37 protein-coding genes and 10 pseudogenes (1 of these 47 cut by a window edge) are annotated in these 57,671 nt (G+C 68.7%); 17 read left to right on the top strand and 30 right to left on the bottom strand.

Annotated features, from left to right (window positions below; all coding sequences use genetic code 11):
- The 8 genes and pseudogenes from IEY95_RS49970 to IEY95_RS46970 all read right to left on the bottom strand — a co-directional run.
- Positions 1–910, bottom strand: the 5' portion of a protein-coding gene (locus IEY95_RS49970) for a hypothetical protein (protein WP_229703839.1). The gene continues 128 nt to the left of window position 1, outside the view; the window shows 910 of its 1,038 coding nt (coding positions 1–910); it begins with the start codon at positions 908–910; the stop codon falls past the left edge of the window.
- Positions 911–1,051: 141 nt separating this feature from the next.
- A pseudogene (locus IEY95_RS49965) lies at positions 1,052–1,927 on the bottom strand (pentapeptide repeat-containing protein); the annotation flags it as partial.
- Positions 1,928–2,075: 148 nt separating this feature from the next.
- Complete coding sequence (locus tag IEY95_RS46995) at positions 2,076–2,519, bottom strand: hypothetical protein (protein ID WP_189192468.1); 444 nt, start codon at positions 2,517–2,519, stop codon at positions 2,076–2,078.
- A 235-nt stretch (positions 2,520–2,754) separates the two neighbouring features.
- Entirely contained in the window at positions 2,755–4,620 is a 1,866-nt protein-coding gene (locus IEY95_RS49960; protein WP_444544775.1) for a DUF2637 domain-containing protein, read from the bottom strand.
- 197 nt (positions 4,621–4,817) lie between these two features.
- Positions 4,818–5,200, bottom strand: a pseudogene (locus IEY95_RS46985) (DNA helicase); the annotation flags it as partial.
- Positions 5,201–5,333: 133 nt separating this feature from the next.
- Positions 5,334–6,182: an MFS transporter gene (locus IEY95_RS46980; RefSeq protein WP_189192467.1), complete on the bottom strand. Its 849-nt coding sequence runs from the start codon at positions 6,180–6,182 to the stop codon at positions 5,334–5,336.
- A 217-nt stretch (positions 6,183–6,399) separates the two neighbouring features.
- Positions 6,400–6,936: pseudogene (locus tag IEY95_RS50965) on the bottom strand (MFS transporter); the annotation flags it as partial.
- An 837-nt stretch (positions 6,937–7,773) separates the two neighbouring features.
- Entirely contained in the window at positions 7,774–9,648 is a 1,875-nt protein-coding gene (locus IEY95_RS46970; RefSeq protein WP_189192466.1) for a DNA/RNA non-specific endonuclease, read from the bottom strand.
- 389 nt (positions 9,649–10,037) lie between these two features.
- Here IEY95_RS46970 and IEY95_RS46965 point away from each other — a divergent pair, with 389 nt between their 5' ends.
- On the top strand, positions 10,038–11,648 hold the full coding sequence (locus IEY95_RS46965; protein WP_189192465.1) for a hypothetical protein: 1,611 nt from the start codon (positions 10,038–10,040) through the stop codon (positions 11,646–11,648).
- Positions 11,649–12,394: 746 nt separating this feature from the next.
- Here IEY95_RS46965 and IEY95_RS46960 read toward each other — a convergent pair.
- Both IEY95_RS46960 and IEY95_RS46955 read right to left on the bottom strand, forming a co-directional pair.
- Positions 12,395–13,065: pseudogene (locus IEY95_RS46960) on the bottom strand (helix-turn-helix domain-containing protein); the annotation flags it as partial.
- 153 nt (positions 13,066–13,218) lie between these two features.
- On the bottom strand, positions 13,219–13,674 hold the full coding sequence (locus tag IEY95_RS46955; protein ID WP_189192464.1) for a MarR family winged helix-turn-helix transcriptional regulator: 456 nt from the start codon (positions 13,672–13,674) through the stop codon (positions 13,219–13,221).
- Between the two features lie 324 nt (positions 13,675–13,998).
- Here IEY95_RS46955 and IEY95_RS46950 point away from each other — a divergent pair, with 324 nt between their 5' ends.
- Both IEY95_RS46950 and IEY95_RS49955 read left to right on the top strand, forming a co-directional pair.
- Positions 13,999–15,258 (top strand): alpha/beta hydrolase, encoded by a 1,260-nt coding sequence (locus IEY95_RS46950; protein WP_189192463.1) that lies wholly within the window; start codon positions 13,999–14,001, stop codon positions 15,256–15,258.
- Between the two features lie 113 nt (positions 15,259–15,371).
- Positions 15,372–15,626, top strand: a pseudogene (locus IEY95_RS49955) (IS200/IS605 family accessory protein TnpB-related protein); the annotation flags it as partial.
- Here IEY95_RS49955 and IEY95_RS46945 read toward each other — a convergent pair.
- Both IEY95_RS46945 and IEY95_RS46940 read right to left on the bottom strand, forming a co-directional pair.
- The gene (locus tag IEY95_RS46945) at positions 15,623–16,144 is read right to left on the bottom strand and encodes an ATP-binding protein (RefSeq protein WP_189192462.1); all 522 of its coding nucleotides are present in this window, start codon (positions 16,142–16,144) and stop codon (positions 15,623–15,625) included. The pseudogene IEY95_RS49955 and the gene IEY95_RS46945 overlap by 4 nt on opposite strands.
- A gap of 44 nt (positions 16,145–16,188) precedes the next feature.
- On the bottom strand, positions 16,189–16,599 hold the full coding sequence (locus tag IEY95_RS46940; protein ID WP_189192461.1) for a hypothetical protein: 411 nt from the start codon (positions 16,597–16,599) through the stop codon (positions 16,189–16,191).
- 646 nt (positions 16,600–17,245) lie between these two features.
- Between IEY95_RS46940 and IEY95_RS46935 the strand changes: the two genes are divergently transcribed.
- From IEY95_RS46935 to IEY95_RS46925, 3 genes are all read left to right on the top strand, one after another.
- Positions 17,246–17,710 carry a MarR family winged helix-turn-helix transcriptional regulator gene (locus tag IEY95_RS46935; RefSeq protein WP_189192477.1) on the top strand — a complete coding sequence of 155 codons (465 nt, stop codon included), beginning with the start codon at positions 17,246–17,248 and terminating at the stop codon, positions 17,708–17,710.
- Between the two features lie 161 nt (positions 17,711–17,871).
- Entirely contained in the window at positions 17,872–18,387 is a 516-nt protein-coding gene (locus tag IEY95_RS46930; RefSeq protein WP_189192460.1) for a hypothetical protein, read from the top strand.
- A gap of 800 nt (positions 18,388–19,187) precedes the next feature.
- Positions 19,188–20,180: a class I adenylate-forming enzyme family protein gene (locus IEY95_RS46925; protein WP_268240560.1), complete on the top strand. Its 993-nt coding sequence runs from the start codon at positions 19,188–19,190 to the stop codon at positions 20,178–20,180.
- 128 nt (positions 20,181–20,308) lie between these two features.
- Here IEY95_RS46925 and IEY95_RS46920 read toward each other — a convergent pair whose 3' ends face one another.
- Together IEY95_RS46920 and IEY95_RS46915 are read right to left on the bottom strand one after the other, a co-directional pair.
- Complete coding sequence (locus tag IEY95_RS46920; protein WP_189192458.1) at positions 20,309–20,530, bottom strand: hypothetical protein; 222 nt, start codon at positions 20,528–20,530, stop codon at positions 20,309–20,311.
- Between the two features lie 106 nt (positions 20,531–20,636).
- Positions 20,637–21,240 (bottom strand): annotated as a pseudogene (locus tag IEY95_RS46915) (NADP-dependent oxidoreductase); the annotation flags it as partial.
- 6 nt (positions 21,241–21,246) lie between these two features.
- Here IEY95_RS46915 and IEY95_RS46910 point away from each other — a divergent pair.
- Positions 21,247–21,519 (top strand): annotated as a pseudogene (locus tag IEY95_RS46910) (universal stress protein); the annotation flags it as partial.
- Between the two features lie 267 nt (positions 21,520–21,786).
- Here the strand turns inward: IEY95_RS46910 and IEY95_RS46905 are convergent.
- The gene (locus tag IEY95_RS46905; protein WP_189192457.1) at positions 21,787–22,017 is read right to left on the bottom strand and encodes a hypothetical protein; all 231 of its coding nucleotides are present in this window, start codon (positions 22,015–22,017) and stop codon (positions 21,787–21,789) included.
- A 26-nt stretch (positions 22,018–22,043) separates the two neighbouring features.
- On the opposite strand from IEY95_RS46905, the gene IEY95_RS46900 reads away from it, so the two are divergent.
- Complete coding sequence (locus IEY95_RS46900; RefSeq protein WP_189192456.1) at positions 22,044–24,218, top strand: SpoIIE family protein phosphatase; 2,175 nt, start codon at positions 22,044–22,046, stop codon at positions 24,216–24,218.
- A gap of 47 nt (positions 24,219–24,265) precedes the next feature.
- Here IEY95_RS46900 and IEY95_RS46895 read toward each other — a convergent pair.
- Positions 24,266–24,591: pseudogene (locus IEY95_RS46895) on the bottom strand (transposase); the annotation flags it as partial.
- Positions 24,592–24,725: 134 nt separating this feature from the next.
- Positions 24,726–25,283: a GNAT family N-acetyltransferase gene (locus IEY95_RS46890; RefSeq protein ID WP_189192455.1), complete on the bottom strand. Its 558-nt coding sequence runs from the start codon at positions 25,281–25,283 to the stop codon at positions 24,726–24,728.
- A gap of 152 nt (positions 25,284–25,435) precedes the next feature.
- Here IEY95_RS46890 and IEY95_RS46885 point away from each other — a divergent pair, with 152 nt between their 5' ends.
- Both IEY95_RS46885 and IEY95_RS46880 read left to right on the top strand, forming a co-directional pair.
- Positions 25,436–25,849 (top strand): hypothetical protein, encoded by a 414-nt coding sequence (locus IEY95_RS46885; protein ID WP_189192454.1) that lies wholly within the window; start codon positions 25,436–25,438, stop codon positions 25,847–25,849.
- A gap of 147 nt (positions 25,850–25,996) precedes the next feature.
- Positions 25,997–26,779, top strand: a complete 783-nt coding sequence (locus tag IEY95_RS46880; RefSeq protein ID WP_189192453.1) for a phosphotransferase — start codon at positions 25,997–25,999, stop codon at positions 26,777–26,779.
- Between the two features lie 328 nt (positions 26,780–27,107).
- Here IEY95_RS46880 and IEY95_RS46875 read toward each other — a convergent pair whose 3' ends face one another.
- Positions 27,108–27,677, bottom strand: a complete 570-nt coding sequence (locus IEY95_RS46875) for a hypothetical protein (protein WP_189192452.1) — start codon at positions 27,675–27,677, stop codon at positions 27,108–27,110.
- A gap of 499 nt (positions 27,678–28,176) precedes the next feature.
- Here IEY95_RS46875 and IEY95_RS46870 point away from each other — a divergent pair, with 499 nt between their 5' ends.
- A complete protein-coding gene (locus IEY95_RS46870; RefSeq protein WP_229703835.1) occupies positions 28,177–28,929 on the top strand; it encodes an MFS transporter in 753 nt (250 codons plus the stop codon).
- Positions 28,930–29,354: 425 nt separating this feature from the next.
- Here IEY95_RS46870 and IEY95_RS46865 read toward each other — a convergent pair whose 3' ends face one another.
- Positions 29,355–33,548 carry a S8 family serine peptidase gene (locus tag IEY95_RS46865; protein WP_189192451.1) on the bottom strand — a complete coding sequence of 1,398 codons (4,194 nt, stop codon included), beginning with the start codon at positions 33,546–33,548 and terminating at the stop codon, positions 29,355–29,357.
- A 92-nt stretch (positions 33,549–33,640) separates the two neighbouring features.
- Here IEY95_RS46865 and IEY95_RS46860 point away from each other — a divergent pair, with 92 nt between their 5' ends.
- Positions 33,641–34,588: a helix-turn-helix domain-containing protein gene (locus IEY95_RS46860; protein WP_229703834.1), complete on the top strand. Its 948-nt coding sequence runs from the start codon at positions 33,641–33,643 to the stop codon at positions 34,586–34,588.
- 521 nt (positions 34,589–35,109) lie between these two features.
- Here the strand turns inward: IEY95_RS46860 and IEY95_RS46855 are convergent.
- Complete coding sequence (locus IEY95_RS46855; protein WP_189192449.1) at positions 35,110–36,279, bottom strand: RNA-guided endonuclease InsQ/TnpB family protein; 1,170 nt, start codon at positions 36,277–36,279, stop codon at positions 35,110–35,112.
- A gap of 11 nt (positions 36,280–36,290) precedes the next feature.
- On the opposite strand from IEY95_RS46855, the pseudogene tnpA reads away from it, so the two are divergent.
- Both tnpA and msrB read left to right on the top strand, forming a co-directional pair.
- Positions 36,291–36,703, top strand: a pseudogene (gene tnpA / locus IEY95_RS49935) (IS200/IS605 family transposase); the annotation flags it as partial.
- A 476-nt stretch (positions 36,704–37,179) separates the two neighbouring features.
- Positions 37,180–37,587 carry a peptide-methionine (R)-S-oxide reductase MsrB gene (gene msrB, locus IEY95_RS46845; RefSeq protein WP_189192448.1) on the top strand — a complete coding sequence of 136 codons (408 nt, stop codon included), beginning with the start codon at positions 37,180–37,182 and terminating at the stop codon, positions 37,585–37,587.
- A gap of 453 nt (positions 37,588–38,040) precedes the next feature.
- Here the strand turns inward: msrB and IEY95_RS46840 are convergent, their stop codons facing one another.
- The gene (locus IEY95_RS46840) at positions 38,041–40,854 is read right to left on the bottom strand and encodes an AAA family ATPase (protein ID WP_189192447.1); all 2,814 of its coding nucleotides are present in this window, start codon (positions 40,852–40,854) and stop codon (positions 38,041–38,043) included.
- 139 nt (positions 40,855–40,993) lie between these two features.
- On the opposite strand from IEY95_RS46840, the pseudogene IEY95_RS51155 reads away from it, so the two are divergent.
- Positions 40,994–41,196 (top strand): annotated as a pseudogene (locus IEY95_RS51155) (aminotransferase class I/II-fold pyridoxal phosphate-dependent enzyme); the annotation flags it as partial.
- A gap of 481 nt (positions 41,197–41,677) precedes the next feature.
- Here the strand turns inward: IEY95_RS51155 and IEY95_RS46835 are convergent.
- From IEY95_RS46835 to IEY95_RS46800, 8 genes are all read right to left on the bottom strand, one after another.
- On the bottom strand, positions 41,678–42,655 hold the full coding sequence (locus IEY95_RS46835) for an alpha/beta hydrolase (RefSeq protein ID WP_189192446.1): 978 nt from the start codon (positions 42,653–42,655) through the stop codon (positions 41,678–41,680).
- Positions 42,656–43,357: 702 nt separating this feature from the next.
- Positions 43,358–44,236, bottom strand: a complete 879-nt coding sequence (locus IEY95_RS46830; RefSeq protein WP_189192445.1) for a Bax inhibitor-1/YccA family protein — start codon at positions 44,234–44,236, stop codon at positions 43,358–43,360.
- Positions 44,237–44,723: 487 nt separating this feature from the next.
- Complete coding sequence (locus IEY95_RS46825) at positions 44,724–45,359, bottom strand: sigma factor-like helix-turn-helix DNA-binding protein (protein ID WP_189192444.1); 636 nt, start codon at positions 45,357–45,359, stop codon at positions 44,724–44,726.
- Between the two features lie 553 nt (positions 45,360–45,912).
- Complete coding sequence (locus IEY95_RS46820; RefSeq protein WP_189192443.1) at positions 45,913–47,115, bottom strand: epoxide hydrolase family protein; 1,203 nt, start codon at positions 47,113–47,115, stop codon at positions 45,913–45,915.
- A gap of 486 nt (positions 47,116–47,601) precedes the next feature.
- On the bottom strand, positions 47,602–48,825 hold the full coding sequence (locus tag IEY95_RS46815; protein ID WP_189192442.1) for an RNA-guided endonuclease InsQ/TnpB family protein: 1,224 nt from the start codon (positions 48,823–48,825) through the stop codon (positions 47,602–47,604).
- A 1,108-nt stretch (positions 48,826–49,933) separates the two neighbouring features.
- Positions 49,934–50,458 carry a GtrA domain-containing protein gene (locus tag IEY95_RS46810; RefSeq protein ID WP_189192441.1) on the bottom strand — a complete coding sequence of 175 codons (525 nt, stop codon included), beginning with the start codon at positions 50,456–50,458 and terminating at the stop codon, positions 49,934–49,936.
- 133 nt (positions 50,459–50,591) lie between these two features.
- Positions 50,592–51,104 (bottom strand): peptide-methionine (S)-S-oxide reductase MsrA, encoded by a 513-nt coding sequence (gene msrA, locus IEY95_RS46805; RefSeq protein WP_189192440.1) that lies wholly within the window; start codon positions 51,102–51,104, stop codon positions 50,592–50,594.
- A gap of 678 nt (positions 51,105–51,782) precedes the next feature.
- A complete protein-coding gene (locus IEY95_RS46800; RefSeq protein WP_189192439.1) occupies positions 51,783–52,982 on the bottom strand; it encodes an epoxide hydrolase family protein in 1,200 nt (399 codons plus the stop codon).
- Positions 52,983–53,930: 948 nt separating this feature from the next.
- Here IEY95_RS46800 and IEY95_RS46795 point away from each other — a divergent pair.
- Complete coding sequence (locus IEY95_RS46795) at positions 53,931–54,347, top strand: SsgA family sporulation/cell division regulator (protein WP_189192438.1); 417 nt, start codon at positions 53,931–53,933, stop codon at positions 54,345–54,347.
- A gap of 779 nt (positions 54,348–55,126) precedes the next feature.
- Here IEY95_RS46795 and IEY95_RS46790 read toward each other — a convergent pair.
- Positions 55,127–56,467 (bottom strand): aminotransferase class I/II-fold pyridoxal phosphate-dependent enzyme, encoded by a 1,341-nt coding sequence (locus IEY95_RS46790; protein WP_189192437.1) that lies wholly within the window; start codon positions 56,465–56,467, stop codon positions 55,127–55,129.
- 27 nt (positions 56,468–56,494) lie between these two features.
- On the opposite strand from IEY95_RS46790, the gene IEY95_RS46785 reads away from it, so the two are divergent.
- Positions 56,495–57,166: a pyridoxamine 5'-phosphate oxidase family protein gene (locus IEY95_RS46785; protein WP_189192476.1), complete on the top strand. Its 672-nt coding sequence runs from the start codon at positions 56,495–56,497 to the stop codon at positions 57,164–57,166.
- Positions 57,167–57,671 lie beyond the last annotated feature (505 nt).

Raw genomic sequence — 57,671 nt, 5'->3', positions numbered from 1 at the left:
CCGAGTTGACCACCACCCGCAGTCCCTTCTCGAATCGGGCCGTTGATATCCGCTCGTGGAGCGAGCCGCCCGGGTTGACCGGGTCGGGGGTGTCGGTGGTGAGCCGGATGCTATGACCGTGTATGTCACCCGTGGAGACAGGTTGCGGGGTCTGAGAGGGCAGTCCCCACAGCATCATCCCGAGCAGGGTGGCGGTCATGGCCAGCAGCAGCCACACCAGCGCGCGGGTGGCGCGGAGACCGTACCCGGACAGTGCCCAGTACCCGGCGAGCAGGCTCCGCTCGGCTCGCGGCGTACGGGGGTTGTGCCGACGCATCTCCATTTCCCCGTAGTAGAAGTCCGCCGCGCCGGGTTCATTCTTGCTGTCCTCGAAGGATTTGCGCAGTGCCCGGTACATCGGTGCCAACTGCGCCGGCCCGGTACCCCGTCCTCCGGGCCACTCTCGCCAGCCCGATACCGCCCGGGGTCGCCTGGCGCGCCATCCTTGCTCCTCGGCGAGTGTGGAGCGCTGGCTGAACCGCACCGGCCGCCAGCGTCGCCAGTGGATGCCGGGTGGGGTCACAGCGAAGGGACAGTCTCCCTCCAGCCGGAGTTGGTCGAGGTGCACGGCGCCGGTGAACTCGCAGCTGGACAGGTCGACGTCGGACAGGACGAGGTGGGCGGCGTCCACTCCGTGCAGATCAATGATCTGGGCCGTGTCGCGGCGCCAGGGCGCTGGGCGGGTGATTGCTGTCTCGTCCAGCCGTATGCCCTGATCGTCCGTGAAGGGTCTCGCGGAGGCGACGGTGACAGGGGTATCGAAGACAGAGCGGGTCAGGTCGACCCTCGTGTAGCGGAGGCGGAGTTCAGCGGTCGCTGACCAGCGTGTATGCCAGCATTCCAGACGAACGGCGGCGATGGCGATGGTCACGGGGCTTGCGAACGAGGCCTCCGACAAGGTGACCTCGTTCGCGCATACGAACGGGCCCAGGAGGAGGGTGCTTTCGAAGTGTGCCCTCTTGAAGGTGACGTTGCCGTTGAAGGCCGTTTTCTGGAACCGGGCTTCGCGTTTGAAGGTCGCCGACTGGAATACGGCTTCGCCTTCGAACACCGCGGACGCGAACCCGGCGTCGCCTTCGAACACCGCCGACGCGAACGCGGCGTTCTTGCCGAAGGTCGCCGATCCGAAGGACGCTGAGTGTTGGAAGGTTGCCGATTCGAACCAGGCGTTTCCTTCGAAGGTCGCGGATCCGAACCTGGCCGCGTGCTGGAAGGTGGCCGACCGGAATCCGGCGCTGTCCTTGAAGATCGCCGATGGGAAGGCAGCCTCGCCCTCGAAGGTCGCCGAGTCGAGTGCGACGTCGCGCTCGAAGGTGGCCGATCGGAATCCGGCATTCTTCTCGAACGTCGCCGTCCTGAACCACGCGGCGCGCTTAAAGGTCGCCAACCCGAACGCCGCGTCGTCCTTGAAGAATGCGGCAGCGAACTCGGTGTCGCCTTCGAAGGTCGCCAGCTCGAACGTGGCTTTGCGTTCGAAGGTCGCCGACCGGAATCCGGCGGCTTTCTGGAACGTCACCGCCGCGAACCCAACGGTGTCCTCGAAGGTTGCCGACCCGAACCGGGCGTCCCCTTCGAAGGTTGCCGACCCGAAGCCGACGTGGCCCTGGAACCTCGCAGACTCGAAGGCCGCCTCGCCAAAGCGTGCGTCACCGGAGGTTGGGTCGCACAGAGCGTTGAGGAGTTGTGCCAGGAGCGGTTGGTCCAGCGATGTGCCGCGGTGGTCCACTGCGCTGCCGGCAGTGAGAGAGGCAAAATAGGCGTCGCGCTGTTGATCGGTGATGTGCCGCAGGCACTCACTGTGGGGGGCAACGGACCGGCCAGTGCAGCCGTATGGGGCGCCCGCTACAGCCTGTCTGCAGAACGGCCAGTCGGGCTCACGCGTCGTCATCGTCACGCAGAGATGGACACCCGGTCAGGCACTCCTGGTTGCTGCTGCTCATGCTCGACAGGCGATCTGGTGCTGAGGGGGCCCGCCATTCCCGGGTTCTGATTGTCATCTGCGGCGGCCTGCACGGCTCACACTGTCGGTTGAGGCGCTACGAGATGGGGTGCACGTCGCGGGTTACGTATGCGAGGAGTTCACCGATCGCCGCCTGATTGGACGCGGGCCGACGGGTCTGCCACTCGCGCAGGGTCTCCCGGACAGTCCTCGCAATGGTCTGGGCATGCTGCACAAGGTCGTCGTCCAGGGGTGCCACTCCCCCGTCCTGGCTGCGGCCGGTGATGACGGCAGGGCCGTGCAGGGGATACAGGGGCATGCCGCGCCAGGCACTCGCCAGGGCCCAGGCGACGAGGTTGTCCTTCAGCCCGATCGCCCGGCCTTCGCCATGTAGGTGAAGCAGGGCGCGGGGGTGGTAGCGGCCGATGTCGACAGATCCTGGCCCGCCGACCAGATCACGGATGCGCGCGTGTTGCGCAACGCCGGCGGGGAGGTCGATGTCGGTGACGCTCATGTTCGGGTCAATGCGCAGTGCGCGCATGGTTGTGCCTCCATGGCGAATGGACTGTCGGGGCAGCGCCGTCCAGAGGATGACCGAACAGTTCCCTTCAAGGAGCGTGCCTCGGCCCCATTGCGCACTCGCACCCCTCGGGTTCGTCGGCTGCCGCTCCAGTTGTGCAGTCGCTGAGACAGTCAGGCGCACTCCATCGAGTAGTGACCTGGTCAGGGCATCATTGCGCAACTTTTGAGGCAGTCGGCAACCCCCCTCCGGACGTTCAGTTCGGCGCTTCGGAGAGGCGGGCGTGCTGCGCAATGGCTTGCCAGCGGCGCTCGAATTCTTCGATGTCGTTCTCGATCATGGCTGCCGTCACCGGCGCTCTGCGAACAGAGATTCCCCGGAGTGCGCACTCGCCTGCGACGTCCTGCGCAGTGGGCTGCTCAGTGCGCGCACGCAGATCGGCCCAGACGGTGTAGATGCGGAAGCCAGGGAGGTATCTGCGCAGTGTGCTCGGGCTGACGGCCTGTCCTCCGCGGCCGAGGACGCCGTGGTCGGCGAGGTAGGTGGAGAGTTCCTTGTCTTTGGGTTCCTGGCCGTGCTGGTCCTGGTAGGCAGTCCAGGCGAGGAAGTAGCGGTCGACTGTGGTGAGCCCACTCCCCTCCCCTGCAGGCTCGGGGCTGGGGTCCTGCTCGTGCTGGTCGGCTGAGGCGCGTACTTCTGGCCCGCGTTTCGTCTCGCTGGCTGCGACTGTTGTGGTCGCGGTGCTGTGGCCCTGGGGGCTGGGCTGCCTGGGAATCGAGGTGTCGGCCGTGCTCTGGCCGTTGGGTGCGGCCGTCGGCTCGTTCGTCTCAGCTTGAGTGTCTGTCTCGCCGAACTCGCGCTGCCAGAAGCCGGTGACGAGGGACTGGATGTCTTCGCCGACGAGCGGCTGGCCGGCGGCTGTGGTGACCCCGTCACGTTCGAAGACGTAGCGGGCGAGGGCGTCCGCGTCGGGGTAGTGGCCGTACGCCTGGGCGAAGTCGACCCAGGCGCTGTAGAAGAACGCGTCCCAGTCCGTATCGTCGCTGCCCTCCTCGGCAGACTCCGCGGGCGCGTCGGACTGGGTGGATGCGTAGTGCTGCTGGAGGCTGGCCAGGATCGGGAGGAGTTGCTCGTCGGAAAGCGGTCCGCCCGCCGCCGTGGTCACCGCGTACTGGTCCCGGAGGAACAGGCCGAACTGCTGCGGCGTGGGCGCTACCTGGAACTGGGCGATCCAGATTTCGTAGGCCTGCGCGAAGAGCCCGTTCTGGTCGGTTTGATGGTGCGACTGGGGGTGGCTGAACGTCGAGCCGGTGAGTTCACCCGGGGCTGGCTGGCCGGCGAGGGCCGAAGGAAGCTCAGGCCTTTCCGCGGTGCTGCCGAGTTCCTCGGCCTTCGGACGCTGGCCTACCGGGACTTGAGGTTCTCGAGTTGGGGCCGCGGCCTCCTTGATGCCGGCGGCCGCCAGGCCCGACAGGGCCGTCTCCGACAGGGGGACGCCGTAGCGGGCCAGCCGCAGTGGCATCAGGCTCTCCACTGGGGCCTTGCGGCGCCAGGCGCGGCCGAAGCGGGAGCGCAGGCGGGCCTGGTAGACGAGGCGTTCCTGTTCGAGCTTGATGACCTGTTCGTAGGAGCGCAGTTCCCACAGCTTCATGCGGCGCCACAGCAGGAACGTGGGGAGCGGGGAGAGCAGCCAGCGGGTGAGGCGGACGCCTTCCATGTGCTTGTCGGCGGTGATGTCGGCAATGCGGCCGATCGCGTGCCGGGCGGCTTCGACAGCGACGACGAAGAGGATCGGGATGACGGCGTGCATGCCGACGCCGAGCGGGTCGGGCCAGGCCGCTGCGCCGTTGAACGCGATCGTCGCCGCCGTCAGCAGCCAGGCCGTCTGACGCAGGAGGGGGAAGGGGATCCTGATCCAGGTCAGGAGCAGGTCCAGGGCGAGCAGGACGCAGATGCCGGCGTCGATGCCGATCGGAAAGACGTACGCGAAGTTCCCGAAGCCCTTCTTGACGGCAAGTTCGCGGACGGCGGCGTACGAGCCCGCGAAGCCGATACCGGCGATGACGACCGCACCGGCGACGACCACACCGATGAGAATCCGGTGTGTCCGAGTCAGCAGGATCCGGTTTCCCCGGGCCGGGCGGGGTATTTCGCCGCTCCCCGTACTCACGTCCCACTCCCCCATCTGAGCCTCACAACTGAGCAGATCTCACACTCCCACGATGCACCGTGGGTTGTGACTCTTCGGGTCCGCTTGTCGCCGATCGTCCGCGAAAAGTGATCACTTGCGTGCTTGATGCGCACCAATGTCAGCTGCGGGAAGCGGTTGAACCTGTCGTCTGGGTGCTGCAGGTCGGCCCAGGCTTTGCGGGCGAACGGCACGATGGGTGCGGCGAGTTGGCGTGCAGGTCTTTGTCCTCGAGGCCGCGCAGGCGTGGGACGTGGTGGCGGGTGATGGTGGGTTCGGCGGTGTGGCAGAAGTGGGCCGCGGTGCGCAAGGTGACGTTGGAGAGGGCCTTTTGGGAGAGGTCGCGTTCGCCGATGTGGCAGCTGACAGTGGGTGGGAAGCGGGAGCGCGCGTCCTGGGCGATGGCCCAGTTGTAGGCGAGGTAGCGGCCACGGCGCTGGGTGACGTGGGCGAGCCGGGCCAGGGTGGTGGTCTTGCCGGTGCCCGCGCTGGCCTGCAGGGCCAGGTGGTGCACGGCCCGGTCGAGGCGCTCTGCATCGGCGCTGTCGCGCTTGGCCGCCGCCGCGACCGCGAGATGTACGCGCTGCCTTCGGTACTCGGGGCCGACGCCGTGGCCGTGCTGCTCCAGCTCGGGCTGCTGGGCCCGATTAGCGCCGGCGCCGCCATGCTGGCCACCTTCGCGCTCCGACTGCTGGCCCTGCGCTACGGCTGGCGCGCTCTGCTCGCATGGAAGAGCGAGTCGCCTGCGGTCTCCCGGCCGGCCGGGCAACGGACCGGGGCCGGCTGAGGAGGACGGCGCACGCGAGCACCGCTGCGAGCAGGACGAGCCCGCCCAGCACCAGGAAGCTGACCTCGACCGCCCTGACGAAGGCGTGGTCTGCGGCGTCACGGACCCGGCTTCGCGAACTGCCCGGCAGCCGGGCGAGCAGGTCGCTGCGCTCCCGCTCCTGTGAGAGGGCATCGTCGAAGGCGCCTTGTTCCTCCGGGGTGAAGGGGGCGCCGGAGCCCTCCAGCAGGCTGTTCCGTTCCCCCCATTCGACGGTCGTGAACAGCGCGTTCATCAGCGCGAGGCCCAGCGTCGCGCCGATCTGCCGGCTCTGGACCGACAGACTCGCCCCGACACCCCGTGCGGATTCGGACACGGCGACCATGATGAGCGCGGTCGCCGAGGGGTAGATCAGGGGCGTCGCGAGGCCCAGGACCAGCAGCGCGGGGACGAGCAGGGCGCCGTGGCGGTGGGTCACACCGTAGGTGAGCCACAGCAGGCTCAGGCCCATCACCGCCAGGCCGGTGACGATCAGCCATCTGCCGTAGCCGCGGTCGGTCAGACGCCCGACGACCGGCGAGAGGGCGACGGTGCCCAGGCTGGTGACGAGGAGCAGCAGCCCCGTCCGCAGGGCCCCCAGGTCGAGCACATGCTGCAGATACAACGTCACATAGACGATCAGGCTGAGCGATGCGCACTGGGCCAGGGCCAGGGCAGCCAGGGGGACCATCGGGGCGACGCAGCGGCCTCAGGTCGAGCAGCGGGTCGGGGGCCCGGAGCTCCACCCGGACGAAGGCGGCGAGCAGGGCGAGGCCCGCGGCCAGCGGGAGCAGGGTGCGAAGCTCGGCGAAGCCCCAGTCCGACGACCGTTCGCAGGCGAAGACCACCAGGGTGAGCCCGCCGCCCATGAGGACGCAGCCCGCCACATCCATCGATGCCCCGGCGGGCCCGCGGGTCTCGTCAAGGTACCGGGAAGCCAGGACGACCACGAGGAGGGTGGCAGGTACGGTGGCGGCGAAGGCCCACCGCCGGCTCCCGAACTCCACCAGCAGGGCGATCGCGAGCGGCAACCCGATGCCGAAGAAGGTGGTGACGGCGGTCTGCACACCAATCGCCCAGCCACGCCTGTGCTCAGGCAGGACGGCCGTGAGATTCGCCAGGGCGAGCGGCACAGCCAACGCAACACCCAGGCCCTGTACGGCGCGGGCAGCCACCAGAAAGTATCCGTCCGGGGCTGTCGCGCACAGCGCCGAGCCCACCCCGAAGCAGAGCATGCCCAGCAGGAACACCCGGCGCCGCCCCAGCACATCGCCCATCCGGCCGCTCACCACGGCGACGGCGCACAGTGGCAGCAGCGCCGCGACGATCACCCAGTGCAGCGTTGAGCTGTCGATGCCGAAATCGCGCTGGATCGCCGGGAGAGCCACGACGACGCCGGTCAGGCTGGAGAAGAGCAGGGCACTCGCGCTCACTGTGGCGGCCATGGCCACGCGCTGGCGTGACGTCAATTCCCCGAGCTTGCCCATGTCGCACCCAGTGTCCCGAGTCCCGGGGCGACCTGCAGCCGGCGGCGGGCTGCCCGGGTGACACTCGACCGGTGTCCTGGTGGTCGAAGACGTCGAGCAGCTGCTGGAGGGCACCATGCCTGGCGGCGGTGACGACAGCCCCTACAACTGATCTACCACCGCATCGCAAGCGGACTCCACGGCGTTGACTCGTCGTGGGGTCCGTGCCCCATTCCGAAGTGAAAGTGAGCGCTGAGTACCAACATCCCGTCTCGACTTCGCCGACCTGTCCGCCATCGTCCGGCTCGGGGAAGTGCCATGCCCACACATCGAGCTACGGGACGCGCTTCAGTGCCTGCAGAAGTACGTTGCCCGACCGTTCCTGGGCAGTGAGCGGGAGCGAGCCCGTGCACTGGCACGCCCCGAACGGTCTTGGGCGTACTGGTCGTCCGCTTTCGCTTCCGGTTGGTGACGGCCGGGCCCCTCGCTCCACCTTTCGGCCGCGGCCGTCACCTCCTGCAGACCGTCGCGGACGCCCTGGTCGAAATCCTCAGCGCGCCCGCCGCCAGCACGACCACCGCGAGACCACCGACGCCCGTTTCACCGCGGTCACTGACACGAACCTGCTCCCCGCTGCACGAGATGGCGCACCGCGGGGCTGGCGGCCGTGAAGCCATTTCCATGTGATCCGAAAGAGACTCCCTAGCACCTACCCACCGCCGCACTTGCGCCAGCCCAGTGACTTGGCAGGCCCCCTGGTGCATGACGGGGCCTGCCTGAGCTGCTCGACAGGTGTTGCCGACAGGGTGTGGGAGATCAGTCCCAGTTGATGTCGGTCAGTTTTTCCAGCGGTGTTCGGTCGGCTACTGCTTCGGGCACGAGCAGCTGGTCGCCCTTGTGGAGGGTGGTGGGGAAGCGGATGTGGGCGCGGGCCTCGATCTCGTCGAGGGTGACCTGGAAGACGCGGAACTCGTCGAGGTCGAGGGTCTCGAGCTGGTCCAGGCTCTGCGTGAGCAAGAACGCCTTGGCTTTCAGTTCGCCTCGCTCGAGGAAGGCGATGACCTTGTAGAACTCGCGGGGGATCTTCACGCCCCGGAAGGCGTGGTCGTCGTCCTGGAAGACCGGTCCGCCGAAGACGCTGACTTTGAGGTCGTCGACGTCGACGTCGGCGAAGACAGCGTCCTCCAACTGGCCCCACAGGCCGTTCTTGGCGCTTTGGTTGAAGTCGTCCATCTGCGGGGTGATGTTGGTGTAGAAGAACGAGTCCGTGTTGGCCTTCTGGGCTTCTGGGAGGCTGCCCCACAGCAGGTCGGCGCGGCGTGCGATGTGGCCGCGGTCGAGCCGGTTGGCCTCATAGAGTTCGTTGCCCACCTGGGTGTTCGCGGGGAGTCGCGGGTCCTTGGTGAAGGGGATGCCGGAGCGGCTGAGCCGTTTGAGGGTGCCGCCGTCGATGTTCCAGCCCACCCAGAAGGGGAAGCGGCGCTTCTTGCTGAGTGTCAGGGAGAAGTGTGTGTAGGGGATGACCTCCGAGCCGTCCAGGCGCACGGCGTCGCCGCTGATCGTGGCGGTGAGCTGGGGGATGTCGATCTGCTTGCCGAGGAAGTCCGGGTTGTAGCCCTGCAGGGGCTGTACCTCTTCGGGGGAGGGCTGTTGCAGGCTGATCTCGAGTTTTTCGAAGACCGATCTCGACAGGCAGGCCAGCGCGTGTTCGTCAGGGTCGCCTGTGCTTTCCCCGCCGAAGTGAAGCCCGGCAATGACCTTGCCCGGCTTGCCGTTCTGCTTGAACAGCCACACCGCGCCGGAGTCGCCGCCGCTGCTGATCTCCCCGTCCGCGGCCGGGTGGTCGGCGTCGGGGCCGATCTCGAAGCAGCCGATGGTCTTCTCGCCGACATCACCCTCATAGTCGATCTTGGCCAGGGTGTGGATGCGGCGGACCACCCCGTGGGTAACACTTGTGGTGCGTCCGCTCTTGATCACCTTGTCGCCGAGATCCGGCTCGCCCAACTCTTGTGGCACCACACCGAGTTCGAAGATCGTCTGGTCGAACGTACGGCCCTCTTCGATGGTCGCCACCGCGCAGTCACCGGCCGGGCCGAGGTGGGACCGCTTCAGGACGCCGAGGTGGTTGCGGGAGATGCGATTGTCGTCGAACCGGCCGGGCTGGACGACCTCCTCACCCAGCCGGCCGTCCGGGCCCTGCAGCACATGCCAGTTGCTGAGCACATACGGGGTGCCGTCGGCCTTGTCGAACACGATGCAACCGATCGTGCCGGCCGTGACGGTCACGCCTCCGACGCTCGCTCCGGGGACGATCGGGTCCAGGCGGGTCTTGCGCTGCGGCTTCTCAACCTCAGCCACCATCCGGAAGTGCGCCGTATAGCTGCGCTCAATGACGTCAGTGGGCACCTCGACGCCGTCCACGGTGATGGTCTCCGGGATCCGGGTCGTGCCCAGCGCCTCCAGCGCCTCCGGCTCGGCCTTGCTCTTGACCGTGAACTGCAGCACGACCTGCTTGCCCCGCGTGCCGTTCTTGACCTTGTGGCCGATGCCGACGGACGACACGTTCGGATCCTTGAGCAGGTCTGGGCCCCGCGTGCGGATGTACTGCCCCAGCGAGTCGATCAGCTTGTCCTGCGCAGAGGCTGACTTCCTGGGCGCGGAAGCCGCCTTCTTCCTGTTGTTGGTGGCCATGAAACGGGACGTCCTTTCCCGGAGAGGAGAGACGGCACGCGTGGCGTGCACCGCGGCCCCGTCAGAACGGGTGCGATGGCCGGTCGAGCTGCCGCCGGTCGGCATTCACCGAAACAGATATATCCGACATATGCCCCGGGGTAATGACCCAACAGGGTCGACCTACGCGACTGGCAAAGGCCAGGCAGCACGGCGACGGACACGGGAGCGCAGCGGCTGATGACATTCAGTCGCTGCCGACACTCGGCCATGACCCCGCGGCGGTGGCCGATGCGGCGCCTCTAGCGGTCGCCCGGGGATGCAGTCCTGCGCTGACGGCGGCTCGCCCGACTCCGTTCAGGGGAGTTCAGGTAGTCACGTACGCACCGACAGTGACAGCATCGGCGGACATGAGCCGCATCTCGTTGTCCGTGCGGTCCCGGGCTCTTTTCCTCAGCGCCATCGTGGCCGTTCTGCTCGCGATCAGCGGCAACGGGCATGCCCACGCTTTGGTGCACGCCACCTCCGACGCAATGCCTCTCCCCCAGGCCACCAGCTGGGACGTTCGAAGTTGGCGGTGGCTTCCGTGGCAGACGGGGGACACCGCCCACGCGACGATTCCACTGAACGAGACCTGCCCTGTTGGGACACAGCTGATGGACGCGTCAACGTACGTTTCGACAGGGAGGGATACAGCTGAGGTCGAGGCGGAACCTTGCACCGGCACCGCTGCGGTCGTGCTGCGCATCACCTCGCTGGATACCGTCGGAAGCTACACCGGCTCCGTGGACCTCTCTTCGAAACCCGGGGGTAAGGTCAAGCTGACGGTACGTCACTCCGATGCGTGGCTGTGGCCGACTGTCGTCGTCACCGTGGGAGTGCTGACGAGCCTCATGATCCGCAGATGGGGGGTGCGCAGCACCCTCCGCGCATGCCTGCACGAACTTGCCCGGGCACGCAATGAACTCGACTCAGTCACCCAGGCACTTCCCAAAGCAGGCGCGGAACCGCCCTACCGGATCGGCACCAGCGTGCACAGCAGGCTCACCGCGCTGCGAGGCCGGGTTATCGGGGTGGCGACCGCCCACCCTCTGTCGCTGGCCGAGACAGCGCCTGACTACGTGGGCGTGAAGCAAGAGATCAATAACGTCGTCGGCGCGATCGACGCCTGGCGGAGCGTGCCTGAGGCCCTGCGTTCCGTACGGCAGGACCTGGAACGGTTGAACAGTGACAGCATCCCAAGTCCGCATCCGGCCCTTGGCCGGCAGCCTGCGTTCCTGGACAGCCTTGCCAGCATCCTCGCCGGCAAGGAGATCGAGGCGGACGACCTGAAGACCCGGGCCGACGACATCTTCGCCGCGCAGAATGTGGCAAGCCGATGGTGGGAGCTCAACGAGCGAGCTATGCAACTGAGTCAGCAATATCGTGAGCTGGAGAGCGAGCAGCATTCGCAAGCACAGACGGGGTTCGCTCCCACCGCTGGGTTCTCACCGTTGGACAGTTTCTGGCTCTCGTTTTCAAGCGCCGTGAATCAACTGTGGCGGCGGAAGGACTTCCGCGAGATCCTGCCGGATGGCATCGCTGCGCTGCTCGATGCTGCCGCCGCCAAGATGGACGAGGTGAGCCTCCCGAAGGAGGCCGAGCGACAGCTGCTCCCCGACGCTGGCGGTCTCTACGGTGGACCACAACTTGGCGGGGAGGCTGGCGCACCGCTCCCCCAGTTCCTGACAACTTTGTCGCCGTTCACCAGGCCGCTATGGACGCGCCCCAGGTTCGGACAGTTCGGTGACGCCCTGATCATCCTCATCCTGGCATCCGGAGCGATCTGGGCGGGCCTGGCGACGCTCTACTTCGGCAAGACGTTCGGCGGCGTCGTCGACTATGTGACGCTGGGACTGTGGGGCCTCGGAGTCCAGGCAGCGATCGACATACTCGCCGGTGCGATCGACCGGACAGCCGCCGTGCGAGCCACCTCAGCTCCGTTGCCCGTGGCCACGTCGAGGCCCCCCATCGGGTGGTAGCCATTGGCCTCCATCCGGCGACCAGGTCCTCGGTTCTCACACCTCCGGGCGCGTGCCGTCGCACGGCAGATGCCATGGTCGTCGCCGCAGGCGGCTCCTACTCTGCAGGCTCACGGCTTCTGCCAGGCCGAGTCGGTTGCGTTGCGGGACTTCGACTTCGACGCCCGGCCTGGCCAATTGTGACGACCACAGAGAGCCGGGGCCGGTAGCGCCCGGACTGCAGGACCGTTCCACCAGGGAATCCCTCCGTCATGCGAGTGGAGACGCTTGAGGACGTCCTCTTGCCCCACCATGAACCTGAGCGGCCCCGAGGCCATCGGCATCTTCGCGGACTCCGTCCGCCAGGACTTCCCGGCCGTCACCGCCGCTCTCACCCTGTCCTACAGCTCCGGCGTCGTCGAAGGCCACGTCAACAGAATCAAGACGATCAAGCGTGACCGCGTCTCCCCCTCGAAAACCGGGGAGCGACTATCGATGTCAGGCCGCCGGTTTCAGGGTGGTGCTTTCAGCGCCGGCGTCAGCAGTTCGGCCAGGACGACCCTGAGTCGTCCTCACAGGCCAACTCAGCCGGTGGGCCTCGACTCCTTGGCCCAGCCGGGCGCGTTCCCGCAGCCACGCGCCGCGCACCACCGGAGTGTGGCAGACGCGAGGACGAGCGCCCACGCCGCGGGTGTAGTCAGCGCCGCCCTGCCGCAACGCTTACGGCGGCAGTTGACGCCCCACAGCCGATCGTCGCCGACGGATTAGCAGCCATGGAAGTAGGTGACACCGTGGGTGCGGCGGTAGGTCGCCGGCAGTCGGTTGGGCTTGCTCTGCTCGGCCCAGCAGAAGCCCGGGGTGGGTCGGATCCCCAGGGGCTCGAACTCGTCGAAGGCGAAGACCCGGTCCGGGAAGCGGTCCAGCACCTGCTCGATGCGGTCGAGCTTGGTATCGCGCTCGGGGTCGGGCGACTCCTTCCATGTCTTGGTGCGCTGGAAGGTGACGCCGCGGCGCAGCAGCAGACACCGTAAGCACGGCCGATGCGGATGACGCGGCCGTGCACGCGGCGCAGATAGGCGGCGAGTTTGCGGATCGACCAGCGGGTGAAGGGCTGGCCGAGCTTGGTGGGGCGGGTGGTGGCCGTCTGGATGACGAAGTCCTCGTCGTCATCGCTGAGCAGGCGGGGACGGCCTCCCGCCCATTGAGGGTCCAGGCAGGCCAGGCCGATCTCGTTGAACCGGTGGATCACATCCCGCACCGTGTCCTCGTCGGCCTGGACCAGTTGGGCGATCACCGGCACCCGGTTTCCGCCGGCGGACGCCAGCAGCATCATCGCTCGCCGGTAGCGCACCGAACTGGTACTGCCCCGGCGCACGATCTGCTGCAGTTTTTGCCCCTCCTGGTCGGTCAGTCTGCGCACCCGCACAGGCTCGGCCACCACACCTCCAGCGGCGCAGGTAAGACCAGGACCCGTCCTGGCACAGCGCAACGAAGCAGGAAGCCACGGATTCTCCCCCGAACCCCGTGCCGCGTAGCGGCACAGCAACGGACGAGAAGGCCAGAATCCTCGGGCTCCAGCCCGAGGAGCAAGTCAAAGCTTGTCGTAGATCTCGCCCAGGCGGTCGAGGGCGTCCGCGGCGACGGCCAGGTCATCGGTGCTCAGATTGGCCAGAGACGCGGCCAGGGCGTCGGCGAGGACCTGCTCGCGTTCTCGATGGCGGTCGCCGCCCTTGGTGGTGAGGCTCACGCGGACGGCGCGGCGGTTGGCGGGGTCGGGCCCTCGTTCTACGTAGCCGACTTTGACGAGGCCGTTGACCAGCTGGGTCGCGGCGGCGCTGGTGGTCTCGACCCTCGCTGCGAGTTCTGCCATCGAGAGCGGGCCGTGTTCGGCGAGGACGCGCAGGGCGCGCGCATGCGTGAGTGAGAGGGCGCCCGGGCTGCGCGTGGCCCTTCCACGCAGGCGGGCGTCGGCGGCGCTGAGCCTGTATGCGGCACGGGAGAGGGTATCCAGGGCCTCTTGGCGCTGTGGGTCGTCGGTGCCGGTCATGGCCCTCTTTCGGGGGGAGTCAGGGCTGTTGGGGCTTCCACTTGACAACCATCGTATCTGAAGTACTTAATAGATAAGTACTTGAGATAGCGGGGTGGCTTACGACCCGGGCACTGGTTTCCGGGGCGTCGACGACTCGCCGCCCGGTCCCGCCGCCACCCGGGGGGCCGATCCGGCCGGCAGTTGCCCCGTGCGGCCCTGAGGCGGCCGCAACACTGCAGATCCACAGGACGGCCGTGCGCTCACCCGGGGCTCCGGGGTCGCGCATTGCGCGACCTAATGACTAAGTACTTAGTAAAGGTGCCCGAGGCAAGGAGAAGAGACATGACCATACGATCTGTCGGACAAAGCTGGAGCCTCGACATCGCGCTCGCGCAGGGCGGGTTCGATGCGTTGCACCCCGAGGCCAAGGGCACCCTGGAGCAGCTCGGCCACGACCACACCGACTTCGACAAGGTCTTCGCCCTCGTCAAGAGCGGCGCCATGCTGCCCAAGGCGTGGGCCACCGTGGCCACCCAGGCCGAGGCGCGCGCAGCCCACCACGAGAAGAACGGCTTCGCCCAGACCGCCGCCGACCTCTACCTGCGCGCCGCCGTGATGTGGGGCCGCGCCCAGTACTCCATCTTCGACGCCGCCGACCCCCGCAAGGCGGCCATGCGCAAGCACGCCAACCACTGCGTCGAGCGCCTCGGCGCACTGCGCGAGAACCGGGTCCGCCGCGTCGTCCTGGATTTCGAGGGCAAGCACATCTACGCCCTGCTGCATCTCCCGGCCCGTGCCGTCCAGGCCGCCCCCGCCGTGATCCTCGGTCCCGGAATGGACATGATCAAGGAGGACTACATCTACGCGGCCGAGCGCTACTACACCTCGCGCGGCATCGTCGCCCTCTCCATCGAGGGCCCCGGCCAGGGCGAGTCCCGCGCGAACGGCCTCACCGTGGACCTGACCAACTACGAGCGCGCCATCAGCCGCTACATCGACTACCTCGCCGGCCTGCCGGAGGTCGACGCCGAGCGCATCGGCATGTTCGGCATCAGCATGAGCGGCTACTGGGGCCTGCGCGCTGCGGCAACCGACTCGCGACTCGCCGCCATGGCCAGCTTCGAGGGAGTCACCGGCGACTTCGAGACGATATTCAATCGAGCACAGCCCACCTTCAAGAACAACTACATGTACATGTCCGGCTACACGGACGAGGACCTCTTCGACACGGAGTTGGCACAGCGCATGCCCCTGGGCGCCCTCGTCTCCGGTATTACCTGCCCGGTCTTCATGGGCATCGGCGAGTTCGACGAGCTGACCCCGCTGGAGCAGGCCCTGGCCACCTACGAGCGCGTGCGTGCCCCCAAGGAGATGCGCGTCTACGAGAACGAGTTCCATCCGCTGGGCCAAGTCGCAGCCGAGATCTTCCGCTTCGGCGCCGAGTGGCTTGAACGTGCCCTGAACGGCGCCTTCCAGGAGCCGGGACGCGACGTGCGCCACTACGTCCACCGCGACGGCCCCACCACCGACGGGTCGGCCAACCCCACCTGGTGGCTCGGCGCCACACCGCGGGAGATCACCGAAGCCATCGACGAGACCTGAGCCCAAGCCGGTCTGAAAGCCTCGCCGGCTGGACATCGCACGCCTCTGCGACCGCCGGGCACGCCCTCGCTGCACCAAACCACAAAGGCGCGACCCGCCCATCGGCCGACCACGCCCTCGGGCACCCGATCCGGCGACGGACGACACCGCCCCACACCCACCAGAGCGATGGGTATGGGCATCGGACCGCCCAGGCCGGACCAGGCGCCCGCGGGCGTGAGGAAACCCGCCCCCGCATCCCCGGATCACGCACAGGACGCGTGCAGCCGAACGCGGAGCGAAAGCGGGCGACCAGGACACCCAACACCGTTCGGGATGTCCGCAGTGACCATGTATGGGTCCAAGACCCACTCCTGCTCACTGACTAGGAACGGTGATCGGTATCCGGCTCAGGGTCCGCCGCCGCGGTGCTGATCTCGAACCAGGTGGTCTTGCCGCGTCCCGCGGGCGAGCTCCCCCACGCGAGAGCGAGGGCTTCGACGATCAGCAGCCCACGGCCGGACTCGGCCTCCTGATTGCTGCTCTCGTCGTTGAGGAGGGCGGTCGGCACGGGGGGATACGGATCGCTGTCACGCACCTCGACCCGGATCCGGTCGGCATACTCCCGCAACCGCAGGTCCACTTCGCTGTGGGCGTGGATGAGTGCGTTCGTGACGACCTCGGAGACCAGCAGCTCGAGGTCGTCCAGCAGCGGCAACCTGTGCCACCGGCGAAGCACATCACGCAAAAAGCGCCGCACGCCCGCAACGCCTCGCAGGTCGTGACGCTGTATCGAGGTCCGGGCCACCCGCGGACGATCATGCGGCTGGACACCTTCATAGCGCACCAGGAGCAGGGCAGCATCATCATCACGGAATACCGCCTGCGGGCAAGCGTCGACCGTCATGTCGCAGGTCGCACCGTCGGCCGGTGATGCGGGGCGGGCGAGGGTCAGTCCGTGGCGATCAGCAGGTCCCCCTCACCGTCCCGCCAGCCGATGCTCACCGCGCCGTCGGCGACATCGACGATGTCGAGCTTCACGAAGTAGTCGTAGTCGTCCGGCGCGGTCATCGACGGCAGCCGCAGGGTGTGGAGCAGGCGCCCGGTGTCCGCGTCGAGGACGAGCAGGTCGGCGTGTATCCGACGGCCTGTGTCCCCTTCGGTGAGGAAGGGCTGGCGTACGACGTACACCCGGCCGTCAGCGATCTTCGGGAACCCGTACTCCTGGCCGGCCGGCGCCCGCAACTGCCAGGAGGATCGTCCGTCACGGGTGCCGTAGGCGTGCAGGGCAGTGTCGTGGTCCCCGGAGCCGTCGTTCGGGTCGGCGCCGGCCAGTACGGTGCCGCTGCCCGCACCGACCACATCCCACCCTCCAGCCGGAGAGCGGCGCGTGGAGAGATCCCCTGACGGTTCACATCGAGCGACTGGACGGTCTGCGTGCGGTCCGGGTCCGCAGCGACGAGGGTGTGCCCGTCGCCCCAGGCCGTCTTCTTGGGGTCCACGGTGCGCTGTCGCCACAGGACCTTGCCGCCGCGCCATCACAGCCCCAAGCCCTGCCTCCTGTCACGGTGACACGGCGGCCCAGGGATCTTCACCCCCGCGCAGGAGCCAGGCAAGTCAGGCCGCCGTCCAAACCCCGTCGACCGCACGGACCCGCGGCCAACAGCGAAGGCCGAAGGTCGTACGGGGTCCATACCTCGGGTCCGCCGCCATGCCACGCGGGCCCGAGGAGACCTCGAGGCCGCGCGGCCGGCCTTACGGGGAACGGCCCGGCCGGCGGATCGCCGACCGGCTCCGGTCACGGTGAGGAGCAGACCGCCCGAGGCGGTCCGGGACGGCATGGCGAAACCGCCGATCACGCCTGACCGTCCGCCACCGCGGCCCCGGCCCTGCCCACCGTGCCCCCCGCCGCGGACCGGACACACCATTGAGCCCCTGCTACCATCGACATCGATAGATGATTATGTTCGGCTAATAGTTTGCCGACAGGCAAGGTAAGTGGGTGACAATGACTGCGGACCTGACCGGCACCGTCGAGGCCGAACCCCTCGAGCGGCTCGGCTTTCTGCTCGCCCGGCACGGCGCCATCGCCTATGCCCGCATGGAGCACGCCTTCAAGCAGTGCGGACTGACACCGCGCCAAGGCGCGACGCTGGTCCTGCTGGGCGAGTCGGGACACATGAGCCAGAAGGGCATGGCGGAAGTCCTGGAGGTGGATCCCAGCATCCTGTGCGGAATCCTCAACGACCTCGAGAACACGCACCTCGTCGAGCGCCGGCGCGACCCGGCCGACCGGCGCCGCCACATCGTGGCGCTCACCGACGAAGGCGGCCGCACCCTCGACAAGGCCCGGGACGCCATCACCGCCGTGGAGAAAGAACTCTTCGCCGACTTCACCCCCGAAGAGCTTTCCACCCTCCGCAACCTCCTCGTCCGAGTGAGGACGTCCCAGAGCGACTCCGTCTGCACCTGACCGACCCGCCACCAGGCAGCTTGGGGCCACGGGCATTCCCGTGGTCTCTTTGTCATGCCCCTTCTGGGAATCCACGGCATTCCGACAGCTTCGTTTCGGTGAGTCGACAGTCACATCCGTTCATTCATTGACGAGTCTCAACGATCTGTTAGCGTCAATGCATGACGTTGCTCGGCCGTATCGGCCACGAGCCCTTCGGCACAACGCGTCGATCGTTCACCGCCCGCACCACACACCGGGCGAAGCAAGGAGACACCACCATGAAGAAGCTGATGACCCGCGTCGCCCTCGCCGCCGCCACCGTGACCATGACCGGCAGCGCCCTCGTCGCCGTCACCGGCCCCGCCTCGGCAGCCACCCTGCCCTCGGGGCACAGCGGTCACCACAGCGCCGTCGCCACCGTGACGGAGCGCGTCGGCTTCTCCCGCATCGGCGAGGGGTGGTCCCTCTCGGACGGGCAGCGTGAATGGCACGGCGAGCGGGACCAGTCGGGTTACTCGTACTGGCGCTCCGGCGGCAACGGTCAGCAGCTTCGCTACGACGGTCACCGCGTCTACCACTTGAGCCAGGGACAGTGGGTCGCCGTCGCCCAGGCGGACGAGCAGGCCTACGGCTTCAACCGCTGGCACTTCGACCAGCTCTGGACCGTCCGCGCCGTCGACCCCCGCGGCATCTGAGCAGAATCCGCTCCCAAGAACACCCGAACAGAGAACATGATGAAGCAGTCGATCCGCACCCTCAGGACCCTTCGCCGCCGTCGTCCAGTGACGGACTTCGGTGCCGGCCAGCACCGTGGACAGCCTGCCGCCGAACGCCCGTCCGCCCTGGACGCGCCCGGAAACGGCCGCCACCGCCGCACCGAGACCCTCGCTCTTCCCGCGTCCGCCTGACCGCCCTCGTGTGAGCCGACCCCGCGAGGCCGACGACCCGACGAGGCCCCGCTGCGCACGCACAGTGCCGCCAAGCACAGATGCCTCCCGACGCGCCACGGCTGTGGCCAACCGTGTGAACAACACCGTCAACCTCCGCCTGCGAGCCGAGTGATACGGGCTCATCACCGCCCGGCCGGCCGACGCCCCGCCAAGGCTCACGCCCCCGAAGAGCACGCGCCTGCACCTCCGTCTCCACAGCGGGAGCGGACCCGGACAGCGGCCACCCCGCCGACTCCACCGTCAACCACACCGCGGCGCCGCCGAAGAGCGCGACCGACACGTTGGCGACCTGGCGGATCAGCAGCAGCGCGGGGACGTGCAGGAAGAAGCCCGCGCAGCCAGCGGCGTCACCGAGCGACGACCGACGCGGTCCGACCGCGACGGTCCCGGGCGAGCATCGCCAGGGCGGCTGCCAGGTTGCCGGCGTATCGGCACCTTCGGTCGCTCGCGCTCCTGATCAGCGGCCTTCTCAGGCTCCCGGCGGCAAAAGCGGGTCTCCTCGGGCTTCGTCCACGGGTAGAGGCCGATGATGCGCGCGGGCAGCGATCGCTCACGCCCGCGAGGTCGCCGCCCGGATGGGCGTCCGACACGACGACCGCATTTTGCTCCCGGTTCCGTTGTTCTGGAGCTACGGCGGTGCCAACGCTCTGATGGTCGCTCTGGTGACCGGGAGCACGGTCGTGCTGCAGGAGACCTTCGACGCCGCGGGCGCGCTCGCCCAGATCGCCCGACACCGGTGCACGGTCCTCTACACCCTGCCGTCGATCACCCGCACTCTCCTCGCGGAGCCGACGTTCTCCCGCGACGCCGTCACCACCCTGCGCCGTGGGATGACCATCGGGCCGCCGTCGGACGTGCGGGCGGCCGCAATCGAGCTCGGCGTCACGGAAATCTGCAACGCCTACGGCTCGACCGAGCTGTACGGCGGGGCGACGGTCACCCCGCACCACTGGCCGCTCGAGCGTCGGTGCGCCCGGCAGGGAACCGCCCTGCCGGGCAACCGGGTCGCAATCATCGATCCGCAGACCGGTCGAGTGCAGCCGCCCGGTGAACTCGGGGAGATCGTCGTCTCCGGGTACGTGTCGCCGGGCTACCTCGACCAGCCGGACGAGACCGCGGCGTCCTTCGATTTGGACGGCACGTTCCGCACCGGCGACCTGGGGCACCTCGACGCGGACGGTGAACTGCACTACGCCGAACGGGCGTCGGAGATGATCCGAACCGGCGGGATCAACGTCTCACCGCTCGAGGCCGAGGACTTCCTGCGCACGCACGACGCGGTGGAGGAAGCGGTGGTGGTCGGCGTCGCGGACCCGAAGGCCGACCAGGTGCCGATCGCGTTCGTCAGGACCACCTCACCGCACGACACCGACGAGGCGACGCTGCTCGCCTACTGCCGGGACCACATCGCCGCCTACAAGGTTCCGCGACGCATCGTCCTGCGGACCACCGCCTTCCCGCGCGCCGCGACCGGAAAGCCGGCCCGCACCTCGCTCGTGAAGGAGGCGCAGGCCCTGTGGAACGACGCGGAGGGCTGACGCCGAGCCGGCCGAGGGCTGCATCTCGGTGCGGTAGCGGTGAGGGTGTCCGCTCCGCCGGCAGAACCCGGCGGTTCCTCGCCGCATTCAGCGCGATCTCGCCGCGATTCAGGCCCCGGTGCCACCGGCTACCGCACCGAGATGCAGCACCGCTTCACCACTGGGAACCAGATCACCAGCACCACCGCCACGCCCTCCATGGCTTGGCCAGCGCCGGACACCCGCTCCAGGTGGCCTGACCCACCGCCCGCGGACAACTTGACGACGCCCAGAGATGTGATCGTCTCGGCGATCTCCTGCGGCGAACCGAGCCGACCGAACGGGTCCGCCCGGTTCGCCGCAGCGAGCATCACGACCACCTGATCGCCAGCCGCCCCCAGGTCTCCGCATCGGCGTCCCGAAGGCCACCAGCGCCCTGAGGACGACCACCGGACGCGTCGGTAAAACGGCTCTTCCCTAGACGACCGTGAGCACGACCTTGCCCCGGATATGCCCCCCGGGCGACGCGCTCGTGCGCCGCCCGGGCATCCGCGAGCGGGAACCTGCTGTCGATCGCGACACGAATCTTCCCCGCGTCGACCAAGCTCTGCAGTTCGGCGAGCTGCGCGCCGCTCGAGCGGACCGACACGGCCGTGACCGTGACACCCAGCTTCGCGTTCTCCTCGTCGTCGAACTGGCCGAAGTACACCGGGTAGAGGGACCCGCCGCGCTTGAGGGTGCGCAAAAAGCGCCTGCTGTCGGGACCCCCGACAGTGTCCAGGACCAGGTCGACGTCACGAACGACCTCCTCGGGCCGCTCCTTGGTGTAGTCGATGAACTCGTCGGCGCCGAGCTCGCGCAGGAACGTCTCATGGGCGCCGGAGGCCACGGCGATGACACGGGCCCCCTTCCACTTGGCCAGCTGGAGAGCCAGGTGTCCCACGCCACCGGCAGCGCCGTTGATGAGCACCGTGCTCTTGCTGTCGAGTGCCATCGGGCGGTGCTGGGCCTCCTGGAACGGCGAGGGATGATCGTGCCCGAGCTCGATCAAGAACTGCCACGCCGTCAACCGCCGGGGTGGTCATCGTTGGCTGCCGCGGCCGAACGGCTGGGCCGCCCCTGAACCCGCACCGAGCGCTCGGGCCGCGTCGAACGCGAAGTCGTGGCCGCAGCCGAAGGCGCCGATCTGCTCATCCTGGCCCGCGACGGGGACCGCACCCACCTCGGACCCCGCAGCCTAGGTCCGGCCAGCCGCTTCATCGTCGACCACGCCCCCTGCCCCGTCCTGCTGGTCTGGCCGGAGGCCGCACCCGGCACGGACACCATCCCGCGACCGCCACCGCACCCTCCCCATCACCGGCTAGCCCTCCACCGGGCGCAGCTGTCACCGGCTCGGGCCCGCGCACGGCGCAGGGCGCCGCTCTCACCGCGCGACCGTCGCCGGATGTGGGCGTAGTGTCCGGGTATGGGTGATGCTCTGTGCGGCTGGTGTGGGGCTGCGCCGCTGGAGCCGATGGGGCATGACCGCCGGTACTGCTGGCCGGCGCATCGGCAGGCGGCATGGCGTGCACGTCGAAGGCAGCAGACGGCTGAGGCGCGGGGAACGATGACGACGGCCGGTGCTGAGCTACGTCTCCAGCGGCAAGCCGTCACTCTGCGGGCGGTCCGGCAGCCGCCACTGACCGGAGGTGTGGCGAGCTGGCACAGCGCCATGGTGACGCGGGGGCCGGATCTGGCCTGGCAGCTGGTGCGAGCGGCGGTGCTGGCCGACCGGGAGGCTGCGGTCGGCTGGGCGCAGATCGGTGCCGGACTTGGGATCGGTGGCGAGGTCGCTCGCGCTCGCTGCGGGCGCACGCATGCTTCTCCTTCCGGCGTCCGCAGGAGATGAGGGACGTGCAGCAGCTTGCCGACTTCGCCCCCCGCTCCGGGCTGGAGCAGCTCGATGCTCCCCTGGCCGACGTCATGCGGGACACCGGTGCCTCGGTGGGCCTGCTGTATCTGCTGCCGCCCGGTGAGCGGGTGCTGCAGCTGACGGTGATATCCGGGGTATCCCAGCAGATCGCAGCCCCCTGGGCGCGGGTCACGATAGGCGCCCCCCTCCCGGCGGCGGATGCCGTACGACAACGGCGCATGGTGTGGCTGAGCAGCCAGGAGCAGGTGGCACGCCGCTACCCCCAACTCGCGCTCGTGCTGCCGTACGAATTCATGCTGGCTGCGGCCCCGGTCACCTGTGGCACCAGCGTGTGGGGTGGCCTGGTACTGCTGTGGCCCATCTGGCACCCGCCGCAGCTGAGCTCACGTGAACGGGATGCGCTAGGCACGTGCTGCGAGAGCGAGGGTGTGCTCCTGCAACAGGCTGCCGACCAAGGGCAGCCGCTGCTGCCCACCGACCAGCCGCGGGTGCTGGCCCCCTTGCGCTCCGGCCGCATGGTGTCGGGCGAGGCACCAGCCGCCTTCGAGTTCGCTGAACGGCTGCCGCAGGGCTGCTGCGCACTCGATCTGGACGGGCGGGTCACCTTCATCAACACCGCAGCCGGCGACATGCTCGGCACAGGTGTCGGCGCCCTGCTGGGCAGCCGCCCCTGGGAGAGCCTGCCATGGCTGCACAACCCCCTCTTCGAAGACCGGTACCGGGCAGCGGTGGTCAGCCGCTGGCCCGCCTCCTTCACCATCCTGCGCCCGCCGGACCAGTGGCTGTTCTTCCAGCTCCACCCCGACGACAGCGGCATCAGCATCCAGATCACCCCGGTCCCAGCCGAGCACCCCAAGCCCACCACGCCGTGGCAGCACACCCCACCGGCACCCGAGGTCGGGGCGACAGCCCTGTACCACCTCACCCACCTGGCGGCCGGCCTCACCCAGGCTGTCGGGGCGGACGACGTGGTCCAGTTGGCCTGCGACCAGATCGTCCCCGCCTTCGGCCCCCAAGCCCTCGCCCTGTTGACCGCGGAGGAAGGCCGCCTGCGCGTCATCGGCACCTGCGGCTTCAGCGCCGAACTCACCGAAATCTTCGACTCCCAGCGCCTGGCCTCCGACACCCCCGCCGTCCGGGCCCTGCTCACGGGCGACCCAGGCTTCTACGCCACCTTCGCCGACCTCAAACGCGCCTACCCCCCAGCCGTCCACAAAGACGAGCTGCCCGCCTGCGCGGTCCTGCCCCTGATCGCCTCCGGCCGCACCGTCGGCACGCTCATCCTCGGCTACGACCGACCCCGCCCCTTCCCCGCGCCAGAACGCGCCATCCTGGCCTCACTGGCCGGACTGATCGCCCAGGCCCTGGACCGCGCCCGCCTCTACGACATCAAGCACCAGACCGCCCACACCCTGCAAACCGGCCTGCTGCCCCACACCCTCCCCACGATCCCAGGTCTGAACGCCGCCGCCCGCTACCGGCCCGCCGGCCACGGCATCGACATCGGCGGCGACTTCTACGACCTCATCCCCTACGGCGAAGCATCCGCAGCCGCGGCGATCGGCGACGTCCAGGGCCACAACATCACCGCCGCAGCCCTGATGGGCCAAGTCCGCATCGCCGTCCACGCCCACGCCACCGCCGGAACACCCCCCGGCGAAGCCCTCGCCCGGACCAACCGCCTCCTCATCGACCTCGACCCCGGACTGTTCACCAGCTGCCTGTACGCCCACCTCGACCTCGCACACCACCGCGCCCACCTCGCCACCGCCGGACACCCCCCACCCCTGATCCGCCACCCCGACGGCCACACCGAGATCCTCCACCTACCCCCCGGACTGCTGCTGGGCATCGACCCCGACGCCACCTACCCCACCACCGAGATCCCGCTCCCACCCGGCACCCTCCTCGCCCTGTACACCGACGGACTCATCGAAACCCCCGGCACCGACATCGACCACGCCACCGCCGACCTCGTCACCTGCCTCGCACAGGCACCAGACCAGACCATCGACGCCCTCGCCGACACCCTCATCAACCACTGCCCCCCAACCCCACACCAGGACGACATCGCCCTGCTCCTCATCCAGGCAGCGGGACCCCACAAGGCGACCTCGAACCCGGCACTCCAACCCCGTGAAGGGTGAAGCCCCGGACCCTGGCGGATGGAGCCGATGGCCGGTCTGCGGAACGAGCGCAGCCACGGGGAGACGTCCACGGTCAGTACGAGCCAGCCGTCCGCCGCCCTCGGCAGCGGCGTCCCGGCCAGCGCTCGAGCAGCCGTGCGAGGTCAATGTGGCCCTGGTTGAGCCCGCCGTAGAGAGCTCCGTGTCCGCGACGGTGTTCGGGCGCGAGCGCAAGATCGACCAGCGTCCGTACCGGCCCCTCCGTGCACAGCAACGCGTCACATAACTCGAACAGGGCGTCGCCCCGTGCGGTCAGGCACGCGTACAAATCCGACCGGAAGCGGCACACTTCCGCGAACGCATCCCGCAGGACGCCCTGATGCACCAAACTCACGACACACGGCCTTCGCACTGATCCACTCTGTGACGGAGCACAGGATCAGACGAAGGCCGTCCTCACGTCCGCTGAACTGCGAAAACGCCGATTAAGTTCGAGCCGCGTTCGACACCGGCCCGCAGGTGACCAGCTCACGGTCCGCTCATCGAGTGCAGTTGAGTGAACTCCTCAGCGAGCATGCCCATCATGACGAGATCGTGATGCCGACCAGCGAAGAACACGTGATCCCGGAGGCGGCCTTCCTCAACGAAACCGAGTCGGCGGTGGAGTGCCAGTGAAGCCTCGTTGTGCGCAAAGACCCGCGCTTGGCACTTGTGATAGCGCCGCTCGGCAAACATGAAGCGCAGCAGCACCACCACGGCTTCTGACGCGTAGCCCTTGTGCCGGTGGTCGGCGCCAATCGTGACCCCATAGTCGAACCAACCCGAACGAGGGTCTGCGTGGTGCGTGCCGACCGTCCCGACAATCTCTCCCGTGTCGACGGCTTCGACTGCCAACTGGAAGCAGTCGCCATCAGACTTGGCAGCGGCCTGCTCCCTCGCCCAGGCGCGGTAGCCCTCGGCGGAACGAGGTGGATGCAGCAGATCCCCCAACTGCTCCTCATCGGCGGCAAAGCGCATGAACGCTGTCCAGTCGTCAGGCTCGATGCCGCGCAGGCATATCCGCTTGCCCGTCCAGAAAGATGTCATCCCCTATTCGATCACGCTGCAAGGGCGCCGTCCAGGGGCTTCCAGGGCCTTGACCAGGCATTTCACGATTCCCAACGATGCCAAGTGTCAGCCACATACGGCGCTGGACGTTAAACGACAAGCTTAGGAGCTGCACACCTACGATCCACTCCATGCGCAGTGTGTTCGTGTTCCCCGCAGGTGAGCGTGCTGAGACCGTCGCGTCGCTCGATAGACATCTGCCCGAGCAGCGCGATCCCTGGACTGTGGAGGGCAACCTCTACATCGAGATCGACGATGAGCAGACCGGCTACCTCTTCTCCGACTGGGATCCCGACGACGTGGCGGCCCTGGAAACGGCCCTCGGGCATCGCCCCACCTGGGCAGTCCAGATTGACATCTCCGGACGAATCGACGGCACCATAGAGGTTCACCAACTGGTCGAGCTCTTGCTTGAGCACGGAGGCGTGGCGACCGACGACTATTGCGGCCACCCCTGGACCTTGCAGGACATCAGGTCTGGAGCGTTGAGCGACGGCCTGCGCTTCTTCGACTTTCGGGCCTACCACGAACTCAACCGCGAGTGAGAAATTTCCTGACTCGATCACCACGCAGCCGGCAAGTTCAGGGAAGCACCGTGCACCGCCCGACCCGGCTCAGTTCCCGCGCCTGGAGCCTGCCGGAAGTGGTACCGCGCCCGGGCCCAGGATTCCGCCACTCACTAGGATTCCACCATGATCCAGGACGATGAATCGATGCGCGGCGGCCTATCGACGGTGCGCCGTGAGGGCGAGACCATCCTCAGGCCCTGGCGCGTGTGGACCCCCGCGGTGCGGGAACTACTGCGCCACCTGGAGCAGGTGGGATTCGCTGGCGTGCCGCGCGCCCTGGGTGACGGTCCCGTGGACGGCCACGAAGTGGTGTCGCTGCTGCGCGGCGAAGTCGGGCTGTACCCGTGGCCACGAGCGCTCCTCGCGGACGGGGGCGTCACCGCGCTCGGGCGGTGGCTGCGCGACTACCACGATGCCGTACGCGACTTCCGGCCCTCGTCGCAGGCCGTCTGGTGCGACCCAGACGCCCGTTGGCGTCCCGGGCTGATCATGCGCCACGGTGACCTGACGAGCTGGAACTCGGTCTGGGCGGACGACCGCCTGGTGGGCGTCATTGACTGGGACCTGGCCATCCCCGGTGAGGCGTTGGACGACCTCGCACAACTGGCCTGGTACAGCGTGCCTTTGCGGCTTCCCGACCGTCAGCGCAGGGTCGGCTACGGCGCAGGCGGCGCGCCGTTGGCACGACGGCTGCGGCTGCTTTGCGACGCCTACGGCGCGGACCCAGCCGACGTGCTGGACGCGCTGGCGCGGTTGCAATGCGACGAGACCGAGCGGATAGCGCGCCTGGGCCCGCTCGGCGCGGACCCCTGGGCGGCATTCCTGCGGCAGAACTTCATCCCGGACATCGAGGAGGAGCGCGCGTGGGCGCTGGCCCAGCGCGAGGAACTCCTCGGCCACGCTTGACGCGACCTGGCCGGACGCCGGCACGTGGCAAACCACTGACGCTCAGCACCTTCCGGAGTTGTGCAGAGAAGCCTGTATCCGCTGCTCTCTCCTGCGCCCGTACCCCACCCAGCGGCCCCGCCTGGTGGAGATTCGCGACAACCTCATCGCCCGCATCGCCGAGGCTGAGGGCGAAGGCTGGCTGGGCGAAGTCGAGGGCCTGCGAGTCAGTCTCGCCGGCGCCGAGGAGAAGCTCGCGCAGCTCGCACGCAAGCCCAGTGCCGTCAACCTCGGGCCCCCACTCTGCCGAGACCTTCCCATTCCGCAAGGACTCCTCAGTGATGAAGCCCTACTGCAACGCGGACTTCAGCGCACCAGCAGTGGACCCTGAACTCGTGGAAGGGACCTTCCAGCGGAATGCGACGCCGTCGCCGTCGACGTAGACGAGGGTGCCACCCTTCTCTGCGGCAGTGATATCGAACGCAACAGAGTCGACCTGGTAGGTGCTCGGCGAGACATCTGGAGCACCCTCACTGAATCCAACGGGAGCGATCCTTCCCGCCCCCTCGCTGTTCCCCGCCTTGACGGTCTTCCCGTCAGGTGTCTTCCACCGGAAACCACCCTTGCCGACTGTGGTCGTCACCGGGGCCTTGGACCGATTCCCGGCTTTGAACCTGACGACAGCGAAGAGACCATGCTCCGGGGTTTCAGCGCCAGCCTTATCGACGTAGACGACGGTGTCTGGAGTGATCTGGGCGGTCCCCTTACCGTCGGCACCCGCAGTCTCGGCGGTCTGCCCGAACTTAAGCGCGGTGCGTGGACTTGGCTGCGGATTGCTCTTGTCATCACTGTTGGAACAGGCAATCAGACTCACGCAGCAGGCTGCTGCGAGCACGGATGCTCTGATGATGTGGCGCATGATCCCCCCGGATAGAAACAGTGGGCAAAGTCTGCGCCACGCTAGCAAGCCAGTGGATCATCGTTGCCCTGTGGTGCCCAACATGGTGCTCCTCGCAAGTCGCTCAGGTGCCCTTGCGGAGGCTAAGCCGCCCCAGGAGGGTTCTGCTGCGGTTGTCTCCGTGGTTCAGAGAAGTCACCAAGCCAAAGCTGATGGCGCCCGACCAGACGGTTCGAGGCATGCATAACCTCCGCAACGTGCCCTGAGAAGGCCAGCCTAGGAGCGGCGGGGCGGTCCGGCATGCGCAGCAGGAGGGTCCATCCGCCGGCCCGCACAGGGGCGGATGTCGCCGCTCGCCCTACAGCACGCCGTGCGACGCGTTCTCCTTTAACGCGTCGTCGTCCTCGCGGTAGCCGCGCATCACACTGCTGCGGCCTTCGATCGGGCCTCCCCACACCCCCTCCATGGGCCCGACCACAGCTCTCTATGCTGACTTCCTTCATAAGAGGGGGAGGGTGTATTGGCACGGCAGGTCACGCTCGTGCAGGATTTTCGGCGGTTGTGGGGCGCCTACGCAATCAGTGCTGCGGGCAGCGCCGTCGCCATGGGGGCATTGCCGCTGGTCGCCCTCCTGGTGCTGCATTCCTCGGCGTTCCAGGTCTCGCTGCTCACCGCTCTGTCCGCCGTGGCCAGCGCCGTGATCGCCCTTCCGCTCGGTGTCCGTATTGAGCACCGGTACAAGCGGCCCGTCATGATCACTGCTGATCTGGTCCGCTGTGCCGTGCTGGTGAGCGTTCCGGTCGCGGCGGCTTTCGGCGTGCTCACCTTCGTCCATCTGTGTGCCGTCGGCATCCTTCAGACGGCCGCGGCGGTCGCGTTCGACGCGGCGAGCGGCGCGCACCTCAAGGCACTCGTCCTGCCCGAGCACCGTCTTCGTGCCAACAGCCTGTTCGAGACCACCAACTGGATCAGCGTCAGCGCCGGGCCGCCCGTCGGCGGGCTCCTGATCAATGTCCTGGGCCCCACCACGACGATGGCGGCCGACGCCGCGTCCTTCCTCGGATCCGCCTTAGGCATCCGCCGCATCCGGCGGCCCGAACCCGCGCCACCGGCACCCGCCGCCACCCCTCACCTGGGCAGCGGGCCTCCTCGGCGACGTCGGCGGCCAGCTCGCGCGGCCCCGGATGCCGAACCCGCACGGCGGGGCGGGCGAGAACCAAGCGGTCGCCGTGGAAGACCTGGTGCAGTGCACCGGCGTTCACGCCGGTGGTGAAGCGAATCTGGATGTGGCGACGCGGAGCGTCGCCGCATCGTTCCGGCGGAGCTGGAAGCTCTCCGCGCAGGTCACCCCACCAGGGGCCCCGACTTCTTCAGGGGCAAGTAGCTAACGTGCCCGGCCGACACCTGCTCCGCGAGGTCGGCGGCCTCCTTGGCAGTGAACCTGCTCGAGCGCTCGCTCGGCGAAGCCGTCGGCTCCGAACCGGCTGAATGCCTCGTAGACGGAGCGTAGTTGGGCGCGGCTTTCCTCGCGGCGGGCCCGGTCGATCTCTCCCTGATCAAGGTCGACGTGCTTCGGAGTGAGGGACTCCGGGCGGCGGATCACCTCCGGCCACCGCATGGAGTACAGAACGATCACCACGTGCCGCCGCGGCAGAGGGGGGCGACTCGTTTCGAGTCGCCCCCCGGTGCGGCTGTAGGTCAGTGCTGGAGCTTCAGGCGGTGCACCCCTCCTTGGATGGTGCCGACGTACAGGTAGGCACCGTCAGGGCTCGCCGCGAGCTTCGTGGCGTCCAGATTCTGCAGCCCCGTCGAGATGTTGACCCAGGTCAAGCCGTTGTCGGTACTGCGCAGGACGCCACGGCCTCCCTTGGGGAGGGCGTTCGACGAGTACCGTGTCGTGGCCGCGTAGAGCGTGTCGCCAACGCGGAGCACGTCCGAGACACGCGTCGGGAGACCTCCGGTGTCCGCGGTCCGGAAGGTCTGACCGCCGTCGGTGCTCACCCGGACGCCGTCACCTCCGACGATCAGCCGGGTCCCGTCGAGTTCGAGCGTAGACACAGACCCCTCGGCGACCTTGGTGACCGTGGCCCCGCCGTCGTCCGACCGGTACAGCCCGTCGGCCTTGCCCAGCCACAGGCGGAGCGGGTCGTTCGGGTCACCGATCACAGCGTTGAAGGAGAGCTTGCTGTGGAGGAGCGTCTTCCAGGTCGTGCCGTTGTTGGTGGTTGCCAACAGGGTGGCATCGGCTCCCTGGATCCCAGAGTCGGTGCCGACGAGTACACGGTTCGGATCGGCGGGGTCGATGGTGAACACCGACGGGAATCCTCCGAATGTGGTCTTCTCCTCCCAGGTGCTGCCGCCGTCGTCGCTCCGGCTGATGAAGCTCGTGTCTATCCAGTCGGAGTACCGGACCTTCCACACCACCTTGGGATTCTTGGGGGACACCGTCACCGTTTTGACCCGCTCCCCGGTGCGTCCCTCGTTGCCCGACGGGCCCCACTCGGGCTGGTTGACGGGGAGTTCGGTCCGCTGAACTCCGTACTCCGTGCCGGCCAGGAGGGTGTTCCCGGCGACCGCGAGGTCGAACACCGTCCCGCCCTGCACGCCGATACGCCGGTAGCCGGTGCCGTTGGCGGAGGCCCGGTAGAGGCCGGCCGTGTCAGCGGACAGGGTGACCGATCCGTCCGCCCAGCGGTCGTAGTCGATCGGCAGGCTCTTGGGCATCGGCATGGGGAACGGCGCCCAACTGCGGCCGTGGTTCCGGCCGAGCCAGCTCTCACCGGTCGTACCGAGGAACACGTTGCCCCCGGAGACGTTCAGGCTGGTGACCGCATGGTCCACGGTGCGGAGGGTGGACCAGGTCTGTCCGTGGTCGTACGAGCCGACGATGCCCGTCGCTGTGTCGTAGGCGACAACGACCGAGTCGTCCGTGGCCAGTCGCTCGATGTAGCCATCAGAGTTGTAGACCTGGCGGGACGCTCCCAGATTGCCGGAGGCAACGCCGGAGCGTACCCAGATGCCCTTCGGGGTCGAGAGGTAGAGGTCGTCGCCGGAGACCGCCGCGTCCGTGACGTTGTCCGGCACCTCGGTGGGGTAGGCGGTCCAGGTGTCGCCCTTGTCGGTGCTAACCAGGAGTCCGACGTCGGTCACGGCGATCAGGGTGCGGGTCTGCTCGTCAGCGACCATCGCCGTGACGTAGCTGTCGGGGACATCGAGGGTCTGCCAGGTGCGCCCACTGTCCTCAGTACGAAGGATCTTGCCCTGGTACGTCAGCGCTGTCGACGCGTTACCGGCGCCGTTGACGGCGTACCACCAGCGCTTCGGCTGCTTCGCGTCGACGACGACGGTGCCGTAGCCCGGGCCTATCGGAAGCCGGTTGAGCTGGGTCCACGTCGCGCCGTCATCGGTGGTGAGCCACGGGGCAGCCTTGGCGAACTGGGTCATGACAGCCTGGTGGGGCGCACCGGGAGTGGTGGTGAGCTGGCCGCTTTCGCTGTTGGGGCCGACCGGCTCCCATTTGCTGGCGCGGCTGTCCTCGGGGGTGACCTCGAAGGCATCGGAACCGCTGAGACGCTGCCCGGTGAGCGCGGTCCCGCTGGCCGACACCTTGTACGCCCCGGCGGTGCGGCCGGTCACCGCGACTCGGTACCAGGCGCCGTGGTCGGGCACGGTCGTGAACGTCGTGGCCTTGCCGTGCGGCGGGGTGACGGTGACGGTCGGCGGTGTGCCCATCGGGACCGGGGTGCCGACGAGCACCGTGGAATGTCCGTCGCTGGGGTCCGGCGTGGCCTTCACGACCAGATGCTGGACGATCAGCAGATAGGGAACGGTGATGGCCGGTCCGCTGTCCGGGGTGACGGTGAGGCGTCCGGTGACGTCGGTGTCGGCGGCGGGTTGCTGCATATCGATCGTCACGGTGACCGTGGCGGTTCCTCCCGCCGCGATGTCGACCTGCTGGGGGCTGACCCGGGCCGCGCTGTCGGACGTCAGGTTCGCGGTCAGCCGCCGCGTCCCGGTGTTGCGCAGCGTGAAAGTCTTGGTGCTGTGGATCGTCTGATCGGCGAGGTCGGCGAGTCCGAACGAGAGCGTGGCGGGCGAGGCGGTGACTGCGGCGTCCGCTGCCGCGGCCACGTTCAGCCGTCCGCCACCCTGAGTGAACACATCGGGGCCGCTCAGCGGTTTCGCGGTGCCGACCAGAGCCGACTTCACCTCCTCCGGTGACAGCCCGGGGTGCAGCTGGCGGAGCAGGACGGCGGCACCCGCGACGTGCGGGGAGGCCATCGAGGTACCGGACAGCCGGAGCTCGCCCGACGGGAACAGCGTCTTCGGCACGGTGGAGCGGATCTCCACGCCCGGCGCCACCAGGTCGGGCTTCAGCTGGTGCCGCGGCGACGGGCCGCGCGAGGAGAACGAAGCGATCTTATCCGTGGCGTCGGTGCCGCGGATGGTCACGGAAACCGAGCCGTTTGCCACCCCGGTACTCAGTTCCTGGTACTGGGCCAACTCCATGCTGAGGACCACGAGCTTGTCCATGCGCCCGGAATCGCCGGAGGCCTTGGTTCCGAAAGTGCTGGGGGTCACGGCGACGACGCCCTTGCCGGCCCCGACGCGCAACGGGCCGCCACCGCCGTCGTACACCGGGCCGATCAGCAGGGCGAGGGCCCCGCGCTGCTCCGCCTCGCGGGCCAGCTCCAGGCTTGGAACCGCCCGGACCAGCACGATCTTGCCGCTGACATCGCCGACCCGGGACCAGTCCTCGGCGCTGCCGGAGCCGGCGTCCACGACCTGTGCGGTGACCGGCTCGGCCGGCGCATTCGCCGACAGCCGCTCGCGGACTGTCTGGAGGAGTTCGGGATGAGGGCCGGCCAGATACGCCGTGGGCAGCACGAGGTTGGTCGTGGACGCACCGACGGCGATGACCCCGTCAGCGGCCGCGGGAGTGCCCACCGTCCCCGTACCGGGGCCGCTGTTTCCGGCGGCTGCCACCACGACAACGCCCGCGCGGGTGGCGGCCGTCGCGGCCAGGCCCAAGGGTTCGGTGCCGTCACCGTAGCCGCCCAGGCTCATGTTGATGACGTCGGCGCGGTGCGGGTTCGCCGGGTCGGCGGCCGCCTCGATGCCCGCGATGATGTCGGATTCGTACCCTTGCCCCGCACTGTTCAGCACCTTGTAGGCGACGATGGAGGCGTCCGGGGCGACGCCGGTGATCCCGCCTTCCTCCGCGGCCTTGCCCGCGATGATGCCGGCGACATGGGTGCCGTGATAGTGGTCGTCCATCGGGTCGTCGTCGCCGTTGACGAAGTCGTACCCGGCGACGACCTTGTGCCCGGGGCCGAATCCGCCGCCGAGGTCGGGGTGGGTGTAGTCCACGCCCGTGTCGAGGACGGCAACCGTCACGCCCGTACCCCGGACGGCCTTGCCCGTCGGGTCCTGGTGCTTCCAGACCTCGGGCGCGCCGATGAACGGAACACTGACATCGGTCCGCGCCTTCACCGGGATGTCCGGGACGACTCCGGTCACACCCGGCAGCGCGGACAGCCTGACGACCTCGCCGGCCGGAACCGTCATCCTCACGGCGTTGACCAGGAGGTTGAAGTTGCGGACCGAGCCGGGGTGCAGTCCGGCCTGCTTGACCTTGCCGAGGAAGTCCTTCTGCCGGGATGCCACTGACCGGCGCTCGGCGGCGACGTCGGCGGCGTCGGCGGCGTCAGCCGCCCGCACCCTGCCGCCGCGGACAGCGGGAATCGCGGCGTCCCCGGAGAGTTTGACGATCACCCGCCGCCCGGGAGCCGGCAGTACTGAGCCCTCGGCAGACGGAACCCATGAAAGGAGCCCCCCGACGACGACGGCCGCCAGGCCGACGTTGAGCGATCTTCGCGAAGATATTGCCATAGGTGAAGGTCCTACGTGGGGCGACCGGGCCACGGCAATGATTTGCCGAGGCCCATTGCTGCCAGTGGCATATGTGGGCCAAGATGCGGCTCATGGCAACGGAACTGACCGCCGCAGGCATCGATCCGTTCGACGAGAGCGTCTACCGCGCAGTCCTCACCAGGCACACCGCGCGCCCCGCTGAACTCGCAGCCGACCTCGCCACCTCCCCCGAGCGGATCGTCCGCGCGCTGGATCGGCTGCGCGATCACGGACTGGTCGGCCGCCTCGCCGGGCCCCGTCGGCGCTATGCCGCGGTCGAACCGCGGGCAGCCGTCGAGGCACTGGTCAGGGCCCGGACGGTCGAGCTGGACCGGGTCCGGTCGGCGGCAACCGAGCTGTCCCTGCTCTTCGCCGCAGCCCAGGAAGGCGCCACCGACGAAGTCGAGATCGCCACCGGCAGCGACGCACTGGGCCGTTGGTTCGTACAACTGCAACAGGAGGCGTCCAAGGAGGTCATCACCCTGGACCGGCCGCCCTACGCGCTGACCACCTCCAACCCAGTGGAGGCCACCGCACTGACCCGCGGTGTGGAGTACCGCTCCGTCTACGCCCCGGAGGCGCTGGAGTGGCCGGGCGTCCTCGGTGACATCCGTGAGCTCGTCCACCACGGCGAACAGGCACGCGTGCTGCCGGGACTGCGGGTCAAACTCGCCATAGCCGACCGCCGACTCGCACTGATGCCGCTGTCGTTGCACCTCACCGATGTACGCGCTGCGGTCATCCGCCCCTCCGCGCTACTCGACGCGCTCATCGACTACTGGGAGATGTGCTGGCGGCAGGCCACTCCGCTCGACGCCCCCGCTGAAGACCCCCTCAACGAGGAGGACCGACAGATGCTCATTCTTTTGGTCAGCGGTCTCAAGGACGAGGCAATAGCCCGTCAGCTCGGCTGGTCCATACGCACCATGCGGCGACGGATGAGCCGACTGCTGGAGTTGCTGGGCGCGGCCAACCGCTTCCAGGCCGGGGTCATCGCGGCCCGCTGCGGCTGGCTGTGAGGTTCCCCCGTTGCCCGGGAGATGCTGCTCCGGCCGAGACCAGGCTGCGGCATCAACACGCCCTCGCGGCACAGCCATCGAGTGTCCAAGATCATGGAGAAACTTGGCCAGGCAAAAGGACGCCGGCTCTCCAGATCGAGCACAGCCGCTCGGCGTGGGGAGGCGCAGTTCCTCGCTCACGTCGCAGGCGCGCATCAATAGGCCGGCGGCTACCGTGGCCAGGCCCGCACGCTCATCAACCTGGACCGCGGCATCGTGGCCGCCGGCACGTTTGCAGGTCCTGGAGTCAGCGAGCTGGTGCGCTCGGCGGCCATCGCTGTCGCCGGCGAGGTGCCGATCGGCAGGCCCTGGCATGCCGTCCCGGCCGTCCCCACGATCGGTGAGACTTGGCTGCGGCTGCTGCAAACCCACCGCGGCGAGCGGCGTATGCGCCTTGCGGTCAACTTGCCCCGGCCTGAAAGGACCGGGCTTGGAGGTAGTGCCCAACTGGCTGCTGGGTGGGCTCCTCCGTCCAGACACCCTTATGGGGTGGCAGGGACGCGTGACTCACGCCCCGCAGTCCACGCAGCCTCGCCCTTGCGGGCGAGGTTGCGGGAAGCATTCCGGTCTGCGTGGGCAACGACCCCGCAGTTCCGGCAGGTGAAGCGGGCCTGGCTTGCCCGGTTCTTCTTGTCGATGTGGCCGCACTCGTAGCACTGCTGCGAGGTGTAGGCGGGATCGACGAAGACCACGGGCACGCCGGCCCTGCGGGCCTTGTAGACGATGAAGTCTGCGAGCTGGGCGAAGGCCCAGGAGTGCAGCGCGACCCGTTGGGGCTTGCGGAGCCGTACCCTCTGCCGGATTCCCTTGAGTTCTTCCAGGGATATCCCGTTCGAGGTGCGTTCAGCCTCGGTCACGATCGTCTTGGCGATGATGTGGTTGGTGTTGGCGGCGTGCCGCTGCTCTTTGCGGGCACGGGACTTAAGCCGCCGCCTGGCGGACTTGGTGCCCTTCTTCTGGAGCTTGCGCCGCAGGCCGGCCTGCTTCTTGCGGTGCCGGTTCAGGCCGCGCCCGGCGGCCTTGTAGCCGGTGGACGTGGTGGCGATGTTGGCGATGCCGAGGTCCACACCGGTAAAGCCGTCGGGCTCGTACTGCTCGGCCTCGGGAACGTCGCAGACGGCGACGAGGTAGAACACGCCGTCGCGTTCGATCAGGTCGGATTCGCCCTTGCGGTACTCCCGCAGGGTTTGGAGCATATCCGCAGAGCAGGCGAAGCGGACGTTCTTGATGCGCCCGGCGGTGGTCCAGATGCTCACCGTCCGCGCGTCGTACTGCCAGCTCAAACACCGGTCGTCGTACGGCTGCGCGGCCTCCGGCCGGAACGCTATCGGCTTCGTCTCGGCCTTCATCCGTCGCTTGGAACCCGACTCGCCGAGGTTTCCGGCCCGAATGTTGGCCTTGAGCGTGGTGTAGGCGTCGCGAACCTTCTTGATCACGTGTTGCGCAGCCTGGGATCCCAAACCCCGCGCCTTCAGCTCCGCATAGGTGTGCTTGCGCAGCTCGTACTCACGCGGAACACCGCGCTCGAACGCGACTGCCGACACCCAGTTCGCGGCCTCGTTGACCGTGTGCAGGGTTGCCGATAGTGCGGTGGCCTGGTCGGCCTCCGGTATCAGCTTCACTTGCACGACGATCTTCACAGGCGTGATCATATCATTACTCTATGTCACCACACTGGGAGCCGAACCCCAATATCCGCAGGGGCCGTACGGTCGTGTACACCCTCCATGCCCAGTTGGTCTTCACGCCCAAGTACCGGCGCGGGCCGTTCACGGACGAGATCCTGCGACACTGCGAGGGGTCATGCGCGCCGTCTGCACCGACTTCGAAGCCGAGCCGGTCGAGTTCAACGGCGAGACCGATCACGTCCACCTGCTCGTGCACTCTCCGCCGAAGGTCGCCCTGTCCCGGCTGATCGGCTCCCTCAAGGGCGTATCCGCCCGCAGGCTCCAGCAGGAGTTCCCCCGCACATACCTGTGGGGCGATCACTTCTGGTCGCCGTCCTACTTCGCCGCGTCCTGCGGCGGCGCACCTCTCAGCATCATCAAGGAATACATCGAGAACCAGAAACGCCCCAACTGGGGTCAACAGTGCAGACCCATGCGCCGGTGCGGGTCAGATCAGTCCAGAGAAGCGCTTCCTCCCGGGCGTGAACGCCCGGGGTTCCGCGCTAGATCACGCTGAACCACCGTGCACAAAGGTGTGCGCAGGCACAGGTAAGCCGGTGGGTAGCGAGGCTGCTCGAGGTGAGCTGCCGGGCCGCCGCGTCATGCTGCGCCGGCCGCAATGGGGCACCTGGCCAGCTGTCAGTGCAGTCGGCGGCCGCCCACCTCAGGTAGGTGACACGCGTCACAGCGGCCGTTCTGAGCTGCAGGAACACCCCCGGTTCATCGACTGTTGAATGGTGCGTAGGTGCCGGAAGGGACATGTGTCCCCGGCCTGACTCCCGGCTTGCAGCGGAGGACCGAAGTTCTGCAATGCCCTTTGCCGCGAAGTGACCGCCCTTCCTCACACCTGTATCTCTTCTCGATCCTCTGTGAGGTGGAATTTTTATGCCGTATGACATCGAAAAGCCGGAGGAGCAGTGGCGTGCCGAGCTGACGCCTTCCGAGTATCGGGTCCTGCGCCACGCTGCTACGGAGATGGCCTTCACTGGCGAGTACACCGACACCAAGACGAGAGGTGTCTACTCGTGCCGTGCCTGCGGGGCTGAACTGTTCACCTCCGCAGAGAAGTTCGACTCCGGCTGTGGCTGGCCCTCCTTCTTCGACCCGAAGGACAGCGACGCAGTCGAACTGGCCGAGGACCGGTCCTACGGGGTGGTGCAGACCGAGGTCCGCTGTGCTCGCTGCGGATCGCATCTTGGGCATGTATTCGAGGGCGAGGGCTTCGCCACCCCGACCGATCAGCGTTACTGCATCAACAGCATCTCGCTGCGACTGACGCCCGACGAGAGCTGAACAAGCGCGTCTGCGCCTGTCAGCAGAGCCGCCCCCGTTGCTGCCGTCCTGGACGGCAGCAACGGGGGCATGCGCAGTAACGGGCTTCAGCAGTGCGGGACGTCAGCAGTTACGTGCGGGAATCTGCTTCATGCCGTCGACAATCGCGCGCTGTGTGATGGCGCTGGCGAAGCGGACGGTGCTGGGCTTCATCACGACGCCGTACGCGCAATGGCCGTCCGTGCCCCGGCGGATGCAATGGCATTTCAGTTCGTTCTCGCTCGCCGGGCAGTCCAGAAGCTGGCATCTGGTTGACGAGCGACAGGCAGGTGACATGGTCCTCACGCCGAGCAAAGGCGTGCTCTGTTTCCGTGACAGCGACAGTTCCCCCGCCAAGCGGGTGTCTTCACAGCACAGTCCGATATCAAGGCATGCCCTGCCGGCAGGAAGACCATGGGTGCAGGGCCTGTGTCTCTACGGCTGGTTCTGCGACGGGGATGGGTGTTCCAGGGCGTCTCGCAGCATGGCGCGGGAGGTGATGCCCAGTTTCGGGTAGATCTGGTAGAGGTGGGCGCCGACGGTCCGGTGGGAGAGGAACAGACGCTCCGCTATCTGCTTGTTGGTCAGTCCCAGGGCGCCGAGCCGGGCTATCTCCAGTTCCTGGGGGGTGAGCGTGCGCGCTTTCGGTGTGCTGGGTCGGCGCCTGCCGGAGCCGGCGGCCCGCAGTTCCGTCTCGGCGCGTTCCGCCCATGGCCGGGCCCCGAGGTGTTCGAAGGTGGACAGTGCGGCGCTGAGGGGTCCTCTGGATTCCGTGGTCGCCCTGACGCGTCGCAATCGCTCGCCGTAGGCGAGTTGGACGCGGGCGTAGTCGAACGGCCACTGTTCGGCACTTGGGACCGCCAGGGCTTTCGTGAACAGGGCGAGGGCCTCGTCGTCGTCCGTGGCGGCCAGGGCGGCGCAGGCCTCCGTCAGCAGGGCATGGCGTGAGGAGATTGCGGCCACGCCGGCTTCCCGCATCGCGCGTACGTGGGCGGCCGCCTCCATCCGCCGGTCGGTCCGCACGGCGGCTTCGACCAGGTCCATCGTCGCCCACAGGGCGTGCGGCGCGTGTGAGGCGAGGGTTCCCGCGGGGCTGATGGCGCCTGCGTGCTCGTATGCGCCGGCGAAGTCACCGCGCCCCAGGGCTGCCACGGCCGCGGCGTGATGGGCATAGTGCGCGGCGCAGGACGCTCCTTTGGGTAGGGCCCAGTGGATGATCCGCTGGGCTGTCGCGTCCGCCTGGTCCGCTTGTCCGCGTGCGGCGGCGAGGATGGCCTGCACGTACTGGAAGTACCAGAGGAAGCCGGTGTAGCCGTGTCTTTCGCACAACTGGATTCCCTCGTCGGCCAGTTGGGCCGCCTCGTCCCACAGGCCGGTGAGGTAGTCGTCCAGGCACAGGTGGACCAGAGCGGACATGTACCGGCGGGCCGGCCCGCCGTCGCGGCCCATGCGTACCACTCGCCACGCCGCCTCGCGGACATCTGCGAGCCGGTCGAGATAGATGGCTGCCGTGCTGGCCCGGGTGATCTGGACGGGGTCGGTCGCGGTGGCCAATTGCGCCACGAGCTCGTCGAGTTCCTTTGAGGCCGCAGCGCCGGTGCGCGCCGGGTCGGAGAACGTCTTGCCTATCGCGGACAGGACCGTGGGCGCCTCGGGCGTCATTTTCTCCAGCGCTCGGTAGTACGGCTGCCACAGGTCGTGCCGGGCACCGAAGAAGCAGACAAACGCAAGCGTGTAAAGAACGTCCACAAGCGCCTTGTCATCGGCGTCGTAGGCGTGGGTGCCGGTCTCGAGGGCAGCCACCAGCAGGCCGTGGGCCGTGTCGACGTCGCCGTCGCCGTCGCCGTTGAGGATGAGAACGGCGGTGGCTGCCGCCGAGTGCAGACAGCGCCGTGGACCCGGGGCCGTGTGCCTGGCGTCGTCCAGGAGCTTTCGGGCGCTGGGCAGCGCTCCGGTGGATGCGGCGCCGACGTAGGCGGCCTCCGCGAGCCGGCGGCTGCGGTCGGGGCAGGGCGGGGTGAGGTGTGCTGCCCGGACCAGGGTGCGCATGCCGGCCGCGGCGTCACCGCGGCGCAGAGTGATCCGGGCGGCGTGCTCCAGCAGGGCGGCCACGTTCTCGTCCGGTTCCAGGGTCGCCTCGCCCAGGTGCCAGGCCCGACGCTCGCACTGATCCACCAGGACGTGGGCGAGCGCCGCGTGCACCGCACGTCGTTCGCCGCTGGTGGAGGCCTCCACCACGGTCGAACGGATGAGCGGATGGCGGAACTTCAGCCGCCGCGCTCCTTCGTCGATGTGCACCAGTTGCCCGCGCTCGGCAGGCGCCAGGTCGTCCAGGTCGTATCCGTCGTCCGCCTGCCGTGAGGCCGCCTGCAGCACCCCGAGGTCTCCGACGCCTTCCAGTGCGGCCAACAGCAGAAGGCGCTGCGAGGGCTGCGGCAGACTCGTGATCCGGGAGCCGAACACTGCCCGCAGGCGCCGGCTGAGCGGCAGCACGGCGGGGATGTCGTCGTGGACCGGACCGTGCACCGTGGTGGGCAGCGCGGACGGCAGCTCCAGCAGGGCCAGCGGGTTGCCGTGTGCCACGCTCAGCAGGCTGCGGCGTGCGCCGGCGGCCAGGTCCGGGAACCTCGCGGCGACCAGGTGGTCCGCCGACCCCTCGTCCAGCGGCTGCAGCCAGTACGTGGGCAGGACACCACTGTCGTGCAGGCTGTGTGCATCACTGCGCGACGTGGCGAGAAAGCTCACACGGATGCCGGCGGCACGCCGCGCGACGAAACCCAGCACAGCCGCGCTCGCCCGGTCCAGCCAGGGCAGGTCGTCGATGAGCAGGACGAGCGGGTCACCGGCCGCCACCTTCTGCAACAGGAGCAGGACGGCGTTGGAGACCATGAGCTGTTCCGGCGGTGCGCCGCTCTCGAAACCGAGCGCAACACGCAGGGCATCCCGAAAAGGCGCCTGCAGTTCGCCGAGCGCGTCCTGGAAGGGAAAGAGAATCTGGTTGAGACCCGAGTAACTGCAGCTCGCCTCGAACTCCACACCGGCAGCGCGCAGAACCCGGGTTCCCTCTGCCTGGGCCGCCCCGGCGAGGATGTCCAGCACTGCCGTCTTCCCGACGCCCGCTTCCCCCGACAGCAAAAGCGCTCCACCTGCGGCCCCGAAACCCAGAAGGTCACGGATCCGCTGAAGGTCCAGGTCCCGGCCGATCAATGGGCCGGCCGTGCCGCGTGGGCGGGAGTGGTTGTCGATCATTACACGCTCTCGTCACTCTTCGCAGGCCAGCCCATTTTGAACTAGTGCATAATAGTAATTGCAATAGGAGAATTGCATTAGAAGAGTACATGTTTGCCGGCCCGGTCGATGACGAGCCCGTCCGCCTGGTCCGCGCCGCCTCCCCGACGGCCCGGTCGGGCTCGCCCCCGGACCGCTCGACGCCATGGAGCGCGTGCTCGTCGCCCACCTGCGACCCGGCAACGCCGTGGCGGTGGCGGATGCGGGCTGGGGCAGCCTCTTCGACCCCGCCCCGCCCTCGGGCTGCGGCCGGTCCCGGTCGGCGTCGACGACCCCCTGCCGCACGACGTGGACGCGGCCCTGCGGCCCCGACCTGCACCTGACCGGCCTCACCGGCGAGCGCCCCGCCGCAGTGACGACGTGCCGGACCGCCACCGACGATGTCCGGGCAAAGTCGTCCGCAAGGAAGCGTCGCCGCAGCGCAGAAAGCTGCGCCGGGCGGCATCACGCGGTGCATCCTCGCACCCGACCACTACGGCCGGCATGGCGGACCCAGGAAGGCACCCTGGCTGCGCGCCGGCCGCCGGCGGCCGGCGCGCAGCCGCCTCCCGGGGCCTGCGTAATGCTGTGCATTCGCAACGTGCTCGGGCGGAAACACCGGCGGGTGCCGTGGGCGAGGACATCGTGTGCGCGGACGTCATCGGCGCGCTCCGGGAACATTCGGACCCGTCAGTGCGACCGCTGCCAAGGCGGCTTCGATCCCCGCAGCAGCACGGCCGCGCCCTGCCACCGGCGCATGCCACGGCGCCCGGTGACCCGTCCACGGCTCCGCGGAGCAGGCAGGTCACACGCCGGTGCCGAGAGCGTGCCGGAGCGTGGCGATGGCCTGGGCGGTCGCCCTGCGGGCCGCCTGCGTGGCCGACAGCGCATCGAGCACGACGAAGTCGTGTGTGCTCCCGCCGTAGCGGGTCACGGTGACCGGCACACCCGCAGCTCGCAGCTGTGCCGCGTAGGCCTCACCCTCGTCCCGCACGACGTCGGCCTCCGCGGTGACGACGAGCGCCGGGGGCAGATGAGTGAGCTGTTCCACGGTGGCCCGCAGCGGACTGGCGGTGATCTCCGCGCGGTGCGCCTCGTCACTCGTGTACTGGTCCCAGAACCACTGCATGACATCGCGGCGCAGGACGTAGCCCTCGGCGAACCGGTGAGAGGAGCCGGTGTCCAAGCGCGCGTCGGTGACGGGATAGAACAGCACCTGCTGGACGAACGAGACGTCCCCGCGTTCCTTGGCCAGCAGCGTCAGGGCCGCAGCCATGTTGCCGCCCGCCGAGTCACCGGCGACGGCCAGCCGCGCGGGGTCGATGCCGTGGTCGGCTCCCTGGCTCGCTAGCCATCGGGCCACCGCGTAGCACTCCTCCAACGCGACGGGATAGCGCGCTTCGGGCGAGAGCGTGTACTCGGGGAAGACCAGCGCCATCCGCGCGCCCACTGCCAGTTCGCGCACCAGCCGGTCGTGCGTGTGCGCACTGCCGAAGACCCAGCCGCCGCCGTGGATGTACAACGTGGCGGGCAGCATGCCGGCGACTCCCCTGGGACGCAGGATGCGCACCGCGACACTGCCCTTCGCTCCACCGGAGACCGCGACCCAACGGTCGTCTATCTCCGGCTTGTCGAGTACGGCGGACTGCGCCCTCTCCAGCGCCCTGCGGCCCTGCACCGGTCCCAGATCGAACGGGAACGGCGGGGACGCGGTCGCTTGGGCGAGCTCGCGAGCGGCCGGTTCCAACACCGGTTCCCTCGGGGGTAGGGCGTAATCAGGCATCACACATTCCTTGGCGGGTGAGGGCTCCGCGCGAGGCACGGGAACCCCGACAGCGAACGCCCATTGATCGTCAAAAGGCCGGCCGTGACCGCGCAGCGCGGGACTGTTTGCAAGACAACTCCCCCAGGAGCGTTGGCGCATCGGTCATGTGACTGCGGGCGTGACGGGCCCATCCGGCCTCCAGGGCAGGCGATGGCCACGCGACTCGTCCGCCGGGGCGACGGGCACCGCCCGTGGGCATGGCCAAGGCCCCCGCGGATCGGTGGACCGCGGGCGCGGACACGACGTGCCAACCGCGGCGTGTGACCGCGAGGACGGCAGCCGGATCTACCGCGGCAAGTCCGGCGGTGGTGAGCGCCGAGCAGACGGACACTGCGGAGGTCGACAGCTCCTCAAGGACCAGTTGGGCTTCGCCCTGAAACGCAGCGCAGCGGGCGGTGACAAGTTGCCACCGCCCGCTGCGGGGCAGGTTCGACCTGCCCTGTCCCCCAGTACCTGGTCGATACTGGTGCTGTGGGAGCACGAGCCCTCCGCATCAAGGCCCTGGGCACGTCCCTGCAAGGACCGCTGCTGAAACGCCGGCAGGTCCACGGGCTGATCCGTCGCGAGCGCCACGTCGGTGACGAGCGCCCGGTGCAGATCACCCGACCGGGACCTCACACTCGAACCGATGCTCACCGTGATTGACGGAGCAACGGCCTCTCAGGCGGACTTGTCGCCGCCGTTCAGGATGGAGAACAGCTGCAACGCCTCCACGTAGATCCACACCAGGGTCAGTGTGAGGCCGAAGGCCGCCAGCCAGGACTCCTCGCGCGGGGCCCCGTGGGCGATGCCGTCCTCGACCTGCTTGAAGTCCAGGGCCAGGAAGCACGCGCCGAGGATGATGCCGATGACGCCGAAGACGATACCGAGGCCACCGCTGCGAAGGCCCAGGCCGTCACCGCCGGCGAAGGCGGAGAACAGCAGGTTGGCGACGGTGAGCAGCACGAAGCCCATCGCGGCGGCCATCACGAAGCCGTAGAAGCGCCGGGTGACGCGGATCCAGCGCATCTTGTACGCGATCAGCACACCGGCGAAGACCGCCATCGTGCCGAGCACCGTCTGGATCACCACGCCGGGGCTGATATAGGTGGAGGTGACGCTGGAGATGACTCCGAGGAAGACGCCTTCGAACGCCGCGTACGCCAGGATCAGTGCCGGGACCGGCCTGGCCTTGAACGACTGGACGAGCGAGAGGCCGAAGGCCAGCAGGCCGGCTCCGATCGCGATGCCGTACGACCTGCTCAGGCCGGCCTCGTCGACAGGCAGCAGCACCCACGCGAGGACGGCGAAGAGCACGACCGTGCCGAGTGTCATCGCTGTGCGGGCCACGACGTCGTCGATGGTCATCGCAGCGCCCCCAACCTGCTGCTGAACAGCAGGTTGGGGGCCAGACACGGCGTCCACGTCGTGTACGGTCCCGCTTTGGTCGGCCGTGCCCTGCGCGTAGGGATCGAGACCCACAGCGGCGTCATCGGCGTGCAGATTCTGCTCGTTGCGGTTGAACACCCGTCGCGAGAAGACGGGATTGCTGCTCTTCATCTCACTCTTTCCTCTGTGGTTGCACCCGGTCCGGTCCCGATACAGATCTGAAGATCCGAGTACCGGGCCTGCGGGATGCCTCAGAACGGCTTTCATCGATGGCTTGCGGCACTTGCGGCACGGGTGCCGGCGGCTCACCGGCTCGTGCGGCGGGGGCCTGAGATTGCCGGAGGGTGTGGGCCGGTCACCTGGGGCCGACGTGCCCTTGTGTTCGTTCTCGGCCGCCAACCACCCTTTGCCACCGGCGCACATGGTGATGTCGGGGTCACGTTCCATCGCGCAGGAATCCGGCACGGACGGCGCGCGGCGCCGCGTCCCCTGATCAGTTCCAAAGGAGCAAGTCCTGGCCTTGCCGTGAATCTCCGGTCGCCGACGGCGATCAGAATGCCGACGCCAAAAGGCCGGGTGTTGTACGGCGCCGGGAGTCCTCGCCCGCAGTCAGCTTCTTCAGCCCCGCAGCCCGCTCGGGGCAGCCTTGGGTCCGTCGTCACTCGAGGAAGCCACGCCGGCCTGCGGCATCGGCGAGGATCTGCACCAGACGCAGGCGTCCCTGGCGCATGTGCGATGTCACGGTGCCCGGGGAGAAGCCCAGGATCTCCGCGATCTCCACGGGAGAGAAGTCCTCGACGTCGGCCAGGTACACGACCATCCTCAGCGCCCACGGAAGTTGCGCAAGCGCGGCCGTCACATCATGGTCGGGCAGCCGGTCCAGTGCCTGCACTCCGAGTCCAAGCGGAACAGGGAGACCAGGGCGTTGCCCTGCCGACCAGTTGGAGCTCGGCGGGCACTGCCGCGCGCCACAGACTCCCAGCGCGCTGTCGCCCAGGATCCGAAACATCCAGACCCTCAGGTCGGTGATCTCCACGCGCGACCCGAACGCATCGAGAGTGCGCACATACGTCTGCTGGACCAGGCCTTCCGCACCGGCGCGGGTGCACGTCATCTGCGTCGCGGCTGTGTACAACCGGTCCAGCAACGGCATGGCCTCGCGCTCGAACCGCGCGAGTTCGGCACCCGTGAAGGTTCCCGGTGGGCTTCGATGCCCGCCTGCGCTCTGTTCGTTGCCCTCGCCCGCAGGACCTTTGGCGCCGAGGTGACCGGTAGGGCAGGGGGTCCGGTTCACGTCTGCGGCTGTGCGGCGTCGTGAACGGCCAGGTGGCGGTGGCGGCCTTGTCCGGGACGTCTGAGGTCCCCCACGCGTTCGAGTGCCGCTCCCCCACGGTGCCGGCCTTTCGCGCGATAGGTGGTCGCCAGCCGCCACGGAGCGTCGATGGTCAGAGATGTTGCTGAGGGCATGGCGTTCTCCAGAACGGAAACAGAGTTCTTCCTGCCGACAGGGCGGACCGGCACGAAGCCCGGCCACCGGGCGGCCGGCACAGGATAGTCATCGGGTGGATCGTCGCGGTCCGCGGCCGCGCCTGGGTGCTCGGGTCCAGCGTTTGCCGAGGTACCCGTTGAGCATCGCGCGCCGGCGGGCGGTGCTTTCGCCCGCCTCATCAAGCGCGGCACGCTCGGGTCTGAATCGGCTCCTTGCCGGTGAGCGGCCGTCGGCCGGCACGTGGCGTGCGGCGTGGCCGCGTGGCCCGGGGCGGCCGAGTGACTCAGGGTCAAGTCGCTCGGCCGCCCCGTGGAGCCAGAGCCGGTGCCTGGGGTCGGGCACGGCCGGGCACGGTCTGCTAGCGAAGGGACCGGAAGCCCGCGCGGAGCTCGTCGACGAACAGGGCCGGCTGCTCCCAGGCGGCGAAGTGGCCGCCCACTTCGAGCCTGTTGTAGTGGACGAGGTTCGGGTACGCCTGCTCGGTCCAGCTCTTCGGCGGCTGGAAGAGCTCGTCAGGGAAGACGCTCACGGCGACCGGGAGCTTGACGCCCTTGGGAGCGAAGAACGGAGAGATCCGGTTCTCGGCGTAGAGACGAGAAGCGGAGACCCCGGTGTTCGTCAGCCAGTAGAGCGTGATGTTGTCCAGGACGTCGTCCCGGGACAAGCCCTCGACCGCCCCGTCGAACGCCCGGGAGATCATCTCCAGGCTCGCCGCGTCGTGGTCGAGCAGGAAGGCCGCCAAGCCGACCGGAGAATCCGCCAGCCCGGTCAGCGTCTGCGGGCGGGAAGCCATCATGTACGCGTAGTAGACGTGCTTGTAGAAGAAGTCCAGCTGCTCGACAGCAGCCTTCTCCTCCTCGTTCGCCAGAACGACGTCGGACGGCAGCGGGTTGCCGACCGACACGGCCTGCTCGATGGCCGGCGGGAACACGCACGCCAGATTGGTGTGGATGCCGACGAGGCCCTCGGGCTCATGCACGCCCATCATCTCGGTGATGAGCGCACCCCAGTCGCCGCCCTGCGCCACATACTTGGTGTAGCCCAGACGCTTCATCAGCTCGGCCCAGGCCACGGCGATGCGCTCGGGGTCCCAGCCGGTCGAGGTCGGCTTGCCGGAGAAGCCGTAACCCGGCATCGACGGGATCACCAGGTGGAAGGCGTCCGAGGCGTCGCCGCCGTGGGCCGTCGGGTTCGTGAGCGGCTCGATGAGCTTCATCTGCTCGATGACCGTCCCCGGCCATCCGTGCGTGACGATCAGCGGCAGGGCATCCTCATGCTTCGAGCGGACGTGGATGAAGTGGATGTCCAGGCCGTCGATCTCGGTGATGAAATGCGGCAGGGCCTTCAGCTTCGCCTCGGCCTTACTCCAGTCGTACTCCGACGCCCAATACCGCGCCAGTTCCTGAAGGGTGGCCAGCGGGGTGCCCTGGGACTGGTCGGCAACGGTCTCCTTCTCGGGAAAACGCGTCGCGACAATCCGCGCACGTAGGTCCTCGAGCTCCGCCTTGGGGAACTCGAACGTGAACGGGCGGATCGCTTCCCGGTCAGGGGTGACGGACATGTAGGCCTCCATGATGCCTCAGCTATGTGCAGGAGAAGGCGGGATTCGACACCGAGTTCGCAGAAGAGTCCGCAACTTGTCGATCCCGCCGGCCGGCGCTGCGGACTGTGGCCCGCTTTTCCTTCCGGCGCACTTCCATCATGGGCCGGGGCTGCCACATCGGTAATCTGGAAAGTGACCTAGATTCCGCAAGGGGTGGTGGCATTTTCTTCTAGGTAACGTGACGCGGTGCCACCGGAAAATGTCATAGCAGTCATGTGACGAGTCCCGCGCGGGCCACCGTGATGACGGACATGGAAAGAGAGTTGCCGCATCATCGTGTGCCGTCATCAAAAGGGATCACGCAGCAGGGCGAAAGCCCGGGACTCTTCCGTGCTTTCGCACCTCGCACCGACACCAGCACTATGGCTCGCTGACGTTCTTTGACTGCTCCCCTCTCTGAAGGGTGGAGGTTCCAGCCTTCAGGGTTGAGTGGGGATGTACGGCTCAGGCTGCCGTCTGGGCTGGCAGCCCAGACGGTCTTGCGCCCTCGACACCGTCCGGGTTCAGACCTGCCCGGATGAGCATCACGCGGGCGGAGTTCTTGTCCCGGGGGGACACGGCTCCGCATGCGGTGCAGGCATACGTTCGTTGTGAGAGAGGTAGTGCGTGCTTGGTTCTCGCTCCGCACTGCGCACAGTCCATCGTGGTGTGCGCGGGGTGCACCAGGCGGATGTCCCGCCCGTGCTTGCGGCCCATCTCGATCAGCGCCTTCTTGGTGGCGCCGATGGCGGCGTCGGCTGCCTTGCGGGCCATGGTGGTCTTCGCGAGGAACTTCGGCCTGAAGTCCTCCACCGCCACAACGTCATGGTCGCGCATCACGGACTTCGCCCACTTGCGGGCGGCGTCCTCACGCTGCCGGGCGACCTTCTTGTGCACCTTCGCGACCTGTGCCTGTGCGGTGCGGTATCCCTTCGACGCGGGCTGCGCCTTGGGGCGCCGGCGGCGGGCCATCATGCGCTGGTAGCGGGCCAGTTTTTGCGCGGCCTTGCGGCCGTGCCCGGCGTGCGGCAGATCGTGGGCATAGGAGGTGGTGGTGGCAATCTCCTTCACACCCCAGTCCACCCCGAGCACCCGGCCGGTCGCCGGCAGCGGCTGGACCAGGGCAGGTACGACAAAGGACGCGTACCAGTGGCCGAGCGTGTCCTGGTACACGCGCACGCTGGACGGGACGGCCGGAAGCTCCCGCGACCACACCACCCTCACCACGATGTTGTTGGCCAGGTGCAGACGGCCGTCCTTCAGGCGGAAACCGCGCCGGGTGTAGTTCAGGCTCGGCCTGCTGTCCCGCTTCGTCTTCCAGTGCGGCATCCCGGCACGCCGATTCGGAGGCAGCCGGTCCTCGATGTCCTTCAGGGCCTTCCCACGGGCCTTGGCGAAGTCGCGTACCACCTGCTGCTGCACAACGCTCGCGCCCTCGGCCAGCCACGGCGTCACCCTCCGCGCCTGGGTCAGCATCCTGTCGAGCTGCGCCGGACCGCACGTCAGCTTCTCACCCGTCGCCTTGCTCTGCCGGTGCACCGCCTTGGACCTGGCCACGCACTCGTTCCAGATCCACCGGCACCGCGCCCACTCGGCTTCCAGCGCACGACGGGCCGTCGCCGACAGGCGCACACGGAACGTGTATCGGGCATGGCCCACACCCTCCGATACCTGCGCTGCCGTCGTCATGCACCCGAACCTACCGGCAAGGACTGACAGTTGAGAGTTCTCGATCATCTGGGCTGCCGCACCGCGTCGCGGGGTGGACGCCAGATCGCCCCGGCGGCGATCCTGCAATCCCTGCCCTGCTCCACAGGAGTCCGATTCCTCCCCGGCCTGAACGCCAGGGCCTCCTCGGAGGAAGCCGGTGATCCTCGCGCATTGCCAAGTGGCCCTCGATCGGCACCGATTGTGGAGAGTCATTCCCCAGCGCACACAAAGATGCTTCGGTCACCGATGTCTTCGACGCATCGGCATCGTCGGTCTCTGCCGTGAGGTACTGGTGGCGGGCCAGGCGCGCAGGGCGACCTTGACCGTGCAGGCCGGGTCACCGGTCCGCGCACCGGGACGGGAGCGGGCCAGGTGCTTGATCAGCTCGGCGGGGGCCGGGGCCGGGGCGCGTAGCTGCGGCTGTTGCGGCGGCGAAGGCGTCGACGGGGGCGGACTCGCCGCCTGTCCTGCGGGCCCGGCGGTCGGGGCGGCCACCTCGGTCACGATGACCTTGGTTCTGCCGCCGGTACCGGGCGAGTTCGCAGCCGTAGGCTCCGCTGCCCTCGACGTCCACGGCCTGGTGACTGCCGGTCCGCCGCCGACGAGAGCGCATTCCTACGTCTGTGGGCAGGGCCGCGCTTCGGCTCGGGAGGTCGTCCGGCTGCACAGCCGCCGAGCGGTGCGAGGGCGTAGCGGTGGCGAGGGTCGACGGCCGTGAACTGCCCGCCGGAGCTTCGGTGAGGCTTTCGGGTTCGGCGGTGGGCCGTCGGCACAGTGCGGCGGCCGTCCACTTCCCCCGACATGCGGGCAGCGGGGTGGGGCCGAACAAGGACAGCGGGCAGCTCTGTTGCAACAGAGCTGCCCGCAACACCGTGAGGGTCCTCGCCTGCTTTCAGGCGGGGACCCTCACGCGGACACGACACCACCGTCATGCAGATGCCGTCCCCGTGCCCCGTAGTTGGTTGGTGGACACTCGATTCGGACCGGTGGCGGAAAGTACGGAAACCCGTGAGCCGCTTCGGTCTCCGGGAAGAAGTCACAGACGAGTCCGACGGCCTTGCCCGGGGGCGAAGATTTTGGGGCGGGGTCAGGCGGCGTGGTGGAGCGCCACGGTATCGGCGTGTGCGGGGTCGTGGGCCACGGTCGCGTGCGCGAGGCGGGCGGTGCGGTCGATGGCTGCGCTGTGCGGTCGGTGCCGCGCGAAGACGACGAGGCGCAGCACCGCGAACCGCGCGATGCCGGCGAGCGCGGAGGCCGACAGGTAGACGACCTGCTCAAGCACCGCGCCGGGTTCCACCACGAGTTGCTGCAGGACGAACATCGCCGCGCAGGTCCCCACGTAGGCGGCCGCCGCGGACCCGGCGGCCTGCGCATGCTGGCGCCGGGTCGCCCGCATGCCCGCACCGAAGGTGAAGCGGGCGTGCAGCTCGGTGGCGAGGAGCGTGGAGACCACGGCGATCAGGGCATTGGCCAGACTCCAGGGGATCCAGGAAGCCAGGGCCGCCACGGCGAAGCTGGAGGCGAGCCCCACTGCGCCGCCGCAGAGCACGAAGCGGGCGAAGGCGGTGGTGTTGCCGGGTTCCCCCTGCTGCTGTCTCTGCGCTGTGCCCATGTTCTGCCCCCTGTGATCGCCCGCCCCGCAACGCGCACTTCCCGGCCTGCGGGGCCTTCGCGCGTGTTTGTGACAGAGGAAATGCCGTGCCGTGGGTGACGGGGTTCTCACCGGGGCCGGCGGAGCTGCAGGATCAGGAATCTGCCCGCTTCGGCAGCCGCCAGTTCGGGCGCGGAAAGTGACAGGTGTAGCCGTCCGGATAGCGCCTCAGGTAATCCTGATGCTCCGGCTCGGCTTCCCAGAATGTGTCGGCCGGGACGACTTCGGTCACCACGCGTCCCGGCCACAGGCCCGATGCCTCGACGTCCGCGATGGTGTCCTCGGCGATGCGCCGCTGCTCGTCGTCGTGATAGAAGACGGCGGAACGGTAGTCGACGCCGACGTCGTTTCCCTGCCGGTACCTCGTCGTCGGGTCATGGATCTGGAAGAAGTACTCCAGGATGGTGCGGTAGTCGGTGGCGGCAGGGTCGAAAATGATCTCGATCGACTCTGCATGGTTTCCATGCTCGAAATAGGTCGGATGGCGCATGATGCCGCCGCTGTATCCCACCCGGGTACTCACGACGCCGGGGAGCGTCCGGAGCAGATCCTGCATGCCCCAGAAACAGCCGCCCGCAAGCCATGCTTTTTGCTGGAATTCACTCATAACCTGTTCGTCCTTCTTCTATGTTCGGGAACACACGCGCCTACCGTCCGATGCCCCTCCAAGGCGCCGGCCCACAAACGCTCAGGCGTCCTGAGGTGCTTGTGGGCACCTCACGCACCCGGGGCGGTTCGTACTGCTGCGGTCCTGCCGGCGGCAGACAGGGCGGCACGAAGGCCCCGTTCGTAGGCCCGTGGCCCCACGCGACCACCGTCTGCGCCCATGACCACACCAGGGAGGGTTCCGGCCATCCGTCAGCACAGGACGCCGGCCGTCCGGGACGCTTCACGGAACCCGGCGGAGGCCGTCCGGGCATCGCACGGACCATGCCGATCGGTCTGTTCGGGTGTATCTGTCGCAGGCGACATGCTCTGCCCACCTTTTTGGGGTGTCTCATCCGCGCCTGGGGAAGGTGGGGAGTTCACGAAAAAGGGCGGTCCCGCGCTTCGGTCCCGCGCTGTCGGGAGCAGGGCCGGAGCCGGGGAGGGGTTACGGGACCACGCCGCTTGAGGGGGCCGTATGAGGGTCGGCCCGGTACCCGGTGTTCAGGCGTCGGTGTTCAAGAGGATCGCGGACCTGGCGCGTGCGGCCGGGTGGCCCGGGGCGGCCGAGTGGCTCGAAGAGGAGCCGCTCGATCGCCCCGGCGGGTTGCAACTCGTGCAGTCGTTGGTGGACGACGGATTACCGCAGGGAGCGGAAGCCCGCGCGGACCTCGTTCACGAGCTGCTCCGGCTGCTCCCAGGCGGCGAAGTGGCCGCCCTCGTCGAGCCTGTTGTAGTGGACCAGGTTCGGGTACGCCTGCTCGGCCCAGCTCTTGGGGGCTTGGTAGACCTCGTCGGGGAAGACACTGACGGCGACCGGGATCTTGACGCCCTTGGCGCCGAGGAACGGGGTCTTGTTCTCCGCGTAGAGACGGGCCGCGGAGATCCCGGTGTTCGTCAGCCAGAACAGGGTGATGTTGTCCAGGACGTCGTCTCGGGTGAGGCCTTCGACCTGTCCGGCGAAGGCGCGGGAGATCATCTCCAGGCTCGGCGCGTCGTGGTCGAGCAGGTAGGCCGCCAGGCCGACCGGCGAGTCCGCGAGGGCGGCCAGCGACTGCGGGCGCGAGGCCATCATGAGGAACTGGGCGATGTTCTGGTACAGGTGGCTGACCTGCTCGACGGCGCGCTTCTCCTCGTCGCCTGCCAGGACGACGTCGGACGGCAGCGGGTTGCCGACCGCGAGGGCCTGCTCGACGGCGGGCGGAACGGTGCCGGGCAGGTTGACGTGGATGCCGGCCAGGCCCTCGGGCTCCTGCACGCCCATGAGGTCCGAGATGATCGCACCCCAGTCGCCGCCCTGCGCCACGTACTTGGTGTAGCCCAGGCGCTTCATCAGCTCGCCCCAGGCACGCGCGATGCGCTCGGCGTCCCAGCCGGCCGCGGTCGGCTTGCCGGAGAAGCCGTAGCCCGGCATCGACGGGATCACCAGGTGGAAGGCGTCCGAGGCGTCGCCGTCGTGGGCCGTCGGGTTGGTGAGCGGCTCGATGATCTTCATTTGCTCGATGATCGACCCGGGCCAGCCGTGCGTGACGATCAGCGGCAGGGCGTTCTCGTGCTTGGAACGGACGTGGATGAAGTGGATGTCCAGGCCGTCGATCTCGGTGATGAAATGCGGCAGGGCCTTCAGCTTCGCCTCGACCTTGCGCCAGTCGTACTCCGTGGCCCAGTAGCGGGCGAGTTCCTGCATCGTCTCCAGCGGCACGCCCTGCGAATGGTCCGCGACGGTCTCCTTCTCGGGAAAACGCGTCGCCGCGATGCGTGCACGCATCTCCTCAAGCTCCGACTCCGGGAACTCGAACGTGAACGGACGAATTGCGTGCTGGTCGGGGGTGACGGACATGGTGGTCTCCTCGATGTCTACGGTATGTGCAGGAGAAGGCGGGATTCGACGCCGAATTCACAGACGTGTCCGCGCTCGTTTCTCCCGCCAGCCGAAGCGGGGACCGTGTGGTCAGCCCTGCTTTCCGGCGCACTTCCATGATGGGCGGGGGATGCCGCCCAGGTAATCGGGAACGTGACCTAGATTTGGCAGAGGCGGTGTCGTGCTTCCCCGGTCATCTGACGCGGTACGTCACCGGTGTCACGGCCAGTCATTCGACCTAGCCTCGGTCTTTCGTGACGGTCGGTCGGTTTCTTCAGCGGGCCGTCTCAACAGTTCGGGCCGGTCGCTCGCGCCGGGTGGGCGCGTGCCGGCCCCCTTTTTTGCGGCCCGGCAGGGAGAGTTCACTCGCCGCCACGCCGGTGTTGTGGGGCGGCCGGGGTCCGAGAGGGCTTCGGCCACTCATCGCACGGCGGTCAGGGCGCTGGTGGCGGTGGCCGCTGCGGTATGGACATTCCGGCCAGGGTGCCCGCCTGGCCCGCCGCGTCGCCCTGCACCTGCCCGAACGCCGGCCCTGGAGGCAGGGCTTCACCCGGCCCTTGAGCACCGTGCACCCGTCATCAGCTCTTGGACTCCTCGTGCCCGGCTCCGCGCGAAAGGGCCCGAGCCCGGTGGGCAAGGGGAACAGCCGGGCAGGCCGGCTGCCGCCCCATGCCCCGGGCCAGCCGCGGTCCTGTCGGCTCGGATGCCATCACGGCGGAATCAAGTCGGTCACCGGGCTGAGCCGTTTCTCTCCTGCCCGGCCGTCGCCCGCTTCATCACCTAGGACGCGGTCTTCAGTCAGCTGACTGATGCCCAGGGTGTGTCCCGGGAGCCAAGGTGGACGAAATTCCCGCATCCTGAAAGGGACGCCGCCCCATGCCACACGAGAAGCCCGGCCTTTCGGCTCGCGGCCGGTCCGATCACCGCATGCGCCCGCTGCGCCTGCGTGTCGACAGGATTCTTTGTCCGTCGTCCCGTACCCCGCTCGAGGTCGAATTCCATTACACCGAGGCGGACCCTCTCGTCGTGCTGATGGAACTGCACCCGCCGGAGGGTGGTGTGGTCCCGTGGACCCTCTCACGCGACCTGCTCTTCGACGGCACCGAGGAACCGAGCGGCATGGGGGACGTGCGGCTGTGGCCGTCACTCGCCCGAGGGCGCCGCGTGGTGCACATGAGGCTGGAGGGACATGACCGGTCATGCCTTCTCCAGATCGACCGAGGGCAACTGGAGAAATGGCTGCTGGAGACCTTCGACCGGGTCCACCCCGGCACGGAGTTCTCCTGGATGGACTGGGACGCCGGTGTGGCCGCCCTCGTCGAGGGGAAGCGGAACCAGCCGTGAACCAGGCCGCGGAGCGGACAGGCCAGGACGCGCAGCGACATGTCGCGTGCAGGATGCCCCTCGGTGGCGAAGCTGCTCCACAGCCCGGCCCTTGACGGGCACTGGACGTCGCCCGCCGGGCGTCGACTTCCCGTGCAGGTGCGCGCTGTCCTCGCCCGTCACCGACGCAGGCTTCGGCACCCGCTCCCCTGTCATCGGTTCACCGCGGGCTGCGTCCTGCGCCGCGATGTCATGCAGCGGTTCCAAGGCCAGTACACGAGTGACGAGGAGCACCGTACGGAGATCACCGCCGGTGCACTGCGGTCCGGCGAAAAGCAGCTCACCGGTGGGCCCCGGCGCTCGTCGTCACCGCGCAGGCCGACATCGTGCGGGACGAGGGTGAGGCCCACCGCGGCGCAGCTGTCCGCTTGCGGGTGTGCCGGTCACCGCGACCCGCTACGGCCGGAGCACCCACGGCTTCGTCATGCCCGACGCGCTGTCGGCCACCCAGGCGGCCCGCGGGGCGACCACAGGCCATCGCCACGCTCAGGCACGCTCTGGGCACTGGTGGTGCGGCCTTGCAGGTTCCTCGGCCGTGGGCGGCTGCCGAAGGCCGCCGCCCGTGCGGTGGTGCGGGTGCACGACCATGTCCGGTGGTCGGTCCCGAAAGAAGATGCCCGGGGCGGCGCTGTCCTGGCACCGGCTGTCGCCCGGCGGGCCGGGGGAAGGCGTGGCCGTTCTCGCCTCGGTGCCCCGGGGTGCTCGGCGGACGCCGCCGACCCGGCGCCCTGTGCCGCCCGTCAGCCGAAGCGCCCGGTGCGGTGCGGGCGGATCGCGGTGGTGACGGCGTCGGCCAGGGCCGGCACCTCATCCACCGTGAGAGGCGAGATGGTGATGCGGATGCCGGGCGGTGAGGAGAGCCGGAAGCGGGCTCCGGGTGCGACCGCCCAGCCGGCCTGCAGCAGCCGGGTCACCGCCCCGGTCTCATCGGGTACCGGTACCCAGACGTTCATGCTGCTGCGGCCGTAGGCCGTCACCCCGCGGTCGGCCAGGGCCTGCACGAGAGCGTCGCGGCGCGCGGCGTAGGCGGCGGACACCGCCGCGACGTCCACGGCGCCGGTGCGGCACAGATGGGTGACGGTGTGCTGGAGCAGGTGGCTGATCCAGCCGGGGCCCAGGCGGTAGCGGCCGCGGATCCGGTCGACGGTGAGGGCATCGCCGGTGAGGACGGCCAGGCGCAGGTCGGGGCCGTAGGCCTTGGCCATCGAGCGGACGAGCATCCAGTGCCGGGTGCTGCCGGCGAGCGGGTGGAGCGGCAGTTCGGTCAGTCCGTGCACGTGGTCGTCGTCGATGACGAGGACCTGCGGGTGGTCCGCAAGGACGGCGCGCAGGTCCTGGGCGCGGGCGGCCGAGATCGTGGCGCCGGTGGGGTTCTGGCCGCGGTCGGTGACGATCAGTGCCCGCGCCCCCTGCCGCAGAGCCGCGTCCACGTCGTGCGACAGGGGGCCGTCGTCGTCGACGCCGACCGGGACCGGCCGCAGCCCGAGGGCGGGGGCGAGATCGAAGAGGCTGCCCCAGCCCGGGTCCTCCACCGCCACCGCGTCGCCGGGCCGCAGATGGGCGACGAGCGCGCGCTCCATGGCGTCCAGCGATCCTGAGGTGAGCCCGATCGGGCCGTCGGGGACGCCGTCGGCGTCGAAGGCGGCGCGGGCCAAAGAGCCGAGCTCGTCATCGACCGGGGCGTGACCGTACAGCGTGGGCTGTCGGGCGTGCCGGGCGGCAGCCTCGGCCAGCGCCTCGCCCAGCGGGGGCAGCAGCGCGGTGTCCGGGTTGCCGGCGGACAGGTCGCGTACTCCGGGCGGCACTGTCAGGCGGATCTCGTCGTGCGCGGTGACGGCGGGGCGCGGCCGCACCCGGCTGCCGCGCCGGCCCGCGGTCTCGATGACGCCGCGGTCGCGCAGCACGCGGTAGGCGGCGGCGACGGTATTGGGGTTGACGCCGAGTTCGGTGGCGAGCTCCCGCAGCGGTGGCAGCGCGGCGCCCGGCGCGAGCGTGCCCTGCCCGACGGCCTGCTCGACGCTCGCCGCGATCTCCGCCGCCCCCCGGCCCGTAAACGTATACTCTGCTACCACAACACCCATTATGAACTAGTTCGAAAGGATTGCGTTATATCTTCCCCGCACTCCGTCGGCGGCACGTACGCCGCCACCGACCGCACCGTCCCGACCCGCATCCGCAGGCACGCCTCCTACGATCGCGAGCTGGTGCACGCGATCCTCGACGCGGACTACCTCTGCCACCTCGGCTTCATCCGCGACGGCGCCCCCGTCGTGCTGCCGACCCTCTACGCCCGCGTCGCGGAACGGCTCTACATGCACGGCTCCGCCGGCTCCCGGCCGCTGCGCTGCGCCGGCGAGGACACCGGGATCGCCGTGTGCCTGACCGTCACGCACGTGGACGGGCTCGTGCTGGCCCGGTCCGCCATCCACCACGCGATCAACTACCGGTCCGTGGTCGTGCACGGCGTCGCCCGCCAGGTCACCGACCCCGCCGAACGCTCCACCGCGCTGAACGCCCTGATCAACCACATCGTGCCCGGTCGCGCCGCGGACTCCCGCCCCGCGAACGCCAAGGAACTGGCCGCCACCGCCGTCGTCGCCCTCGACCTGAACGAGGTCTCCGCCAAGGTGCGCACCGGTGACCCCAACGACGACCCCGAAGACCTCGCCCTCCCCCACTGGACGGGCGTGCTGCCCGTCCAGCGCACCTACGGTACGCCGGTACCCGCCGGCGACCTCGACCCGTCGGTCACCGTCCCCGGCTACCTCACCCAACGCTGAAGGAAGCCCCGCGCAGCACCCTGCGTCCCCGGGACGCCGCCGTCGAGGACAGCGACGGGCAGGAGGGGCTGCGCCCCTGGCCCGCCAGCAGCGACGAGAGCCTGTGACGGCCGGCAGTGACTCCCCCACGCGGCACGGGCGACCTGCTGATCGGCCGGGACCCGGAGGCGGGGCGTCCTGCGTGAGCCGGCAGGCGGGGCCTGCCGCACGATGAGGCGAATGAAGCCCCGGCACCTCCCGGAGCCCGCAGGGCGCTCGCCGAGGTTCCAGGCGCGCACGGGGGCGCTCCCGCCGCAGGTCTGCGGCGGGAGCGTCCCGTGTGCGTCGGCGTGTCAGAACGCCGGGGGGTCGGTCAGCTGCGCGGCAGGGCGACGTCGGCCTTCGTCGGGCTGCCGCGCTTCACGCTCGCCTTCTTGCTGCGCTTGCCGTGTCCGTCGTGGGTAACGGTGACGGTGACGGCCGGCGCGGTCGCCTTCAGCCACACGTCGTACACGCCGCGGCTGTC

It is taken from the genome of Streptomyces albiflavescens (assembly GCF_014645835.1).
In the GTDB taxonomy this organism is placed as follows: domain Bacteria; phylum Actinomycetota; class Actinomycetes; order Streptomycetales; family Streptomycetaceae; genus Streptomyces; species Streptomyces albiflavescens.
This window is presented reverse-complemented; position numbering and strand designations above follow the sequence as displayed.

What these genes read in the sequence shown, in the direction of transcription:
- IEY95_RS46995 (WP_189192468.1), bottom strand. Translation starts at nt 2,519, where the DNA reads ATGCGCGCACTGCGCATTGACCCGAACATGAGCGTCACCGACATCGAC.
- IEY95_RS46980 (WP_189192467.1), bottom strand. Translation starts at nt 6,182, where the DNA reads ATGGTCCCCCTGGCTGCCCTGGCCCTGGCCCAGTGCGCATCGCTCAGC.
- IEY95_RS46970 (WP_189192466.1), bottom strand. Translation starts at nt 9,648, where the DNA reads ATGGCCACCAACAACAGGAAGAAGGCGGCTTCCGCGCCCAGGAAGTCA.
- IEY95_RS46965 (WP_189192465.1), top strand. Translation starts at nt 10,038, where the DNA reads ATGAGCCGCATCTCGTTGTCCGTGCGGTCCCGGGCTCTTTTCCTCAGC.
- IEY95_RS46955 (WP_189192464.1), bottom strand. Translation starts at nt 13,674, where the DNA reads ATGACCGGCACCGACGACCCACAGCGCCAAGAGGCCCTGGATACCCTC.
- IEY95_RS46950 (WP_189192463.1), top strand. Translation starts at nt 13,999, where the DNA reads ATGACCATACGATCTGTCGGACAAAGCTGGAGCCTCGACATCGCGCTC.
- IEY95_RS46945 (WP_189192462.1), bottom strand. Translation starts at nt 16,144, where the DNA reads ATGACGGTCGACGCTTGCCCGCAGGCGGTATTCCGTGATGATGATGCT.
- IEY95_RS46935 (WP_189192477.1), top strand. Translation starts at nt 17,246, where the DNA reads ATGACTGCGGACCTGACCGGCACCGTCGAGGCCGAACCCCTCGAGCGG.
- IEY95_RS46930 (WP_189192460.1), top strand. Translation starts at nt 17,872, where the DNA reads ATGACGTTGCTCGGCCGTATCGGCCACGAGCCCTTCGGCACAACGCGT.
- IEY95_RS46920 (WP_189192458.1), bottom strand. Translation starts at nt 20,530, where the DNA reads ATGCTCGCTGCGGCGAACCGGGCGGACCCGTTCGGTCGGCTCGGTTCG.
- IEY95_RS46905 (WP_189192457.1), bottom strand. Translation starts at nt 22,017, where the DNA reads ATGCGTGCGCCCGCAGCGAGCGCGAGCGACCTCGCCACCGATCCCAAG.
- IEY95_RS46900 (WP_189192456.1), top strand. Translation starts at nt 22,044, where the DNA reads ATGAGGGACGTGCAGCAGCTTGCCGACTTCGCCCCCCGCTCCGGGCTG.
- IEY95_RS46890 (WP_189192455.1), bottom strand. Translation starts at nt 25,283, where the DNA reads ATGACATCTTTCTGGACGGGCAAGCGGATATGCCTGCGCGGCATCGAG.
- IEY95_RS46885 (WP_189192454.1), top strand. Translation starts at nt 25,436, where the DNA reads ATGCGCAGTGTGTTCGTGTTCCCCGCAGGTGAGCGTGCTGAGACCGTC.
- IEY95_RS46880 (WP_189192453.1), top strand. Translation starts at nt 25,997, where the DNA reads ATGATCCAGGACGATGAATCGATGCGCGGCGGCCTATCGACGGTGCGC.
- IEY95_RS46875 (WP_189192452.1), bottom strand. Translation starts at nt 27,677, where the DNA reads ATGCGCCACATCATCAGAGCATCCGTGCTCGCAGCAGCCTGCTGCGTG.
- IEY95_RS46865 (WP_189192451.1), bottom strand. Translation starts at nt 33,548, where the DNA reads ATGGCAATATCTTCGCGAAGATCGCTCAACGTCGGCCTGGCGGCCGTC.
- IEY95_RS46860 (WP_229703834.1), top strand. Translation starts at nt 33,641, where the DNA reads ATGGCAACGGAACTGACCGCCGCAGGCATCGATCCGTTCGACGAGAGC.
- IEY95_RS46855 (WP_189192449.1), bottom strand. Translation starts at nt 36,279, where the DNA reads ATGATCACGCCTGTGAAGATCGTCGTGCAAGTGAAGCTGATACCGGAG.
- msrB (WP_189192448.1), top strand. Translation starts at nt 37,180, where the DNA reads ATGCCGTATGACATCGAAAAGCCGGAGGAGCAGTGGCGTGCCGAGCTG.
- IEY95_RS46840 (WP_189192447.1), bottom strand. Translation starts at nt 40,854, where the DNA reads ATGATCGACAACCACTCCCGCCCACGCGGCACGGCCGGCCCATTGATC.
- IEY95_RS46835 (WP_189192446.1), bottom strand. Translation starts at nt 42,655, where the DNA reads ATGCCTGATTACGCCCTACCCCCGAGGGAACCGGTGTTGGAACCGGCC.
- IEY95_RS46830 (WP_189192445.1), bottom strand. Translation starts at nt 44,236, where the DNA reads ATGAAGAGCAGCAATCCCGTCTTCTCGCGACGGGTGTTCAACCGCAAC.
- IEY95_RS46820 (WP_189192443.1), bottom strand. Translation starts at nt 47,115, where the DNA reads ATGTCCGTCACCCCTGACCGGGAAGCGATCCGCCCGTTCACGTTCGAG.
- IEY95_RS46815 (WP_189192442.1), bottom strand. Translation starts at nt 48,825, where the DNA reads ATGACGACGGCAGCGCAGGTATCGGAGGGTGTGGGCCATGCCCGATAC.
- IEY95_RS46810 (WP_189192441.1), bottom strand. Translation starts at nt 50,458, where the DNA reads ATGGGCACAGCGCAGAGACAGCAGCAGGGGGAACCCGGCAACACCACC.
- msrA (WP_189192440.1), bottom strand. Translation starts at nt 51,104, where the DNA reads ATGAGTGAATTCCAGCAAAAAGCATGGCTTGCGGGCGGCTGTTTCTGG.
- IEY95_RS46800 (WP_189192439.1), bottom strand. Translation starts at nt 52,982, where the DNA reads ATGTCCGTCACCCCCGACCAGCACGCAATTCGTCCGTTCACGTTCGAG.
- IEY95_RS46795 (WP_189192438.1), top strand. Translation starts at nt 53,931, where the DNA reads ATGCGCCCGCTGCGCCTGCGTGTCGACAGGATTCTTTGTCCGTCGTCC.
- IEY95_RS46790 (WP_189192437.1), bottom strand. Translation starts at nt 56,467, where the DNA reads ATGGGTGTTGTGGTAGCAGAGTATACGTTTACGGGCCGGGGGGCGGCG.